This window comes from Mycobacterium sp. (assembly GCF_035274705.1).
Taxonomy (GTDB): Bacteria; Actinomycetota; Actinomycetes; order Mycobacteriales; family Mycobacteriaceae; genus Mycobacterium.
Map to the genome: position 1 here is coordinate 57,096 of NZ_DATENY010000015.1, position 57,671 is coordinate 114,766.

51 protein-coding genes, 2 tRNA genes and 2 pseudogenes (2 of these 55 cut by a window edge) are annotated in these 57,671 nt (G+C 64.7%); 27 read left to right on the forward strand and 28 right to left on the reverse strand.

The features are described from left to right. Both VJV41_RS03475 and VJV41_RS03480 read right to left on the reverse strand, forming a co-directional pair. Positions 1-46, reverse strand: partial view of an ABC transporter permease gene (locus tag VJV41_RS03475; RefSeq protein ID WP_325331123.1) — the 5' portion only. 1,013 nt of this gene lie to the left of the window's left edge; 46 of the gene's 1,059 nt are visible here — the first part of the coding sequence; the start codon lies at positions 44-46; its stop codon lies beyond the left edge, outside the window. Positions 47-71: 25 nt separating this feature from the next. Then, positions 72-1,061 (reverse strand): substrate-binding domain-containing protein, encoded by a 990-nt coding sequence (locus VJV41_RS03480; RefSeq protein ID WP_325331125.1) that lies wholly within the window; start codon positions 1,059-1,061, stop codon positions 72-74. Between the two features lie 154 nt (positions 1,062-1,215). Here VJV41_RS03480 and VJV41_RS03485 point away from each other — a divergent pair, with 154 nt between their 5' ends. After that, positions 1,216-1,989, forward strand: coding sequence for a TIM barrel protein (locus VJV41_RS03485; protein WP_325331127.1), 774 nt, complete (start codon positions 1,216-1,218; stop codon positions 1,987-1,989). A gap of 73 nt (positions 1,990-2,062) precedes the next feature. Here VJV41_RS03485 and VJV41_RS03490 read toward each other — a convergent pair whose 3' ends face one another. After that, the gene (locus VJV41_RS03490) at positions 2,063-2,845 is read right to left on the reverse strand and encodes a GntR family transcriptional regulator (protein WP_414684869.1); all 783 of its coding nucleotides are present in this window, start codon (positions 2,843-2,845) and stop codon (positions 2,063-2,065) included. A 102-nt stretch (positions 2,846-2,947) separates the two neighbouring features. Between VJV41_RS03490 and iolC the strand changes: the two genes are divergently transcribed. The 8 genes and pseudogenes from iolC to VJV41_RS03530 all read left to right on the forward strand — a co-directional run bounded on the left by iolC (position 2,948) and on the right by VJV41_RS03530 (position 11,976). Then, positions 2,948-3,919 carry a 5-dehydro-2-deoxygluconokinase gene (gene iolC, locus VJV41_RS03495; RefSeq protein WP_325331131.1) on the forward strand — a complete coding sequence of 324 codons (972 nt, stop codon included), beginning with the start codon at positions 2,948-2,950 and terminating at the stop codon, positions 3,917-3,919. Continuing rightward, the gene (locus tag VJV41_RS03500; RefSeq protein WP_325331133.1) at positions 3,912-4,805 is read left to right on the forward strand and encodes a Cgl0159 family (beta/alpha)8-fold protein; all 894 of its coding nucleotides are present in this window, start codon (positions 3,912-3,914) and stop codon (positions 4,803-4,805) included. The genes iolC and VJV41_RS03500 overlap by 8 nt, the downstream gene beginning before the upstream one ends. A 4-nt stretch (positions 4,806-4,809) precedes the next feature. Next, positions 4,810-5,706 (forward strand): 5-deoxy-glucuronate isomerase, encoded by an 897-nt coding sequence (gene iolB / locus VJV41_RS03505; RefSeq protein WP_325331135.1) that lies wholly within the window; start codon positions 4,810-4,812, stop codon positions 5,704-5,706. A 1-nt stretch (position 5,707) separates the two neighbouring features. Further along, complete coding sequence (gene iolD, locus VJV41_RS03510; RefSeq protein ID WP_325331137.1) at positions 5,708-7,642, forward strand: 3D-(3,5/4)-trihydroxycyclohexane-1,2-dione acylhydrolase (decyclizing); 1,935 nt, start codon at positions 5,708-5,710, stop codon at positions 7,640-7,642. Positions 7,643-7,658: 16 nt separating this feature from the next. Further along, positions 7,659-8,576, forward strand: a complete 918-nt coding sequence (locus tag VJV41_RS03515) for a sugar phosphate isomerase/epimerase (RefSeq protein ID WP_325331139.1) — start codon at positions 7,659-7,661, stop codon at positions 8,574-8,576. A 13-nt stretch (positions 8,577-8,589) separates the two neighbouring features. Continuing rightward, the gene (locus tag VJV41_RS03520) at positions 8,590-9,600 is read left to right on the forward strand and encodes a Gfo/Idh/MocA family oxidoreductase (RefSeq protein ID WP_325331141.1); all 1,011 of its coding nucleotides are present in this window, start codon (positions 8,590-8,592) and stop codon (positions 9,598-9,600) included. Then, positions 9,600-10,474, forward strand: a pseudogene (locus VJV41_RS03525) (sugar phosphate isomerase/epimerase family protein). The gene VJV41_RS03520 and the pseudogene VJV41_RS03525 overlap by 1 nt, the downstream one beginning before the upstream one ends. Positions 10,475-10,482: 8 nt before the next feature. Continuing rightward, complete coding sequence (locus VJV41_RS03530; RefSeq protein ID WP_325331143.1) at positions 10,483-11,976, forward strand: CoA-acylating methylmalonate-semialdehyde dehydrogenase; 1,494 nt, start codon at positions 10,483-10,485, stop codon at positions 11,974-11,976. Positions 11,977-12,291: 315 nt separating this feature from the next. On the opposite strand, the gene VJV41_RS03535 is transcribed toward VJV41_RS03530, so the two are convergent. Continuing rightward, positions 12,292-14,466, reverse strand: a complete 2,175-nt coding sequence (locus VJV41_RS03535) for a glutamine synthetase III (RefSeq protein WP_325331145.1) — start codon at positions 14,464-14,466, stop codon at positions 12,292-12,294. Positions 14,467-14,616: 150 nt separating this feature from the next. Between VJV41_RS03535 and VJV41_RS03540 the strand changes: the two genes are divergently transcribed. The 6 genes from VJV41_RS03540 (at position 14,617) to VJV41_RS03565 (ending at position 20,767) form a co-directional block, all read left to right on the forward strand. Continuing rightward, complete coding sequence (locus VJV41_RS03540; protein ID WP_325331147.1) at positions 14,617-16,980, forward strand: FdhF/YdeP family oxidoreductase; 2,364 nt, start codon at positions 14,617-14,619, stop codon at positions 16,978-16,980. Continuing rightward, positions 16,968-17,807 (forward strand): formate dehydrogenase accessory sulfurtransferase FdhD, encoded by an 840-nt coding sequence (gene fdhD, locus VJV41_RS03545; RefSeq protein ID WP_325331149.1) that lies wholly within the window; start codon positions 16,968-16,970, stop codon positions 17,805-17,807. Before VJV41_RS03540 ends, fdhD begins: the two co-directional genes overlap by 13 nt. Then, the gene (locus tag VJV41_RS03550) at positions 17,807-18,799 is read left to right on the forward strand and encodes an alpha/beta hydrolase (RefSeq protein WP_325331151.1); all 993 of its coding nucleotides are present in this window, start codon (positions 17,807-17,809) and stop codon (positions 18,797-18,799) included. The genes fdhD and VJV41_RS03550 overlap by 1 nt, the downstream gene beginning before the upstream one ends. Positions 18,800-18,890: 91 nt before the next feature. Continuing rightward, on the forward strand, positions 18,891-20,198 hold the full coding sequence (locus VJV41_RS03555; RefSeq protein WP_325331152.1) for a nucleotide disphospho-sugar-binding domain-containing protein: 1,308 nt from the start codon (positions 18,891-18,893) through the stop codon (positions 20,196-20,198). A 49-nt stretch (positions 20,199-20,247) separates the two neighbouring features. After that, the gene (locus VJV41_RS03560) at positions 20,248-20,451 is read left to right on the forward strand and encodes a hypothetical protein (protein ID WP_325331154.1); all 204 of its coding nucleotides are present in this window, start codon (positions 20,248-20,250) and stop codon (positions 20,449-20,451) included. A 130-nt stretch (positions 20,452-20,581) separates the two neighbouring features. Then, positions 20,582-20,767: a hypothetical protein gene (locus VJV41_RS03565; RefSeq protein ID WP_325331156.1), complete on the forward strand. Its 186-nt coding sequence runs from the start codon at positions 20,582-20,584 to the stop codon at positions 20,765-20,767. A 3-nt stretch (positions 20,768-20,770) separates the two neighbouring features. Here the strand turns inward: VJV41_RS03565 and clpX are convergent, their stop codons facing one another. Then, positions 20,771-22,051, reverse strand: a complete 1,281-nt coding sequence (clpX, locus tag VJV41_RS03570; RefSeq protein ID WP_325331158.1) for an ATP-dependent Clp protease ATP-binding subunit ClpX — start codon at positions 22,049-22,051, stop codon at positions 20,771-20,773. 317 nt (positions 22,052-22,368) lie between these two features. Between clpX and mmuM the strand changes: the two genes are divergently transcribed. Beyond that, entirely contained in the window at positions 22,369-23,241 is an 873-nt protein-coding gene (gene mmuM / locus VJV41_RS03575; protein WP_325331244.1) for a homocysteine S-methyltransferase, read from the forward strand. A 45-nt stretch (positions 23,242-23,286) separates the two neighbouring features. On the opposite strand, the gene clpP2 is transcribed toward mmuM, so the two are convergent. The 4 genes and pseudogenes from clpP2 to VJV41_RS03595 all read right to left on the reverse strand — a co-directional run bounded on the left by clpP2 (position 23,287) and on the right by VJV41_RS03595 (position 26,137). Continuing rightward, a complete protein-coding gene (gene clpP2 / locus VJV41_RS03580) occupies positions 23,287-23,946 on the reverse strand; it encodes an ATP-dependent CLP protease proteolytic subunit ClpP2 (RefSeq protein WP_414684870.1) in 660 nt (219 codons plus the stop codon). Continuing rightward, on the reverse strand, positions 23,943-24,530 hold the full coding sequence (locus VJV41_RS03585) for an ATP-dependent Clp protease proteolytic subunit (protein ID WP_325331248.1): 588 nt from the start codon (positions 24,528-24,530) through the stop codon (positions 23,943-23,945). The genes clpP2 and VJV41_RS03585 overlap by 4 nt, the downstream gene beginning before the upstream one ends. A 67-nt stretch (positions 24,531-24,597) precedes the next feature. Next, positions 24,598-26,023, reverse strand: a pseudogene (tig, locus tag VJV41_RS03590) (trigger factor). Between the two features lie 40 nt (positions 26,024-26,063). Further along, positions 26,064-26,137 (reverse strand) — tRNA-Pro (locus VJV41_RS03595). Between the two features lie 127 nt (positions 26,138-26,264). Here VJV41_RS03595 and VJV41_RS03600 point away from each other — a divergent pair. Then, positions 26,265-26,338: transfer RNA gene (locus VJV41_RS03600), tRNA-Gly, on the forward strand. A gap of 17 nt (positions 26,339-26,355) precedes the next feature. On the opposite strand, the gene VJV41_RS03605 is transcribed toward VJV41_RS03600, so the two are convergent. Both VJV41_RS03605 and VJV41_RS03610 read right to left on the reverse strand, forming a co-directional pair. Continuing rightward, positions 26,356-26,685 (reverse strand): hypothetical protein, encoded by a 330-nt coding sequence (locus tag VJV41_RS03605; protein WP_325331162.1) that lies wholly within the window; start codon positions 26,683-26,685, stop codon positions 26,356-26,358. Continuing rightward, positions 26,667-27,503 (reverse strand): glycoside hydrolase family 16 protein, encoded by an 837-nt coding sequence (locus VJV41_RS03610; protein ID WP_325331164.1) that lies wholly within the window; start codon positions 27,501-27,503, stop codon positions 26,667-26,669. The genes VJV41_RS03605 and VJV41_RS03610 overlap by 19 nt, the downstream gene beginning before the upstream one ends. Positions 27,504-27,656: 153 nt before the next feature. Between VJV41_RS03610 and VJV41_RS03615 the strand changes: the two genes are divergently transcribed. The 4 genes from VJV41_RS03615 (at position 27,657) to VJV41_RS03630 (ending at position 31,627) form a co-directional block, all read left to right on the forward strand. Beyond that, on the forward strand, positions 27,657-29,291 hold the full coding sequence (locus VJV41_RS03615; protein ID WP_325331166.1) for a hypothetical protein: 1,635 nt from the start codon (positions 27,657-27,659) through the stop codon (positions 29,289-29,291). Positions 29,292-29,367: 76 nt separating this feature from the next. Then, positions 29,368-30,537 (forward strand): serine hydrolase domain-containing protein, encoded by a 1,170-nt coding sequence (locus VJV41_RS03620; protein ID WP_414684874.1) that lies wholly within the window; start codon positions 29,368-29,370, stop codon positions 30,535-30,537. Between the two features lie 45 nt (positions 30,538-30,582). Further along, positions 30,583-31,410 carry a DUF1542 domain-containing protein gene (locus VJV41_RS03625; RefSeq protein WP_325331170.1) on the forward strand — a complete coding sequence of 276 codons (828 nt, stop codon included), beginning with the start codon at positions 30,583-30,585 and terminating at the stop codon, positions 31,408-31,410. Then, positions 31,349-31,627, forward strand: coding sequence for a DUF1330 domain-containing protein (locus VJV41_RS03630; protein ID WP_325331172.1), 279 nt, complete (start codon positions 31,349-31,351; stop codon positions 31,625-31,627). The genes VJV41_RS03625 and VJV41_RS03630 overlap by 62 nt, the downstream gene beginning before the upstream one ends. A 3-nt stretch (positions 31,628-31,630) precedes the next feature. On the opposite strand, the gene VJV41_RS03635 is transcribed toward VJV41_RS03630, so the two are convergent. Together VJV41_RS03635 and VJV41_RS03640 are read right to left on the reverse strand one after the other, a co-directional pair. Then, a complete protein-coding gene (locus tag VJV41_RS03635; protein ID WP_325331174.1) occupies positions 31,631-32,425 on the reverse strand; it encodes an Fpg/Nei family DNA glycosylase in 795 nt (264 codons plus the stop codon). Between the two features lie 2 nt (positions 32,426-32,427). Beyond that, positions 32,428-32,907 carry a ribose-5-phosphate isomerase gene (locus VJV41_RS03640; protein ID WP_325331176.1) on the reverse strand — a complete coding sequence of 160 codons (480 nt, stop codon included), beginning with the start codon at positions 32,905-32,907 and terminating at the stop codon, positions 32,428-32,430. A gap of 87 nt (positions 32,908-32,994) precedes the next feature. On the opposite strand from VJV41_RS03640, the gene VJV41_RS03645 reads away from it, so the two are divergent. Continuing rightward, a complete protein-coding gene (locus VJV41_RS03645) occupies positions 32,995-33,306 on the forward strand; it encodes a lipocalin-like domain-containing protein (protein ID WP_325331178.1) in 312 nt (103 codons plus the stop codon). On the opposite strand, the gene VJV41_RS03650 is transcribed toward VJV41_RS03645, so the two are convergent. The 4 genes from VJV41_RS03650 to VJV41_RS03665 form a co-directional block, all read right to left on the reverse strand. Beyond that, complete coding sequence (locus VJV41_RS03650; RefSeq protein WP_325331180.1) at positions 33,293-34,246, reverse strand: isopenicillin N synthase family dioxygenase; 954 nt, start codon at positions 34,244-34,246, stop codon at positions 33,293-33,295. The two genes, VJV41_RS03645 and VJV41_RS03650, sit on opposite strands and share 14 nt — an antisense overlap. 35 nt (positions 34,247-34,281) lie before the next feature. Then, positions 34,282-34,722 (reverse strand): nucleoside deaminase, encoded by a 441-nt coding sequence (locus VJV41_RS03655; RefSeq protein ID WP_325331182.1) that lies wholly within the window; start codon positions 34,720-34,722, stop codon positions 34,282-34,284. A 3-nt stretch (positions 34,723-34,725) separates the two neighbouring features. Continuing rightward, positions 34,726-36,126, reverse strand: a complete 1,401-nt coding sequence (locus tag VJV41_RS03660; RefSeq protein ID WP_414684871.1) for a purine-cytosine permease family protein — start codon at positions 36,124-36,126, stop codon at positions 34,726-34,728. Between the two features lie 202 nt (positions 36,127-36,328). Next, on the reverse strand, positions 36,329-36,949 hold the full coding sequence (locus VJV41_RS03665) for a DsbA family protein (protein ID WP_325331186.1): 621 nt from the start codon (positions 36,947-36,949) through the stop codon (positions 36,329-36,331). Positions 36,950-37,163: 214 nt separating this feature from the next. Between VJV41_RS03665 and VJV41_RS03670 the strand changes: the two genes are divergently transcribed. The 3 genes from VJV41_RS03670 to VJV41_RS03680 all read left to right on the forward strand — a co-directional run bounded on the left by VJV41_RS03670 (position 37,164) and on the right by VJV41_RS03680 (position 40,551). Continuing rightward, the gene (locus tag VJV41_RS03670; RefSeq protein ID WP_325331188.1) at positions 37,164-37,487 is read left to right on the forward strand and encodes a DUF732 domain-containing protein; all 324 of its coding nucleotides are present in this window, start codon (positions 37,164-37,166) and stop codon (positions 37,485-37,487) included. Between the two features lie 42 nt (positions 37,488-37,529). Beyond that, a complete protein-coding gene (pepN, locus tag VJV41_RS03675) occupies positions 37,530-40,127 on the forward strand; it encodes an aminopeptidase N (RefSeq protein ID WP_325331190.1) in 2,598 nt (865 codons plus the stop codon). Between the two features lie 82 nt (positions 40,128-40,209). Beyond that, on the forward strand, positions 40,210-40,551 hold the full coding sequence (locus VJV41_RS03680; protein ID WP_325331192.1) for an HNH endonuclease signature motif containing protein: 342 nt from the start codon (positions 40,210-40,212) through the stop codon (positions 40,549-40,551). Between the two features lie 45 nt (positions 40,552-40,596). On the opposite strand, the gene VJV41_RS03685 is transcribed toward VJV41_RS03680, so the two are convergent. The 3 genes from VJV41_RS03685 to VJV41_RS03695 are packed head-to-tail and all read right to left on the reverse strand — an operon-like array spanning position 40,597 to position 41,979. Continuing rightward, the gene (locus VJV41_RS03685) at positions 40,597-41,064 is read right to left on the reverse strand and encodes a DUF5130 domain-containing protein (protein ID WP_325331194.1); all 468 of its coding nucleotides are present in this window, start codon (positions 41,062-41,064) and stop codon (positions 40,597-40,599) included. Further along, positions 41,051-41,296, reverse strand: a complete 246-nt coding sequence (locus VJV41_RS03690) for a hypothetical protein (RefSeq protein WP_325331196.1) — start codon at positions 41,294-41,296, stop codon at positions 41,051-41,053. Before VJV41_RS03690 ends, VJV41_RS03685 begins: the two co-directional genes overlap by 14 nt. A gap of 26 nt (positions 41,297-41,322) precedes the next feature. Then, positions 41,323-41,979: an HNH endonuclease gene (locus tag VJV41_RS03695; RefSeq protein ID WP_325331198.1), complete on the reverse strand. Its 657-nt coding sequence runs from the start codon at positions 41,977-41,979 to the stop codon at positions 41,323-41,325. A gap of 130 nt (positions 41,980-42,109) precedes the next feature. Between VJV41_RS03695 and VJV41_RS03700 the strand changes: the two genes are divergently transcribed. Then, positions 42,110-42,514 carry a globin gene (locus VJV41_RS03700; protein ID WP_325331200.1) on the forward strand — a complete coding sequence of 135 codons (405 nt, stop codon included), beginning with the start codon at positions 42,110-42,112 and terminating at the stop codon, positions 42,512-42,514. 17 nt (positions 42,515-42,531) lie between these two features. Here the strand turns inward: VJV41_RS03700 and VJV41_RS03705 are convergent, their stop codons facing one another. Genes VJV41_RS03705 through VJV41_RS03720 form a run of 4 tightly spaced genes read right to left on the reverse strand, consistent with a single transcriptional unit; the run spans position 42,532 to position 48,725 of the window. Beyond that, positions 42,532-43,416, reverse strand: a complete 885-nt coding sequence (locus VJV41_RS03705; RefSeq protein ID WP_325331202.1) for a carbohydrate kinase family protein — start codon at positions 43,414-43,416, stop codon at positions 42,532-42,534. Then, complete coding sequence (locus VJV41_RS03710) at positions 43,379-46,945, reverse strand: ADP-ribosylglycohydrolase family protein (protein ID WP_325331204.1); 3,567 nt, start codon at positions 46,943-46,945, stop codon at positions 43,379-43,381. Before VJV41_RS03710 ends, VJV41_RS03705 begins: the two co-directional genes overlap by 38 nt. Before the next feature lie 26 nt (positions 46,946-46,971). After that, positions 46,972-47,736, reverse strand: coding sequence for an FkbM family methyltransferase (locus VJV41_RS03715; RefSeq protein WP_325331206.1), 765 nt, complete (start codon positions 47,734-47,736; stop codon positions 46,972-46,974). After that, entirely contained in the window at positions 47,736-48,725 is a 990-nt protein-coding gene (locus VJV41_RS03720; RefSeq protein ID WP_325331208.1) for a cysteine protease StiP domain-containing protein, read from the reverse strand. Before VJV41_RS03720 ends, VJV41_RS03715 begins: the two co-directional genes overlap by 1 nt. 278 nt (positions 48,726-49,003) lie before the next feature. Between VJV41_RS03720 and VJV41_RS03725 the strand changes: the two genes are divergently transcribed. Next, positions 49,004-50,578: a glycoside hydrolase family 13 protein gene (locus VJV41_RS03725; RefSeq protein WP_325331210.1), complete on the forward strand. Its 1,575-nt coding sequence runs from the start codon at positions 49,004-49,006 to the stop codon at positions 50,576-50,578. 77 nt (positions 50,579-50,655) lie between these two features. Here VJV41_RS03725 and VJV41_RS03730 read toward each other — a convergent pair whose 3' ends face one another. The 4 genes in view from VJV41_RS03730 to ettA are tightly spaced (at most 52 nt apart) and all read right to left on the reverse strand, a layout consistent with a single transcriptional unit that may run on beyond the window. Next, entirely contained in the window at positions 50,656-51,336 is a 681-nt protein-coding gene (locus VJV41_RS03730) for a hypothetical protein (RefSeq protein WP_325331212.1), read from the reverse strand. Beyond that, positions 51,333-51,695 (reverse strand): acyl-CoA thioesterase, encoded by a 363-nt coding sequence (locus VJV41_RS03735; RefSeq protein ID WP_414684875.1) that lies wholly within the window; start codon positions 51,693-51,695, stop codon positions 51,333-51,335. The genes VJV41_RS03730 and VJV41_RS03735 overlap by 4 nt, the downstream gene beginning before the upstream one ends. A gap of 44 nt (positions 51,696-51,739) precedes the next feature. Then, positions 51,740-56,596 carry an NAD-glutamate dehydrogenase gene (locus VJV41_RS03740; protein ID WP_414684872.1) on the reverse strand — a complete coding sequence of 1,619 codons (4,857 nt, stop codon included), beginning with the start codon at positions 56,594-56,596 and terminating at the stop codon, positions 51,740-51,742. A 52-nt stretch (positions 56,597-56,648) separates the two neighbouring features. Continuing rightward, a protein-coding gene (gene ettA / locus VJV41_RS03745; RefSeq protein WP_325331216.1) for an energy-dependent translational throttle protein EttA crosses the window boundary here: on the reverse strand, positions 56,649-57,671 show its 3' portion. 651 nt of this gene lie beyond the right edge of the window; the window shows 1,023 of its 1,674 coding nt (coding positions 652-1,674); the start codon falls outside the window, past its right edge; the stop codon is at positions 56,649-56,651.

The window sequence follows — 57,671 nt, forward strand, 5'->3', positions numbered from 1 at the left end:
GGACAATTTTGTGACTGGCGACGTCCAGATCAGTTTGGGTAGTCATGATTCGCTCTCTCCTGGGTCGCGGCTCAACGGGTCCCGGACTTGGCCAACTCGGCGACGGCATCGATGTTCGTCTGATCGATGAACGAGGGTCCGGTCAGGGTGGGCTGGCCACCGCCGATCAGGTTCTTGTTGTTGATGAAGAGCCACAGCGAGTCGATCGCCAGATACCCCTGCAGGAATGGCTGCTGGTCCACCGCCCACTGCACCTTGCCGCCCTTGATCGCATCGACGAGCGCCGCATTGGTATCGAAGGTGACGACCTTCGCGGAGCTACCGGCATTGCCGACTGACTGCACCGCGGCCAACGCAATCGGCGCGCCGAGCGCGACGACGTGGTCGACGGAGGGATCCTGCTGCAACTTAGCTGTGATGGTCGATTCGACAGACGGCATGTCCTTGCTGTTGACGTTGAGGATCTCGGTCTGTCCCTTGAATCCCTGGGTGACGCCGGCGCAGCGGGATTCGAGCGCAACCTGCCCCTGCTCCTGGATCACGCAGATCACCTTCTTCGCACCGTCGGCGTTAAGGCGTTCTCCCGCAGCAACTCCGGCGAGCTTCTCGTCCTGTCCGAAATACTCCTGGATCCCCTGCTGCTTGAAGTTGTCGAAACCCGAATTGAATGCCACCACCGGGATGTTCGCGGCAAGAGCTGCCTTGACCGCGGGCGCCATGGCATCCGGCTTGGCCAGCGTCACCGCGATGCCGTTGACCTTGCTGTCGATCGCGCTCTGCACCAGATTCGCCTGATTGGGCGCCTCGGGATCATTCGAGTAGCGCAGCTCGATGTTGTCCTTGTCCGCAGCGGCTTGCGCGCCCTTGCGGATGAGATCCCAGAAGGAGTCGCCCGGCACTTCGTGGGTGATCATCGCGACGGTCGCCCGCGGGGTGTTGGCCTGGCCAGCGCCCATACCCCCGCCGTTCTCCTGCGGCTTTCCCCCGGTGCTTGAACATGACGCGATTCCCAACACGAGCACGCTCGCCCCCGCGATCGCGGCCAGTGGACCGAACTTCATCGTTTCTCCTCGTCCTCGAGCGTCGCGTGACACGCCTCCCGGCTTGATGTAATACGGCTCACACCTGAAAGTCAATAGTTTGTCCTGACATTAGGACTGCACATCAAATGCTAAAGTGCGTCCATGCTGGTCAGGGCGAGGGAGGTGACAGGCGATGAGCGACTTCGAGCTGGCGGTCTGTTCCGAGATGGTCTTCACGGACCTGCCGATCATCGATCGGATCGGACGAATCCATGACATGGGGTTTGCCGTCGAGATCTGGAGCTGGCACGACAAAGACCTGCAGGCGCTGGCCGATACGGGCGCACGGTTTTCGTCGATGACCGGCTACCTACATGGCGACCTCATCGACCCGGCCACCGCCGACGACGTGGTGCGAACGGCCGAGCTGTCGATCAAGGCCGCTGAAACACTTGGCGTTCCGCGGCTCAACCTGCATACCGCGGAGCTGATCGACGGCAAGGCGGCCCGCCCGCGCTACCGGGCCACCGGCGAGATGTGGGCGACCGCAATCCGCACGCTGCAACACATCGGCGAACTCGGCGCGGCGGCCGACGTGAGGTTCTGCGTGGAAAACCTCAACACGATCGTCGACCATCCCGGCATTCCGCTGGCCCGCGCGAAAGACACGCTCGCATTGGTGGAAGCGGTCGGGCATCCCCACGTGAAGATGATGCTCGACCTGTACCACGCGCAGGTCGGCGAAGGGAATCTCATCGAGTTGGTGCGCCGCTGCGGCGACGCGATCGGTGAGGTCCAGGTCGCCGACGTGCCGGGCCGCTGCGAGCCGGGCACCGGCGAGATCAACTATCCGGCGATCGCAAAGGCGTTGCGTGACATCGGCTATACCGGCACGGTGGGTATGGAAGCCTGGGCGTCCGGCGACAGCGTCACCGCACTGGAAGCGTTCCGAAGCGCGTTCGGCTAGTTGTGCGAGCAGACGCAAAAGGCCCCATTTTCCGGCGTGTCGGGGGACCTTTCCGTCTGTTCGCGGAAGATTGTTAGCGGTCGACGAGCGTGGTGTCGAAGTAGTAGCGCGACGCGCGATAGCAATGCGTGCCGAATTCCACCGCGCTGCCGGAGTCGTCGAACGCCGTGCGCGACATGGTCAGCAGTGGCGCGTTGGGTTTTTCGTCGAGCAGCTTGGCTTCGGCTCGGGTCGCACCCCGGGCGCCAATCCGCTGGCGGGCCAGCCGAATGTGCACACCGCGTGCCCGCAGCGACTGATATAGCCCGTTGCTCTCGAGCTCGTCGGCGTCCGGCGCGATTTCGACGGGCAGGTAATTGGTCATCACGGCCAGCGGCTCGCCGTTGGCGCACCGAAGCCGGTGGATGGACACGACGTCGCGGTCGCTGGACAGACTGAGCTCGCGCGCGACCTCTTCATCAGGAGGACCGACGCGGTAGTCGAGCAGTTTCGTGGTCGGCTCCTGACCGGCGCGGGCAAGGTCGTCGAAAAGGCTCGTCAGCTCGACGCGGCGGTGCACAGGATTCTGGACCACCTGCGTGCCCACTCCGCGCTTGCGCACGAGCAGGCCCTTGTCGACGAGTTCCTGGATGGCGCGGCGGGTCGTCGGTCGCGACAAGGTGAGCCGCTTTGCCAGCGCCAGTTCGTTTTCGAAGCGGTCTCCAGGGGCCAAGTCGCCGTCCCGGATCGCCGCTTCGATCGCTTGCGCGAGCTGATAGTAGAGAGGCACAGGGCTGGACCTGTCGAGCTCCACCGTCAGGGGCACGTGGTCTCCGATCTCGAGTTGGACCAGATAACAGTAGCTACATTTTAACATCGTATGATCGAAAGATAGAATGTCAGGACAAACTATTGACAGGGTCGAGTGCCCCGGGGCACAGTCGATAGCGAGCAATCACATACCTTCGGAAGGCTGACTTTGAGTACCACGCAGGCTCTTGATGTCCTCGCCATCGGGCGCTGCGGCGTCGACATCTACCCCCTGCAGATTGGCGTGGGCCTGGAGGAAGTCGACACATTCGGCAAGTTCCTGGGTGGCAGCGCTGCAAACGTCACGGTGGCCGCGGCACGCCTGGGCAACCGTGCGGCGCTGATCTCCGGCGTCGGCGCCGACCCGTTCGGCAGGTTCGTCCGCGGGGAGCTCGCTCGGCTCGGCGTCGACAACCGCTGCGTGGCGACGCACGACGAATATCCGACCCCGGTGACGTTCTGCGAGATATTTCCGCCGGACAACTTCCCGCTGTACTTCTACCGCCGGCCCAGCGCGCCGGATCTGCAGGTGCGCGCCGACGAGATCCACACAGACGCGGTTCGGTCGGCACGGCTGTACTGGTCGACCGTGACCGGCCTTTCCGAAGAGCCAAGCCGCAGCGCGCATTTCGCCGCCTGGGAGGCTCGTCAGCGCAAGCAGTTCACGGTGCTGGACCTGGACTACCGGCCGATGTTCTGGGAGTCGCCCGCCGCGGCCACCGAACAAGTACAGCGGGCGCTGCCCTACGTGACCGTCGCCGTCGGCAACGGCGAGGAGTGCGAGATCGCCGTCGGTGAGCACAATCCCCGCAAGGCGGCCGACGCGCTGCTGGACCTCGGCGTCGAGCTGGCCATCGTCAAGCAGGGCCCCCGCGGTGTCCTCGGCAAGACGCGGCATTCGTCGGTGATGGTGGCGCCCAACGACGTCGACGTGGTCAACGGTCTGGGAGCAGGAGATGCGTTCGGCGGCAGCCTTTGTCATGGGCTGCTGCATGGCTGGCCGCTGGAAAAGACGTTGCGCTACGCCAACGCCGCGGGTGCCATCGTCGCATCGCGGCTGGAATGCTCGACGGCGATGCCCACCGCCGCCGAGGTGACCGAGCTGGCCGAGCAGACAGCGGTGGAGGCCGTCGATGTCTAGAGCCGATAATGCGCCGATTTGCGCTGACTACGCGGCGATCACCGAGCTGCGAGCCACCGACCCCGGTGCCATCGCGCGCGCCTGGCAGCACCGCACGACACGGCCGACCGTGCGCGGCAATGGCAGGCTGATGATCGTCGCGGCCGACCACCCCGCCCGCGGCGCGCTCGCCGTCGGCGCTCGGCCCACCGCGATGAACAGCCGCACCGACCTGCTCGACCGACTGTGTGCGGCGCTGGCCGATCCCGGTGTGGACGGTGTGCTCGCGACCGCCGACATCCTCGACGACCTGCTGCTGCTCGGTGTGCTGGAAGACAAGGTGGTGTTCTCGTCGATGAACCGCGGCGGCCTGGCCGGGGCACGGTTCGAGCTGGACGACCGGATGACGGCGGCCACCGCGCAGGCGACCGCCGCGGCGAAGATGAATGGCGGAAAGATGTTGTGCCGCATCGATCTCGACGATCCTGGCAGCGTTGCCACGCTCGAGGCATGCGCGCGGGCGGTCGACGAACTCGCCGCGTACGAGCTGATCGCCATGGTTGAGCCGTTCATGTCGACCCGCGTCGACGGCAAGGTGCGCAACGACCTGTCCCCCGATGCGGTGATCAAGTCCATCCATATCGGTCAGGGGCTTGGTTCGACGTCGGCCTACACCTGGATGAAGTTGCCGGTGGTCGACGAGATGGACAGGGTCATGGAGTCGACGACGCTGCCGACCCTACTGCTCGGTGGTGATCCCGCCGATCCCGACGAGGCGTTCGCCAGCTGGGAGAAAGCGCTCGGCTTACCGTCGGTGCGGGGCCTGATCGTCGGCCGTACATTGCTGTATCCCGCCGACGACGACGTCAGCTCCGCGGTTGCGACCGCTGTCTCAATGGTGAGGTGAGAGCATGCATAGCAAGTACTACATCCCGGCGCGCAGTGCCACTCCGCCGTACACCGTCGACGTCACGCCGGAGTCGGCCGGCTGGACCGAGGCCAGCCTCAAGGTGGTCGAACTGGAGTCGATGCAGGAGCTCACACTGGACAGCGGCGACACCGAGGTGATGATCCTGCCGCTGGCCGGCCATGGCGCAATCGACGCCGACAACGAGGCATTCGAACTCTCGCCGCGCGCATCGGTTTTCGACGGCCCGGCCGATATGGTCTACATCGGCACCGGCCAGACCTACACGCTGTGCGGTGAAGGCCGCTTCGCGATCTGCGGCGCGCATGCCAAACGTCAGCTGCCGAACCGCCGGGTGGCCGCTGCCGACGTGCCCGTCGAACTGCGCGGCACCGGCAACTGCAGTCGCCAGGTGCACAACTTCGGCACCGCAGGCGTTTTCGAGGCCGACTCGCTGATCGCATGCGAGGTGATCACGCCTGGCGGCAACTGGTCGAGCTACCCCGCGCACAAGCACGACGAGAACACGCCTGTCGAGTCGGCGTTGGAGGAGATCTACTATTTCGAAATCGACTCGGGGCGTGGGCCCGATGTCGCGCCCGCGGGCGCTCCGGCTGATTCCCGCGGCTTCGGCTATCACCGTGTCTACGGGACGCCCGACCGCCCGATCGAGGTGCTCGAAGAGGTCCGCAGCGGCGACGTCGTCCTCGTCCCGCACGGTTACCACGGACCGTCCGTCGCCGCGCCCGGCTACCACATGTACTACCTGAACGTGATGGCCGGCCCCGGTGAAGAGCGGGCCTGGAAGATCGTCGACGACCCCGAGCATGCCTGGCTACGCGGCACCTGGGAAAGCCAGGATGTCGATCCCCGGCTGCCCCTGCGTTCACGAGGAGTGTGACGTGGTCTCGAAAGCATCCGCATTCAAGGTTCCGGACAGCGAGCCGACCGTGCGACTCACCGTCGCTCAGGCCACGGTCCGGTTCCTGGCCAACCAGCATGTCGAACGCGACGGTGAGCGCGGCAAGTTCTTTGCCGGCTGCTTCGGCATCTTCGGCCATGGGAATGTGGCGGGCATCGGCCAGGCACTGCTGCAGGCGGAGGTCGACGACACCGAGCCGAATTTGCGATATGTGTTGGGCCGCAACGAGCAAGCCATGGTGCACACGGCCGCGGCATATGCGCGGCAGAAGGACCGGCTGCAGGCGTGGGCCGTGACCGCCAGCATCGGACCCGGCTCGACGAACATGCTGACCGGCGCGGCGCTGGCCACCATCAACCGGCTGCCGGTGCTGTTGCTGCCATCGGACACCTTCGCCACCCGGGCCACCGCGCCGGTGTTGCAGCAACTCGAGCAGCCCCACGACGGTGAGCTCACCGTGAACGACGCGTTCAAGCCGCTGTCCCGGTTCTTCGACCGGGTATGGCGGCCCGAGCAGTTGCCCGCTGCGCTGCTGGGCGCGATGCGCGTGCTGACCGACCCGGTCGAGACGGGTGCAGCCACGATCGCGCTACCGCAGGATGTCCAGGCCGAGGCCTTCGACTGGCCGGAATCGCTGTTCGCCGAACGCACTTGGCACATCGCCCGCCCGCTGCCGGAGCGGTCGGTGATTGCTCGAGCAGCCGAGGTGATCCGCTCCGCACGCAAGCCGCTGATCGTGGCCGGCGGGGGCGTCATCTACTCCGGCGCGACCGATGCGCTCGCCGCGTTCACCGAACGCACGGGAATCCCGGTCGGAGAGAGCCAGGCCGGTAAGGGGTCGCTCCCCCATGTGCATCCGCAGTCGGTCGGCGCGATCGGCTCGACCGGTACGACCGCCGCCAACGCGCTGGCCGCCGACGCCGATGTGGTGATCGGAATCGGTACCCGCTACAGCGATTTCACCACGGCGTCGCGTACAGCGTTCAACAACCCCGACGTCAAGTTCGTCAACATCAACGTCGCGTCCTTCGACTCCGTCAAGCAGGGTGCGTTGTCAGTGGTCGCCGACGCCCGCGAAGCCATCGAGGCCCTCGATGCGGCCTTGAGTGACTACCGCGTCGCCGACGAATATCGCTCAAGCACAGCAGAACTCGCACGCGAATGGAACGACACTGTGACCGCGGCCTACCGCGTCGACGCCGATGACAGCGCGCTCAACCAAACCCAGGTGATCGGGTTGGCCAACACGCTGTCGGATCCCCGTGACGTCGTGGTGTGTGCTGCCGGGTCCATGCCGGGTGATCTGCACAAGCTGTGGCGCACCCGGGACCGTAAGGGCTACCACGTCGAATACGGCTACTCCTGCATGGGTTATGAGGTCGCCGGCGGTATCGGCGTGCGGATGGCCGCGCCGGACCGCGACGTGTTCGTGATGGTCGGCGACGGCTCCTATCTGATGATGGCCACCGAACTCGTGACCGCGGTGCAGGAGGGTGTGAAGGTGATCGTGGTTCTCGTGCAGAACCACGGCTTCGCCTCGATCGGCTCGCTGTCGGAATCGTTGGGTTTACAGCGATTCGGCACCTCGTACCGCTATCGCAGCGCCGACGGACGCCTGGACGGCGCCAAGCTACCCGTCGACCTGGCCGCCAACGCCGCCAGCCTCGGCGCCGAGGTGATCAAGGTGACCACCGCCGCGGAGTTCACCGACGCGGTCAAGGTCGCCAAGGCCAATGAGCACACCACCGTGATTCACGTCGAGACCGATCCGCTGGTGTATGCGCCGGACAGCCAATCGTGGTGGGACGTTCCGGTGAGCCAGGTTTCGGATCTGGAGTCCACCCGAACGGCATACGAGACGTACGCCGAGTGGAAGAAGATCCAGCGCCCGCTGGTGCGACCCGCCGACAGCTAGAAAGGACGATCCATCGATGAGCACCATCCTCGTCGGCTCCGCTCCGGATTCCTGGGGCGTGTGGTTCCCCGACGACCCGAATCAGACTCCTTACACCCGGTTTCTGGACGAGGTCGCCGAGTCGGGCTATCAGTGGATCGAGCTCGGCCCGTACGGCTACCTGCCCACTGACCCGCAGAAGCTGTCCGACGAACTCGCATCGCGCAATCTGAAGCTGTCGGCGGGAACGGTGTTCGAGCATCTGCACCGGGACGGAGTCGGTGTGGCCGACTCATGGAACACAGTCTGGAAGCAGATCGAGGACGTCGCCAAACTCACCGCCGCCGTCGGCGGCAAGCACGTCGTCGTCATCCCGGAGATGTGGCGCGACCCTGCCACCGGCGAGGTGCTCGAAGACCGCAATCTGACTGCCGAGCAGTGGAAGAAGAAGACACACGGCATGAACGACCTCGGCAAGGCCATGTTCGAGAGCTACGGCGTTCGCGCGCAATACCATCCGCACGCCGACAGCCACGTCGACACGGAAGAGAACGTGTATCGATTCCTGGACGGCACGGATTCAGAGTTCGTGAATCTTTGCCTGGACACGGGCCACATCTCCTATTGCGGCGGCGACAACCTCGCGATCATCAACCGCGCACCCGAGCGCATCGGCTATCTGCACCTCAAGCAAGTCGACCCCGAGGTGCGGGCCAAGGTCGAAGCCGAAGACCTGCCGTTCGGCGAGGCGGTGAAGCTCGGCGCGATGACCGAGCCCCCGCGCGGCATTCCTGAAATGCCGCCGCTGCTGGCGGCCGTCGAGAAGCTCGGGATCGACGTGTTCGCGATCGTCGAGCAGGACATGTACCCGTGCGACGCCGACCAGCCACTGCCGATCGCCCAACGCACGCGGCGGTATCTCGGGTCGTGTGGTGTTCCATCTGTGAAGTTCTAGGAGTCGAAAAGCTATGTCAGATTTGCGTATTGCCGTGCTCGGCGTCGGCATGATGGGCGCGGACCACGTCGCGCGCATCACCTCACGCATCTCGGGTGCCCGCGTCGCCGTCGTGAACGATTATGTGACGGAGAAGGCCCAGGAGGTTGCCGCCTCCGTGCCCGGTGCACGGGTGGCCGCCGATCCGATCGATGCAATCACGGACGACGACGTCGACGCGGTGCTGCTCGCCACTCCGGGCCCGACGCATGAGAAGCAACTGTTGGCCTGCCTGGAACAGGGCAAACCGGTGCTGTGCGAGAAGCCGTTGACCACGGATTCGGCGTCCTCCCTCGAGGTGGCGCGCCGGGAGGCGGCGCTTGGCACTCCACTGATTCAGGTCGGCTTCATGCGCCGGTTCGATCCCGAGTACCAGCAGCTGAAGTTGCTTATCGACGGCGGCGAACTCGGCCAGCCGCTGGTGATGCACTGCGCACACCGCAACCCCACCGTGCCACCAAATTTCGACTCCGCGATGGTCGTCAGAGATTCGCTGGTGCACGAGGTCGACGTCACGCGCTTCCTGCTGGGCGAGGAGATCGCCTCGGTGCAGATCATCAAGCCGATGGTCAATCGGCGCGCACCGCGTGGGCTGCAGGATCCGCAGATCGCGATCTTCCAGACGGTCAGCGGCCGGCATGTCGACGTGGAGGTTTTCGTCACCACCGGCGTCGCCTATGAGGTGCGCACGGAGGTCGTCGGTGAACTGGGAAGCGCCACAATTGGTCTCGACGTCGGCCTGATCCGCAAGTCCACTCCCGGGACGTGGGGCGGCCGGATCACGCCGGGCTTCCGGGAACGGTTCGGCACCGCATATGACATCGAGGTGCAGCGGTGGGTCGACGCTGTCAGGTCGGGCGTCAACGTCGACGGACCAACTGCGTGGGACGGGTACGCCGCCGCGGCGGTCTGCGAAGCAGGTGTGCGGTCGCTGGAGAACGGCGGGCGCGTCGACGTGGAACTCGCGGAAAGGCTGGGTGCCTGATGAAGATCGCGTTGGATCCCACGCCGTTTCACCACGATCACGAGCTGCTCGATTTTCCGCGCGTCGTCGCGGATCTGGGATTCGAGTACCTGCAGCTGACTCCGCACCGCGACTTCATCCCGTTCTTCAACCATCCGCGCGCCGACGACGAGCTGGTGGTGAAGTTCCGCAAGGCCTTCGCGATGCCGGCGTCGGCATTGCATCGGTGCTACCGGTGCTGCGCTGGTCCGGCCCCGACGAGGATGCCCGAGAAGCGGCGGTGCGCAACTGGAAACGCGTCGTTCAGATCACCGTCGACCTCGGTGTCAACGTGATCAACACCGAATTCTCGGGTCGGCCCGAGCGGGCCGAGGAATCCGAGCGCGCGTTCTTCCGCTCCATGGAGGAGCTGGTGCCGATCTTCGAGCGCGAAGGCATCGACGTGCGCATCGACCCACATCCCGACGACTTCGTCGAAGACGGGCTGGAGGCGCTTCGGATCATCCGCGGTGTCAACTCGCCGAACATCGGGATGGTCTACGTCGCGTGCCATAGCTATCACATGGGTGGCAACATGACTGAAATCATGCGCGCGGCAGGCGAAAAGCTGCGGCTCGTCCATGTCGCGGACACGATGGATCACCGCCGCAGCCACGGCCTGCGCTACATCACCAACCCGCCGGGCAGCCCGGCCCGGGTACATCAGCACCTCAAGATCGGTGACGGTGACCTGAACTGGGACGAGTTCTTCGGCGGGCTCGCCGAGATCGGCTTCTACGACCGGCCCGACACCGTCATGGTGTCGTCCGTGTTCGCCGAGGACGAGAACGCCCACGATGTGTCGCGTTACCAACTGAAAACCATGACCGAATACGTCGCGAAACACGGCAAATAGGAAACTAAATGACCAACACGATTACCCATTGGATCAACAACAAGGCGTACCCAGGCAGCAGCGGCCGCACACAAGCCGTGACCAACCCAGCCACCGGTCAGGTCACCGGCGAGGTGGCGTTGGGCAGCGTGGAGGATGCCCGCGCGGTCATCGATGCGGCCGCGGAGGCGTTCCCGGCGTGGCGCGACACGTCGCTGGCCAAGCGCACCGCGATCCTGTTCAACTTTCGCGAGCTGCTCAATGCGCGCAAGGGTGAACTGGCGAAGATCATCACCAGCGAGCACGGCAAGGTCGTCTCTGATGCTTTGGGCGAAGTGAGCCGCGGCCAGGAGGTCGTCGAATTCGCTTGCGGTATCCCGCATCTGCTCACGGGTGGGTTCACCGAGAACGCCTCGACGAAGGTGGACGTGTACTCCATCCGCCAGCCGATAGGGCCGGTCGGCATCATCAGCCCATTCAACTTCCCGGCCATGGTGCCAATGTGGTTCTTCCCGATCGCGATCGCGACCGGCGACACCGTCGTGCTCAAGCCGTCGGAGAAGGATCCGTCGGCGTCGCTGTGGATCGCGGAGCTGTGGGCCGAAGCCGGACTCCCCCCGGGTGTCTTCAATGTGCTGCAGGGCGACAAGACCGCCGTCGACGAGCTGCTGACGAACAAGGCGATCAAATCGGTGTCGTTCGTGGGGTCAACGCCGATCGCCCAGTACGTCTACCAGACAGGCACGTCGCACGGTAAGCGGGTGCAGGCTCTTGGCGGCGCCAAGAACCACGCGGTGATCCTGCCCGACGCCGACTTGGATCTGGCCGCCGATGCGATGGTCAACGCCGGCTTCGGCTCGGCCGGTGAACGCTGCATGGCCATCAGCGCCTGTGTGGCCGTCGGCCCGATCGCCGACGACCTGGTCGCCAAGATCGCCGAACGCGCCCGCGGCATCAAGACCGGCGACGGCACCCGCGACGCCGACATGGGCCCGCTGGTCACCAAGGCCCACCGCGACAAGGTGGCGTCCTACATCGACGCCGGCGAGGCCGACGGCGCCAAGATCGTCGTCGACGGCCGCAGCGTCACCGCCGACGGCAGCGCCGAGGGGTTCTGGCTGGGCCCCACGCTGATCGACCAGGTCACGCCGGAGATGAGCGTCTACACCGACGAGATCTTCGGGCCAGTGCTGTCGGTGGTGCGCGTCGAGTCTTACGACGAGGCACTCGACCTGATCAATTCGAACCCGTACGGCAACGGCACGGCGATCTTCACCAACGATGGCGGCGCGGCCCGACGGTTCCAGAACGAGGTGGAGGTCGGCATGGTCGGCATCAACGTGCCGATCCCGGTGCCGATGGCCTACTACAGCTTTGGCGGCTGGAAGAACTCGCTGTTCGGAGACGCGCATGCGCATGGCATCGAAGGTGTGCAGTTCTTCACCCGCGGCAAGGCCATCACAAGCCGCTGGCTCGACCCCAGCCACGGCGGCATCGAACTGGGCTTCCCGCAGAACAAATAGCCCCACTACCGCGTGGGCCCACACGTGAGTAGGGGACGTGCGTGTCTGCACGCTCGCGGTAGCACAAGCGTCAGGCTGGCGGCCGAGTCTGCGCTCACGGTGCTGTGACCAGTCGCGAGCGTGCGCGAAATGCCCATGAATATCGGCGTGTCTGCGTGCAGACACGCACGCTCGCGGAAGATGAAACATGAGGCGGCTCAACGCGTCGCGCCTCCCTAGTCAAAACGGCCGCCGAGTGCGGGGGTTGCGGTTTACCAGTGCAGGCAATTTGGCCTGCATGACCCCCACACTCGGCGACCCCGCCAGAGAAGCTCGTCAGAGGATGTAGAGCATCTCCTGGTAGGTAGGTAGCGGCCAGAGGTCGTCGGCCACAATGCCTTCCAGCGTGTCGGCGGCGGCACGGACCGCATCCATCTTCGGCAACAGGCTCTGCGCGTGGGCGGCTTCCTCGGCGGCGGAGTCTCCACCGTGTTCGGCCAGGCCCGCCTTCAAGGCCGCCAGCGCAGCGGTCAGCTCCGAGAGCGGAGTGCTTACCGCCTCCAGCATCGTCATGTCGGGAGCCACACCCGCCTTCTTGAGCGTCGCGACGTTCTGCGCCAGCTCGGTCTGGTAGCGAATGGCCGCGGGCAAGATCACCGTCGACCCCAGTTCCAGGGCCAGTTTGGCCTCGACACCGATGGTCAGCGCGTACATCTCGAGGCGGACCTCGTAGCGGCTGTGAAGTTCGCGCTCGTTGAATACGCTGTATTTCTCGAACAGCTCGATGGACTCGGGCTTGATCAGTTCGGGCAGCGCATCCAGCGTGGTCTTCAGGTTCGGTAGGCCCCGCTCGGCGGCCTCGACCTGCCAGTTCTCCGAGTACCCGTCACCGTTGAAGACCACAGCGCCGTGCTCGGTGATGATGTCGGTCAGCAGCTTCTGGACGGCCTCATCGAAGTCCTCGCCGTCCTCCACAGCCTTCTCCAGGATGGTCGCCATGTAGTCGAGCGAATCGGCCATGATCGTGTTCAACATCATCATTGGCACCGCCACCGTCTGACCCGAGCCAGGAGCACGGAATTCGAACCGGTTGCCGGTGAAGGCGAACGGGCTGGTTCGGTTGCGGTCACCCGGGTCGGTCGGTAGCACCGGCAAGGTGTCGACGCCGATGATCATGCTGCCCTTGCCCTTTGACGACGTCGCGGCGCCCTTGGCGATCTGCTCGAACACGTCGGCCAGTTGGTCACCGAGGAAGATCGAGATGATCGCAGGCGGGGCCTCGTTCGCGCCGAGACGGTGGTCGTTGGTGGCCGAAGCCACCGAAACTCGTAGCAGGCCGGCGTACTTGTGGACGGCACGGATCACGGCGGCGCAGAACACCAGGAACTGCGCGTTCTCGTGTGGCGTGTCGCCGGGCACCAGCAGGGAGCCCAGCTCAGCGTTGCCCAGCGAGAAGTTGACGTGCTTGCCCGACCCGTTGACACCCGCGAACGGCTTCTCGTGGAAGAGACACTCCATGCCGTGCTTCTTGGCGATCGTCTTGAAGACAGTCATCAGCAGCTGCTGGTGGTCTGAGGCGATGTTGCCGCGCTCGAACATCGGGGCGATCTCGAACTGCCCTGGCGCGACCTCGTTGTGGCGAGTCTTGGCGGGGATACCAAGCTTGAACAGCTCACGCTCGGTATCCATCATGAAGCCCAGCACTCGCTCGGGGACCGCACCGAAGTAGTGGTCGTCGAACTCCTGCCCCTTGGGCGGCTTGGCGCCAAACACGGTGCGACCCGCGTTGATCAGGTCCGGTCGGGCCAGGAAGAAGTGGCGGTCCACGAGGAAGTACTCCTGCTCGGGCCCGCAGAACGCGACGATCTTCTCCAGGTTGTCGTGGCCGAACAGCTTCAGAATGCGCTCGGCGTGGGTGCCCATCGCCTGCTGGCTGCGCAGCAGCGGAGTCTTGTAGTCCAGCGCCTCACCGGTCATCGACACGAACACCGTTGGGATACAAAGGGTGTTGCCGTTCGGGTTCTCCAGGATGTACGCCGGGCTGGTGACGTCCCAGCCGGTGTAGCCGCGGGCCTCGAAGGTGCTTCGCAGGCCACCGGACGGGAAGCTGGACGCGTCGGGCTCGCCCTGGATCAGGGTCTTGCCCGCGAACTCGGCCAGCGTCTGACCGTCCGAGACCGGCTCCAGGAAGCTGTCGTGCTTCTCGGCGGTCAGCCCCGTCATCGGGTAGAACACGTGGGCGTAGTGTGTTGCGCCCTTCGACAGCGCCCAGTCCTTCATGGCCGACGCGACCGAGTCAGCGACTGCCGGATCCAGCTTGGCGCCCTTCTCGATGGTGGCAACCACGGACTTGTATACCGATTTGGGCAGCCGCAGCCGCATCTCGGCCAAGGTGAAGACGTTGGAGCCGAAGATCGCACCCGGCTCCTCGCCCGGTACGAAGCTGATGGCTGGAGGCACGTACGCCTCGACGTTGTTGATCGCCTGCAGACGCACTGCATTTCCGCTCAATGGACTTCCTATCGCTGCGATCGTCCGCACCCTTTGCGAACGTTGACCGGCCCACCCTAGGAAGCTTCGATAGCAAACTTGTTACGTGCGTGTCACCGACAAAATTTGAGCTCGGCGCGGCGCGCTCACCGGACGTCCTAGGCTGGACACATGGGCTCACGCCAGCACCCCGACCGGGACATCGACGCCGCCATTGACGAGAACGCGATCAAGGTCGCGGGTCCCGAGCACGAGGCGGCAGGCGTCAAGGCGGTCTTAGTGTCGCTGCGGCGCGGGCTCGAATCCATGGGCGCTGTCCGCACCGCCGCCGCGCTGGCACGGCTCAACCAGCGGCACGGATTCGACTGCCCCGGCTGCGCGTGGCCGGAAGAGCACGGCGGCCGCAAGCTGGCCGAGTTCTGCGAGAACGGCGCCAAGGCCGTCGCCGAGGAGGCCACCAAGCGCGTCGTCACGCCCGAGTTCTTCGCACGCCACTCGATCGCCGACCTCGAGGGCCGGCCGGAATACTGGCTGTCCCAACAGGGCCGGCTCACCGAACCGATGGTGCTAAGACCGGGCGACGACCACTACCGGCCGATCAGCTGGGACGATGCCTATCGGTTGATCGCCGAGGAGTTGCGCGCACTGGGCAGCCCGAACGAAGCGGTGTTCTACACATCGGGTCGCACCAGCAACGAGGCGGCGTTTCTCTATCAGTTGATGGTCCGCAGCTTCGGCACGAACAACCTGCCGGACTGCAGCAACATGTGCCACGAGTCCTCGGGCACAGCGCTGATCGAGGCGATCGGCATCGGCAAGGGATCGGTGACCGTCGAGGACGTCACGAAGGCCGACCTGATCATCATCGCGGGACAGAATCCCGGCACCAACCATCCGCGGATGCTGTCGGTGCTGGAGAAAGCCAAGGCCAACGGCGCCAAGATCATCGCGGTCAACCCGCTGCCGGAGGCCGGGTTGATCCGGTTCAAGGACCCGCAAAAGGTGCACGGCGTGATCGGCCACGGCATCCCGATCGCCGACGAGTTCGTACAGATCCGGCTCGGCGGCGACATGGCGTTGTTCGCCGGACTGGGACGCCTACTGCTGGAGGCCGACGACGCGGCCCCGGGCACGGTCGTCGACCGCGACTTCATTGCCGCCCACTGCGCGAACTTCGCCGATTACGAAGCGCGCACCCGTGCGATCGATATCGACACCGTGCTGGACGCCACCGGCATCGACCGTGCACAACTCGAGCTGGTGGCGAAGATGATGGCCGCCTCCGAGCGCACGATCGCATGCTGGGCGATGGGGTTGACGCAACATCGTCATGCCGTGCCCATGATTTCGGAGGTCACCAATGTGCTGCTGATGCGCGGCATGATCGGCAAGCCCGGCGCGGGTCTGTGTCCGGTACGTGGTCACTCCAACGTGCAGGGTGACCGCACGATGGGCATCTGGGAGAAGATGCCCGAGAAGTTCCTGGCCGCACTGGATTCCCGGTTCGGCATTGCCAGCCCACGCGAACATGGCGTCGACACCGTCGACGCCATCCGCGCGATGCGCGACGGGCGCGCGAAGGTGTTCATGGGGATGGGCGGCAACTTCGCGATGGCCACACCCGATACCACTGTCACCGAGGCCGCACTGCGCAGCTGCTCGCTGACGGTTCAGGTGTCCACCAAACTCAATCGCAGTCATGTGGTACACGGCGCCACGGCATTGATTCTGCCGTCGTTGGGCCGCACAGACCGCGACATTCAAAACAACACCAAACAACAGGTGTCGGTTGAGGATTCGATGTCGATGGTGCACCTGTCGCGTGGCAGCCTGCATCCGCCCAGTGACCAGGTGCGCAGCGAGGTCGCGATAGTCTGCCAGCTGGCGCGCACGCTGCTCGGGCCGGATCACCCGGTGCCGTGGGAACAATTCAACTCCGATTACGACACCATCCGCGACGCGATCGCGGCCGTGGTGCCGGGTTGCGAGGACTACAACCGCAAGGTGCGCGCACCCGATGGCTTTCAGCTGCCACACGGCCCTCGGGATTCGCGCGAATTCCCCACCAGCACAGGCAAAGCCAACTTCTCTGTCAACGAGGTGGAGTGGGTGCCGGTCCCGCCTGGGCGGTTGGTGCTGCAGACATTGCGCAGCCACGACCAGTACAACACCACGATCTACGGCCTCGACGATCGCTACCGAGGCGTCAAGGGCGGCCGCAGGGTGGTCTTCGTCAACCCGGCCGACATCGAGACGTTCGGCCTGACGGACGGTGACCGCGTGGACCTGGTGTCGGAGTTCACAGGGGCCGACGGCAACGTTCAGGAGCGTCGCGCCAAGGACTTCATGGTGGTTGCGTACTCGACTCCGGTCGGCAACGCCGCCGCATATTATCCAGAGACCAATTCCCTTGTGCCGCTGGATCACACGGCCGCGAAGTCCAATACACCGGTGTCGAAAGCGATCGTCATCAGGCTGGAGGCAGCCTCGGGGACGGAGCGAAGCGACAAGGGGGCAACACAGTGGGGCGGGTAACGGCGCGCCGCCGGGTCCATCATCTAACCGCCGACGACGCGGTCGCGCGCCCGGAGACGCTCGTCGTCGAGGAGCCGTTGGAGATCCGGGTCAACGGCAGCCCGATAACCGTCACCATGCGCACCCCCGGTTCGGATATCGAGCTGGCGCAAGGCTTTTTGCTGACCGAGGGAGTGATCAGCCACCGCGACGACGTGCTTACCGTGCGCTACTGCAAAGGCGCCACCGACGACAGCTCGGGTTTTTCGCAAAACACTTACAACGTCCTCGACGTCACCTTGGCGCCCGGCGTCCAGATGCCCGATGTCGACGTCACCCGCAACTTCTACACCACCTCGTCATGCGGGGTCTGCGGCAAGGCGTCGCTGGACGCAGTGCGGCTGATCAGCCGCCACTGCCCCGGTGACGACCCGTCGACCGTCAGCGCCGAGACACTGTCGGCGATGCCCGCGAAACTGCGTGACGCACAGAAGGTTTTCGCCAGCACCGGCGGACTGCATGGCGCGGCGCTGTTCGGCGTCGACGGCACCACGTTGGCCGTCCGCGAAGACATCGGCAGACACAACGCCGTCGATAAGGTCATCGGCTGGGCGCTCGAAACAGACCGTATCCCGCTGACCGCGACGGTCCTGCTGGTCAGCGGGCGAGCGTCGTTCGAACTCACGCAAAAGGCGGTGATGGCGGGCATTCCGGTGCTGGCCGCGGTGTCGGCGCCGTCGTCCCTGGCCGTCGATCTGGCCAGCCAGTCGGGCCTCACGCTGGTGGCTTTTCTGCGGGGCGAGTCGATGAACGTCTATACCCGACCGGACCGCATCAAGCGGTCGTAGTGAGGCACCCGGGGCGCACTCCACCGTTTCGCAACGACGCGGGCGCCATCCTGGCTGGGAGCATCGCCGAGGTCGGCTACCGCCGGCTCGGCGGCATCGACCAGTGGGTCATGGTGCGGGGCAAGACCATTGACAACCCGGTGCTCGTCCATCTTCACGGCGGCCCAGGCTTTTCCGAGACGCGTCTGCTGCGCCATTTCAACGCGGATCTCGAGGAGAGTTTCACGGTCGTCTACTGGGACCAGCGCGGCGCGGGTAAGTCGTTCTCACCCGACATCCCGAAGACCTCGATGACGGTCGAGCAGTTCTTGGCCGATCTGGACGAACTCGTCGACGTGGTATGCGAGCGCACCGGAAAGCAGAAGGTCACCCTCTTCGGCCATTCGTGGGGGTCTGTGCTCGGCGTGCTCTATGCCACCCGGTTCCCGGGCAAGGTGGCGGCGTACGCCGGCAGTGGCCAGATCGGTAATTGGGCCGAGGCTGAAGCGGGGTCGTACGCGTTTGCGCTCGCCGAGGCGGCGCGTCTCGACAACCGCAAGGCGCTGAAGGAACTGCGCGAGATCGGCCCGCCGCCTTATCCCGCGTCCAGTGTGTTCAAGGAACGCACCTGGCTGCAGCGATTCGACGGCCAACTGAGACCTCGAGCCTTGTGGAGATTCGGCAAGATCGCGCTCAGCGGAACAGAATCGTCGATCTTCGACCTGCCGAATCAGCTACGCGGCTTCAGGTTTTCGATGGACGCGATGTGGTCCGAGGTCTGCCGGCTGGACCTTTTGACGGCTGCGCCGGTATTGCAGATGCCGGTCTTCTTTCTGCTCGGGCGTCGAGATCAATGGGTCCCGCCCGAGACCAGCGTGGCCTATTTCGACGCGCTCACCGCGCCGTCGAAACGGCTCGTATGGTTTGAGGAATCCGGGCATGAGTCGTTCATGGACGAACCGTCCAAGTTCAACAAAACGATGGTCGATATGGTGCGTCCGGCCGGCGTTTGAGCCTGCGGGCCGGGGCCTCTACCTGCAATCTCCACCCGATCTCCACACAACCTCCAAGCTTGATTCTCGGCCGTGGCTGAGCATCGAGGTCATGCCAGAAATTCTGATCGCGTCGCTGTCGCCCGTCGGACATATCGGACCATTGCTCAACGTCGCGCAGGGCCTGGTGAACCGCGGCGACCGCGTCACCATATTGAGCTCGGCCGCGCACGCCGCAAAGATCCGTGCCGTCGGGGCGACCCCTCGAGCGATCCCTGCCGAGGCCGACTTCGACCTGACCCGCCTCGACATCGACCTGCCTGGCCGCGCGGACACGTCGGGAATCAAGCGGGTGAACTTCGACATCGTCCGGCTGTTCGTGCAGCCGATGCCACACCAGGCGCGGGCACTGTCGGAATTGATGGCGGAAACCAAGTTCGACGCGATCATCGTCGACGCGGGCTTCTTCGGGATCTTGCCGTTCCTGCTCGGCGATCCCGCCGCCCGGCCGCCGGTGCTGGCTTATTCGACCACACCACTGATGATCGGCAGCCGCGATACTGCCCCGAGTGGCATGGGTCTGCCTCCGTCGTCGACGCCATCGGGACGGCTGCGGAACCGCGCACTGAACCTGTTGTCGCAGAAGGTCTTGCTGCGGCAGTCGCAGAACGCGGCCAACTACCTTTTGGACCGGTTGAACAGTCGTCCGCTGCCGATGTTCATCCTGGATTCCGGCCTGCTGGCCGATCGCTACATCGCGCCGACCGTTCCGGAGTTCGATTATCCGCGCAGCGATCTGCCGGCCCATGTCCGCTATGTCGGCACGGTGCACCAGGCGCCGTCGCGTGGGTTCCGCCCGCCGCCGTGGTGGCCACAGCTCGACGGTGATCGGCCGGTCGTGCACGTCACGCAGGGCACCATCGACAACGCCGATCTGGGCAGGCTGCTCGAGCCAACCATCGAGGCGCTAGGCGACGAGGACGTCATCGTGGTCGCGACGACGGGCGGCCGCGACGTGTCTCAGCTCAGGGGCCCGCTGCCGATGAACACCCTTGTCGCCGAATACATCCCGCACGACGTGCTGTTGCCCAGGGTCGACGTGATGGTCACCAACGGCGGCTACGGAGCCGTCCAACGCGCGCTGTCGACGGGCGTTCCGCTCGTGGTGGCGGGTGACACCGAAGACAAGCCCGAGGTCGCCGCGCGGGTTGCCTGGACCGGTGCGGGCATCAACCTGCGGACGGGCGCACCGACGCCGGGTGCGGTGCGCGCCGCGGTGCGCGAGGTGCTGGGCGACGGGCGCTACCTGCGCCGTGCTCGAGAACTCGAGGCGGCATTCGCGCGTCGCGACGGGGTCGCCGAGATCACGGCGCTGGTCGATGAAGTGGTCAGCGAACGCCGCGGCGTCGTGCGGCGATGACCAAACCAAACACCGCACTGATTCGTTTATCCAATAGGAGGTGGACAACGTGGCCGATACAACTGAGACATGCGGCGTCTACGCGCTGTCGTGGCGGTCTCGTAGCGAACCCCGACTGGCGTGCCACTGGACCTACTGCTTGTCATCGGATGAGATGCAGGCTGCCATGGCCCAGACCGATGACGAGGGCGCACCGATTGTCGTCAGGTCTGCGGGCTGGCTGTCGGTCGACGACATGCTTGTCGCCAGCTGATGTCGCTCAGTATGTGTGCCGATCCGTTCGGGCGTCCGCCGATCGAACCGGACACGATGCGTACCGAGCCGGTAAAGACGCGTAGTCGGCTACTCGTGTGCGCCGAAGTCCTTCGAGGAACGCTCAAACCATGGTTACCGAGCTGCAGTTCGTCGCGATAACGGCCTTCTTGATCTGGGGCCTGGTCAGCTCGCTGTGCGGGTTGGTTCAACAGCCACAGGAGCCACAGCAGCACCGGGAAGACAACCACGGCGCGGACTCAGAAGTTCATACCGCATGCGATATCGTCGCGCCCACGCAGCTCAAGGCAAGCTGAGGATTACGCGCTCTTGTCGCGGCGCTCGGGGCGAGAAGGCTTGCGCGGCACGATCGTCGGCAGGACGTTGTCCTCCACGGTCTCCTTGGTCACAACGACCTTGGCGACATCATCGCGGCTGGGGATGTCGTACATCACCGGCAACAGCACTTCTTCCATGATGGCGCGCAGCCCGCGGGCACCGGTACCGCGATGGATGGCCTGATCGGCGATGGACTCCAGCGCGTCGGTGGTGAATTCCAGCTCCACGCCGTCCATCTCGAACAACCGGGTGTACTGCTTGACCAACGCGTTCTTGGGCTTTGACAGGATCTGAACCAGCGAGTCCTTGTCGAGGTTCGTCACCGAGGCCACCACCGGCAACCGGCCGATGAACTCCGGAATGAGCCCGAACTTGATCAGGTCTTCGGGCATCACCTCGGCGAAGTGGTCCTGGGTGTCGATCTCCGCCTTGGAGTGCACCTCAGCGCCGAAGCCGATGCCGCGCTTGCCGACCCGGTCGGAGACGATCTTCTCCAGGCCGGCGAACGCACCCGCGACGATGAACAGCACATTGGTGGTGTCGATCTGGATGAACTCCTGATGCGGGTGCTTGCGGCCGCCCTGCGGGGGCACCGACGCCTGCGTGCCCTCGAGAATCTTCAGCAGTGCCTGCTGCACACCTTCACCGGAGACGTCGCGAGTGATCGACGGGTTCTCGCTCTTGCGGGCGATCTTGTCGACCTCGTCGATATAGATGATGCCGGTCTCGGCGCGCTTGACGTCATAGTCGGCCGCCTGGATCAGCTTGAGCAAAATGTTCTCGACGTCCTCGCCGACATAGCCGGCCTCCGTCAACGCGGTGGCGTCGGCGATCGCGAACGGGACGTTGAGCATCTTGGCCAACGTCTGCGCGAGGTAGGTCTTGCCGCAACCGGTCGGGCCGAGCATCAGGATGTTGGACTTGGCGAGCTCGACGGGCTCGGCGCGGGAATCCCGCGTCTTCTCCTGTGCCTGAATGCGTTTGTAATGGTTGTAGACGGCCACGGCCAGCGTGCGCTTTGCGGTGTCCTGACCGATGACATAGCCCTCGAGGAATTCGCGGATTTCAACGGGCTTGGGCAGCTCGTCAAGTTTGACGTCGTCGGCGTCGGCGAGTTCCTCTTCGATGATCTCGTTACAAAGGTCTATACATTCATCGCAGATATAGACGCCTGGGCCCGCAATGAGCTTTTTAACCTGCTTTTGACTCTTGCCGCAGAACGAGCACTTCAGCAGGTCACCGCCGTCTCCAATGCGCGCCATGGTGGTGGTGTCCTACTTTCCTCGCAGTCGGTGGTGAAACGTGTCGTATAGGTCGCTCGGGCCCTTTTGGGTGGTTGGTCCCGACGCTACCCGCATGTTCCGGCGCGGTGCGACCGATAAAGCCGAATCGCGTCGGTGGTATTTATCTGTGTTCCGCAGAACATATCGCCTGACTCCCCCCATGGCCCCCTGGAACGCGCCACCGTGTCCCTGGCGTGTCGTCGCCGTTATCGGACTGAGAGTGGCACCCCCGCGATAAGCACTTAAGCGAAGAGCCGACATTCCAGCGGCCGTAGAGTTGCGCCGTGGTGTTCGCCGTGCCCCACGATACCGTGCTGATCAGCGACGGCGGTTTGGCGACCGAACTCGAAGCACGCGGACACGACCTTTCCGATGAGCTGTGGTCAGCCCGGTTGCTTGTCGATGCGCCGCAGGTCATTACGGCAGTCCACGCCGCTTTCTTCCGCGCGGGCGCCGCGTTCGCTACGACCGCGAGCTATCAGGCTTCGTTCGACGGTTTCGCTTCACGCGGAATCGACCGCTCGCAGGCCACCCGTCTTCTGCGGCGCAGCGTCGAACTGGCCCGACTCGCCCGCGACGAGGTCGGTGGCCGACGGTGGGTGGCAGCGTCGGTTGGGCCGTACGGCGCGGCGCTGGCTGACGGATCGGAGTACCGCGGTCGATACGGCCTATCGATGGCGGAGCTGACGGACTGGCACCGACCGCGGCTGGAGGTCCTGGCCCACGCCGGAGCCGATGTGCTGGCACTGGAAACCATTCCCGATGTCGACGAGGCCGAGGCGCTCGTCGGCCTGGTACGGGAGCTTGGGGTTCCTGCGTGGCTGTCCTACACGGTTGCCGGGGCGACGACGCGCGCCGGCCAGCCGCTGAGTGAGGCGTTCGCCGTCGCCGCCGGCGTGCCGGAAATCGTTGCGGTGGGCGTGAATTGCTGCGCGCCGGACGACGTGCTGCCAGCGATCTCCATCGCGCGTGACGTCACGAGCAAACCGGTGATCGTCTATCCGAACAGCGGCGAGCGCTGGGACGCGCAGCGCCGTCAGTGGGTAGGGGTGTCGCGCTTCTCGGCCGGACTCGCGCCGGAGTGGGTCGCCGAGGGTGCACGCATCGTCGGCGGATGCTGTCGCGTGCGGCCCGACGACATCGCCGAAATAGCGCGCGCAGTCGGGTGACACCCGTTCCGCGGCCGTCATCATCTGTTGACGACCGCCGGGCGACTATGCCGTCTGAGCCGACAGCTTGCGGTACTCCAGGACCGTGTCGATGATTCCGTAATCCTTGGCCTCTTCGGCCGTCAGGATCTTGTCGCGATCGGTGTCCTTGCGGATGACCGCGGGATCCTTGCCGGTGTGGTGGGCCAGGGTGGTCTCCATCAGACTGCGCATCCGCTCGACCTCTTTGGCCTGGATCTCGAGGTCGGAGAATTGGCCCTGGATCACACCGGACAGCGCCGGCTGGTGGATCAGCACGCGGGCGTTGGGCAGCGCGAGGCGCTTGCCCGGGGAGCCTGCGGCCAGCAGCACCGCGGCCGCCGACGCGGCCTGACCCAGGCACACCGTCTGGATGTCGGCGCGCACGTACTGCATGGTGTCGTAGATCGCCATCAGTGAGGTGAACGAGCCGCCCGGCGAGTTGATGTACATGGTGATGTCGCGGTCGGGGTCCAGCGACTCCAGCACCAGCAGCTGCGCCATGATGTCGTTGGCCGACGCGTCATCGACCTGCACGCCGAGGAAGATGATGCGTTCCTCGAAGAGCTTGTTGTACGGGTTGGACTCCTTGACGCCGAAGCTCGAGTGCTCGATGAACGACGGCAGGATGTAGCGCGCCTGCGGCTGCAGCCGGGGGTCAACCTGGGGATGCAAGTAATCGGTCATGATGGCGAAACTCCGTTGATGTGGGCGCTGGTGATGATGTGGTCGACGAACCCGTAGTCCAGAGCCTCCGGCGCGGTGAACCAGCGGTCGCGGTCGGAGTCGGTCTCGATGCGTTCCAGCGTCTGGCCGGTGAACTCGGCATTGAGCCGGAACATTTCCTTCTTGATGACCGTGAACTGCTCGGCCTGGATCGCGATATCCGAAGCGCTGCCCGTGACGCCGCCCAGCGGCTGGTGCATCAGGATCCGGGCGTGCGGCAGGGCATAACGCTTGCCCTTGGTTCCGGCAGCCAGCAGGAACTGGCCCATCGACGCGGCCATGCCCATGGCATAGGTGGCGATGTCGCACGGCGCCAGCACCATCGTGTCGTAGATCGCCATGCCCGCGCTGATCGAGCCACCGGGCGAGTTGATGTAGAGGTTGATGTCCTTGGTGGGATCCTCGGCGGCCAGCAGCAGAATCTGCGCGCACAGCCGGTTGGCGATGTCGTCGTCCACCTGAGAGCCGAGGAAGATGATGCGCTCGGACAGCAACCGCTCATACACCGAGTCGACAAGGTTGAGGCCCTGCGAGGCGCCACGCATGTCAGTCACGACTGGATACCTGCTTTCTTCTTAAGTCTCGGGACGCAGTGTCCGTCTTCAAATGACACTAACCAACCTGCGGCGGCACGCACTCCCTAGACTGCGTCCGTTCGCTATCAGCGTCACTCGGTGTCGTCGGACGCCTCGTCAGACGCATCAGCGGCCTGCTCATCTGAGGGGCCGAAGAACTCCGTGGTGTCGATCACGTCGCCTTCGGTATCGGTGACCGTGGCGCCGTGCACGACCGCCGCGACCGTCAGGCCCCGCCGCACGTCGGCGAACATCGCCGGCAGCTGGTTGTTCTGCTGCAGGAACTGCAGCAGCTGCTGGGGTTCCATTCCGTATTGCCGGGACATCAGGACGAGCCGCTCGGTCAAGTCGTCCTGGCCGACCTGGATGTCGAGCTTGTCGGCGACGGCGTCCATCAGTAGCTGCGTCTTGACGGCCTTTTCCGCGTTGGTGCGGTTGTCGGCGTCGAACTCCTCGCGGCTGCTGCCCTGCTCGGCAAGGGCTTCCTCGAACCGCTTTTCGTCGTGGTCGAGGCTGTGGATCGCATTGTGCAGGGTGTCGTCGACTTGGGCCTGCACGATCTTCTCCGGAATCGGCACCTCGACCTGCTCGAGCAAAACCTCCAGCGCCTTGTCGCGGATCTGCTCGGCCTGCTGGACGCGCTTGACTCGCTGCACCTGCTCAGTGAGGTTGGTCTTCAGTTCGTCGATCGTGTCGAATTCGCTTGCCAGTTGGGCGAACTCGTCGTCAGCCTCGGGCAGCTCACGTTCCTTCACCGACTTGACGGTGACGGTCACCTGCGCCTCCTGGCCGGCGAGATCACCGGCGGCCAGCGTGGTGGTGAAGACGCGACTCTCCCCCTCTTTGAGCCCGACGATCGCGTCGTCGAGACCCTCGATCAGCTGGCCGGAGCCGACCTCGTGCGAGAGGCCCTCGGTGTTGGCTTCCGACACGTCTTTGCCGTCGACGGTGGCCGACAGGTCGATCGACACGAAGTCGCCGTTCTCGGCGGCGCGCTCGACGCCGGTCAGGGTGCCGAACCGGGCACGCAGATTTTGAAGCTCGGTGTCGACCTCCTCGTCGGTGACCTCGATGGGGTCGACGGTGATCTTCAAACCCTCTAGGTCGGGCAGCTCGATCTCGGGCCGGATGTCGACCTCCGCGGTGAAGACCAGGTCCTCGCCGTACTCCTTCTTGGTGATCTCGATCTCGGGCTGTCCGAGCGGTTGCACCTCGGACGTCGTGACCGCCTCGCTGTAGCGGCCGGGCACCGCATCGCCAATGACCTGGTCGAACATCGCCTGCTTGTCGATGCGGGCCTCGAGAAGCTTCACAGGCACCTTGCCGGGCCGGAAGCCGGGCATGCGGATCTGCTTGGCCATCTGCTTGAAGGCCGTATCGATGTCGGGTTGCAGCTCGGTGAAGGGCACCTCCACGTTGATGCGAACCCGGGTCGGGCTCAACTTCTCGACGGTGCTCTTCACGCTCGTGCTCCTTGTGTGTGTCGTAGGGATGCGTACTGAGTCGGGGTGACAGGATTTGAACCTGCGGCCTTCCGCTCCCAAAGCGGATGCGCTACCAAGCTGCGCTACACCCCGGTCTGCCGCTCTTCGCGCACGCGCTCATCGCCGCACTTGACCACCGGCGATACTACGGCCTGATCACACAATGCTTTAAATTGGATTTGCTTCGGGGGGCGCCGGTACAGTCTCCTGTGCTGTACACGCGGGCGTAGCTCAATGGTAGAGCCCTAGTCTTCCAAACTAGCTACGCGGGTTCGATTCCCGTCGCCCGCTCCAAAAGGGTGCGTCTGCGCTCATGAATTCTTGTCGAACCGCGGTGCGACCCAGGAAACGATGACCGTGACGCCAAGGGCGCCCAGCAGGACCCAAAAGTTGACCGGAGCTCCCAGCGCGGTCGGGCCCATCACGACCATCACCACGACGCCCAGCCCGAGCTCGATCGTCAGCCACCGAGATTCGCGTTGCCGCAGAAGCGGTGCCCAGAGGTTGCGCGGCATACTGCGCACCAAGACGATCACCGCGTAGATCCGCATCGGATACGCCGCTTCGGGGGTGAGGGCCAGCGCGTCGCGGGCGCTCTGCTCCGTCCCCCTCGCCGGGCGGCTTACCAGACGCGCACCCAATCGATGAGCATGTCCGCCGGATAGGTTCCCCCGCGGGGGTCGCCGCCACCGGAACCCGCGACCGCGAGATCCAAGACCGGGGACAGCTGAAAGCCCGGCTCATTGAACTGCCAACTCGGAAGTGAGTGCGCCGCAACGCTGAAGTACGGCTGGGCGCCGTCGACGTAGTCCTTCCAGAAGCGCATACCCGCGTCATCCCATTGGCACCGCCAGGTATGCCATCCGCTGTCGACGGAGATTGTTTGGCTCGAGTGTTCTCCGCCATTCAGATTCGCGTGGACGGCGGTTCCCGGAGCCCAGCTGCCGTTGCCGTACCACTCCATGATGTCGACTTCGCCGCCGTTGGTCGGGTTGTCGTTGGACAGATACCAGGCGGGCCAACAGCCGGGAGTGAGACAGTTCAGCTTTATCCGGGCTTCCCAGGTGTGGCCGATGCCGCCCCACCACTTGCTGAAGACCTTGCCGCTGTAATAGGTGTTGCCGTCCTTCGCGGCGTGGAAAACGAGGTTCGAATTTCCGTCGAGGTACACGTTGCGGCGATCGTCGCGGTACTGCCCGACGTTGTCCGGTAGCTCCCAGAACGTCGGGTCCTGCATCGACTCGCGGGCCCGCGCCACCAGCCACTTCGACGGATCAGGAGCCGAGCCCGCCGGGCCAGTGAAATCGTCCTGGAACAGGTAGTTCACCGGTGCGCCACCGGGCGGCGGCGCGGCCGGCGCCGGCGACCCCGAAGCCTGGGCCGTCGGGACTCCGACTGCGGCCGCCAGCGCACCAACGCCCGTCATCAACATCAGATCGCGACGATTCAATTCAGTCACCCTTCGGATACAACCATGCGGCCGGCCACTGTGCCGAACCGGTAGACACGCGGTGAATGCCCGTATGACGCATCTGACAATCCGGGCAAACGTAGGCGTCAATCGCTGAAGAGCTCTCGGATCTGGCGCGTCTGTGCCTCAGACTCTGAGGACATGGCAGCCGATGAAACGATTCGCACCGCGGTGGTGATCGTCCACGGCATGGGCGAGCAACGCCCCATGGACACCCTCGACGGGTTCGTGAAGATGGCGCTGCGACCGCGAGACGTCAATGGCGAGCCGAAGTGGGATTACTACTACTCCCGTCCCGCCGAGGTCACCGGCTCCTACGAAGCTCGCCGCTACATCTCACGGCAGCTGGGCAGCTTCATGGGCCCGGACGGTGCGCCGACCGAACCCATCCAGGGCCAGACCGAAATCTACGAATATCACTGGTCGTACCTGATGACCGGCAACCGATTCGCCGACGTGATGCCAAAGACTCTGCGGCTGCTCCTGCGGCGGGCCAGTAATGTGCCCGACGCGTTGTTCGGGATTTGGCGGGTGGTGTGGATCGTGCTGCTGGCGATCCTGCTGGCCATCCCTGCACTGTTCGTGGCGGGGTACCTGCTCAATACCGACGTCCCGGCCTGGATCATCGGGGTGATCGTCAGCGCAGTCATTCTGATCTTCTGGTTCGGCTTGTTTCGCCTCGTGGCGCGAGCACTAGTGAACAAGGTGACGAAGTCCTTTGTCGACGTCGTCCGCTACCTGGATACGTCGCCGCACTCCTACGCGGCACGTCGAGCCATTCGCGGCGGCTTGGTCGACCTGTTGCATGCGCTGCACGACGGCCGGTACTCCCGCGTTGTCGTGGTGGCCCACAGCCTCGGTGCCTACATCGCCTACGACGCGCTGACCGCCCTGTGGGCGCAGACGCACGAGCTGCACGCCGGGCCGATTGACGACCCGATTCCGCTCGAGTCCTTGGACACGCTTGAGGGGGCAGCCGACCGGCTCATCGCCGATACCGACGCCCCTGGAGCACTGGACGACTTCCAGGACCTGCAGTTCGCACTCTGGCAAGACCTTCGCCGTCAAGGGAATCCTTGGCGCATAACCGATTTCGTCACCGCGGGTACGCCGATGGCCCTCGCGGATCTATTGGTTACCCGGCCCTCGCTGTTCAGCGGATTCACGAAGGCTGACTGCACATACCGAACCGAGCTCTTCGACAGTCTGGTTCGTCGCGGCGCACTGGTCCGCTGCCCGCCGCGAAGCGAAACGCTGCCCGTCGAGAGCAACGAGCACCATCCGGTGAGCTACCGCTGGAACAGGAGTGGACCCCGCGAAGTGCTCGGTTCCCAGTCCCCATTCGCCGTGACGCGCTGGACGAACCTGTGGTTTCCCGTGACCCGCGGCGAGCTGCGCGGCGACTGGTTCGGCGGTGCACTGCGCCCGCTGTTCGGTCCGGGCATCCGCGACATCGAGGTACTTGGCAATGTGCCCGAACGGTTCAAACGCGGTTCGGCCCACACCGAGTACTTTGCGCACCCCGACAGGGGCGACGAGGGCGACGCGGCATGGCACATTCGCACGACGCTGGCCCTGCAGACCCACGCTGTCCTCGAGCGTCTGTTGGACGCACCACCTCCGGACCATGCCGCGCCTGTCCAGCCGCTCCAAGCGCCAACGTCGCAGACAACGTCGCAGACATGGAGTAGTCCGCTTTCCGAGGCCCCGCCAGGCAGCAAACGCGACCGAACCGCAGCCGTACCGAGTCCGTCCCGCAGTCGCCTCCGAGGCTGACTGACCATACTGTTGGCCTGCAAACCCGTTAAGCGGTCGACAGGAGTATCGGTTGAGGCACCACCCGGACGTCACGATCCACGGGTTGTGCGCGGACGGGTTCGACAAGGTGCGCGACGCGTTCGCCTCCAACTTCACCGACCGCGACGAGATCGGGGCCGCTGTGGCGGTCTGGGTCGAAGGCGACCTCGTCGTCAACCTGTGGGGCGGGTGCGCCGACGCCGGCGGGCGCCGACCCTGGCGTGAAGACACGCTGGCCAGCATCTTCTCCGGCTCTAAAGGGCTGACGAGCACCTGCGTACATCTGCTCGCCGACCGCGGCGAGCTCGACCTGCACGCACCGGTGGCCAGATACTGGCCCGAGTTCGGACAGGCCGGCAAACAAGACATCACCGTCGCGATGGTGATGGCGCATCGCTCGGGGGTGATCGGGCCGCGCACCCGTCTGCACTGGGCCGACGCCACCGACTGGGATGGCGTATGCCGGCACATCGCGGCGGCTGAGCCGTGGTGGGAGCCCGGCACTGCGCAGGGCTATCACATGGTGACGTTCGGCTTCATCCTCGGCGAGGTCGTCCGCCGCGTCACTGGCCGCACCATCGGGCAGTATCTGCGGACCGAGATCGCTGAGCCACTCGGGATCGACGTGCACATCGGACTGCCGCGCTGCGAGCATCACCGCTGTGCCGAGATGGTGAACAAGCCCCACATCCGCGACGTGCTGGCCGCCGGCGAGGCTCCCGGCCACCCGGATTCACTCGCCGAGCACCCGTTGGCCGGATTGTCGGTGGCGATGGGCTTCGTGCCCGATGACGAACTCGGCTCCAATGCGCTGGAGGTGTGGCGGGAGAACGAATTCCCGTCCACCAACGCTCATGTGACCGCTCTGGGTATGGCGACGTTCTACAACGCGCTCGCGCAGGAGAAGCTGCTGTCGCGCGATCACATGGAGTTGGTTCGCGTCTCACAAGGCGGTTTCGACACCGACGTCGTGCTCGGGCCGCGGGTCGCCGATCACGGCTGGGGCCTCGGCTACATGCTGAACCAGCGCGGCGTCGCCGGGCCGAACCTGCGCACGTTCGGCCACGGCGGATCCGGCGGGTCGTTCGCGTTCGTCGACCTCGAGCACCGAATCGGCTACGCGTACGTGATGAATTACTTCGACGCGACCAAGTGCAACGCCGATCCGCGCAGTGTGGTGCTGTCCGACGAGGTCTACTCCGCTCTGGGCGTAACTCCGCACTGATTCGCGGATCCGATTCGGTGGTTTCCTGTAGGTAGGCTGGACGCCATGAACGGCGCCTTGCTCGTCCTTGTCATCCTGGTCATCGCTGCTATCGGGTTGGCCATCTACAGCTCCTCGCGAGTCTCGGGCAAGCGCAACGCCGCCTCCCTGGCCGATGCCAAGGCCGACGCGCGTCGCGTCATCGAGCGACTCGGTGGCCAGGTACTGAACCTGACCGGCACCGACGACGCCTCCAAGCAGGCGATGGCAGACGCGTCCGAGCGGTACACCGCCGCCTCGTCACAGATCGAGCAGGCCACCACGGCGCGCCAGGCTGCTCTCGCCAAGGAAAGTGCGGTTGAGGGCCTGTATTACGTGCGTGCGGCGCGGCTGGCGATGGGCATCGATCCCGGACCTGAACTGGAGACACTCGCCGGACAGCGGACGGCGGGCGCCGTGACCGAGGACCGGCGAATCAACTTCGAGGGTCGCGAGATCGAGGCATCGCCGGCGCCGTCGCCGCGCACGCCGAACTACTACCCCGGCGGACGCGTCGCGGGCCGTCCTGTGCCCGCGGGCTGGTATTCGGAGCCGTGGTGGAAGCCGGCACTTGTGGCAGGCGCGTGGGGCCTGGGCTCGGTGCTGTTGTTCGACGCGATGTTCTCCGGCATGCACGGAGTCGACTACGGCGCACAGGGTTTCGAGAGCGGATACGGTGACGGATACTCCGACGGGTTCGAGGCCGCGCAGGACTCCGGCGGTTGGGGTGACGGCGGCGGTGGTGCCGACGCGAGCGGCTTCGACGGTTACAGCGGCGATGGCGGCGGCTGGGATGGCGGCGGCTGGGGCGGCGGAGACTTCGGGGGCGGCGACTTCGGCGGCGGCGACTTCTAAGCGTCGATGGCCGCATACGTCATCTCCGAAGTCGAGGCGGGCGACGCTTCCCGAAGCGGCTGAAGGAGATTGGCCACATCAGCGACGGCTTGTGATCGTTGAATTTTCCGACAGGGACACGCTGCAGCGGTGGTACTCGTCCGACGAATACGCTGAGGCACTTGCCTATCGGGACCGTGCACTGAACCGGCGTCTGCTTTTCGCCGACGGAGTTTGACCCTTACTGCTGGCAGGTTGGGCACCAGAACACGTTGCGTCCCTCCATCTCCGCGGTGCGGATCGTGGTGCCGCAGACCCGGCATGGTTCGCCTGCCCTGCGATACACGTACGTGCGCGGCCGTCCTGGTGCATACGACGGGAGACCGTGGTCGTGCTCGGGCCGGACGACGATGATCTTGCCGCGACGGAAACCGATCTTCATCAATTCGACGAGATCGGTCCACATCGCGTCGAATTCGGACTCCGCGATGTGGGTGCCGGGACGGTAGGGATCGATGCGGTGGCGGTACAGCAGCTCGTTGCGGTACACGTTGCCAACGCCCGCGATCACCGTCTGATCCATCAGCAATGCGCCAATCGTCCTGCGGGACTTGCGAATTCGCGCCCAGGCCAATGCCCCGTCGGCGTCGCGGCGCAACGGATCGGGTCCGAGCCTGGCCACGACATCGGCGATGTCGGGCTCATCGATCACTTCGCACACCGTCGGACCGCGCAAGTCGGTGCCGAATTCCGTTCCAATCATCCGCATCCGGACCTGACCGACGGGCAGCGGCATCGGGATCGGCACTTCGGTGAACGTGCCGTAAAGGCCCAGGTGCACGTGCACCACCCGGCCACCGTCGTAGTGGTGGAACAGGTGCTTGCCCCAGGCGCTGGCCTTCTTCAACACGCGTCCGTTGACGGCCGCGGCGCCCTCGACGAACCTGCCCTGCGGGCTGGACACCATCACAGGGGAACGGCCGAACCGGCGCTGATGCAGCCGGGCCAGCCGGTGCAGCGTATGGCCTTCGGGCATTCCTACGCAGGTGCGCCGGGCACGGGCGGCGCGACGTGGGTCTTTTCGTATTCGGCCAGGATGTCGATGCGACGTTGGTGCCGTTCGGCTTTCGACCATTGAGCGCTCAGGAAGGCGTCGACGATCTCCAAGGCTTGCTCGACGGTATGCATGCGGCCGCCGATGCCCATCACTTGGGCATTGTTGTGTTCGCGCGCCAGAGTTGCGGTCTCAACACTCCAGGCCAGTGCACAGCGCACACCGGGAACCTTGTTCGCGGCGATCTGCTCACCGTTGCCCGAACCACCGATCACGATGCCGAGGCTGTCCGGGTCTGAGACGGTTTTCTCCGCGGCAGCGATGCAGAACGCCGGGTAGTCGTCCTCGGCGTCATAGACGTAGGCACCGCAGTCGATCGGCTCGTGGCCGGTCTTGTGAAGATGCTCGATGATGGCCTGCTTGAGTTCGAAGCCCGCGTGGTCAGAGCCCAGATAGACGCGCATGGCGGTCATTGTGGCAGACCGGTCTAACGTTTCCGCTCCGGCTGGCGTCTACCAAGTGAGGACGTAATCAAACGGAAGGTCTTCGGTATGAAGAACGCAGATCCTGATTCGGTTCTCGAGAAGTTGATCGGGTCGTGGTCCCTGGTGAGTTGGGAGTCGTATTCCGACGACGGGTCCGCGTCGTATCCGCTCGGTGCGGACGCGTTGGGTCAGCTCATGTACGACGCCGACAAAGCGGCGGTGACCCACCACATCGAGTCCGGCTGGTTTCCGAACCTCGTGGGGACACAGCAGGTGCGGTACCACCGGTTCGACGGCGAGCGGTTAGTGCTCGACGCCGATACGGCGTGGGACAGAGTCCGCATCGTCTGGCGGCGGAATGCGGTCAGCCAATGGTGATGGCGTCGAGCCGCTCCTTGATGAACGCCGAAGACGTGACCGGCTCCAGGCCTGCCACCCGGCCGATCGGCGGCGCCAGCGGGGTGACGACGGCATCGTGGTTGGCCTCGTAGAAGTAGATCAGCGAGACCAGGTCCTCCTCCGGTGCATGCGGTTGCGGTGGCAGCACCCGATGGCGACCCGACGGCCACCGCCGCCCGCTCCAGTACTCGAGCAGATCACCGATGTTGACCGTCAGCGCGTCCGGGTCGTACGGCGCGTCGCTCCAACCGTCGGCGTCCGAATACACCTGCAGGCCGCCCGCACCGGGCTCGCGGTCGAGGATCGTCACCGTGCCGAAATCGGTGTGCGGGCCGATGCGGAACTGGCCTGGCTCGGGTTCACCGACCACACTCACCGGTGGGTAGTGGTTGATGTTCATCGTCCAGGTCGGCCGGTTCGCCAGCGACGCCCACAGATTCTCTGGCAACCGCAGCGCGTAAGCGAACAACGCCAGGAGATCGTCGGCCAGCTTGCGCATCGCGGTTGTGTACTCGTTGACCAGCGGCTCCAATGACGACACCTCGGCCGGCCACACATTGGGCGCGAACCAGATCCGGTCCACATCCGGGTCGCCCGTGGCCGTTTCGGCGCCGAGGCTGTAGCTCTCCTTGAGGTCCGGCGGCGTCTCGGTCCCTTCGGCGTAGGCATTGGCCTCAACCCCTGGCGCCAGCCAGCCATGTCCGGCCACCGGGACCGAGTACCGCTGTTTGACGTCAACGGGCAGGCTGAAGAACTGCCGCGCGGCCGCCCGCACATTGCGGGCCAACGCCGGATCGACGCCATGCCCGGTAACAAGAATGAACCCGGCGCGCTGCAAACCCTCATCGACGGCAGCAGCCACCCGGTCGGCCGTCGCACCGCCCTCATGCCAATGCGAGATGTCAACGGTGGCAATCACTTAACTCACACTCCCATTGCTCTTCGCACAAGTGCTCATCGCCCGATATCTTCGTTCCACAGTTCCGGGTTGGCGACGATGAACTCGGCCATCATTGTGACGCATCGCTCGTCGTCCAGGAGCGTGACCAACACTCCGTGTTCGGCCAGCCATTCGTGGCCGCCGGTGAAGGTGCGGCTCTCCCCGATCACTATGGCGCCGATGTTGAACTGGCGCACCAGCCCGCTGCAGTACCAGCAGGGCGAGAGCGTGGTCACCATCACCGTCTTGCGGTAATCGCGTTGGCGGCCGGCCGCTCGGAACGCGTCGGTCTCGGCGTGCACCGACGGGTCGTTGTCCTGGACGCGTCGGTTGTGGCCGCTGCCGAGCAGCACACCGTCGACCGAGAACAGCGCGGCCCCGATCGGAATGCCTCCCTCTGCCAAGCCTTTTCGGGCCTCTTGGTAGGCGACCTCGAGCATCGCGGCGGCGTCCATCGGCTAGACGGCTACTCGTTCCGCGATGATCTTGGACCGGCACAGCACCAGGTACGCCGCGCCGGACAGCAGGAATCCGACGAAGAAAGTGACGTCGCCCAGTTGCGGGTACGCCTTGGCCACCAAGCCGACGTACTTCTCCTGGTTCGAGAACAGCGCAACCGACACCACCAGCCCGATGACAAAGGCCAGCACGCCATTCCAGTTCGTGTAAGAGCGGTCGTAGAGGAAGCCGGCGACGCTTTGGCCACGACGCAGGTACTGGTCGGCGAACATCACGCCGAGCCAGGGCCCGATCCAGTACGCGATGATCAGCAGGAACGCCTCGTAGCTTTGCGCGGCGTCGGGCAGGGCCCACCATGCGACCAGAAACCCCGCGATTCCGAAGAACACGGTAGCCAGGGCGCGCGCGATGTGGTGAGGCAGCTTTATACCGAGCGTCACGAAAGCCATTGCGCCGGAATAGACATTGAGCGAATTGGCCGCGATCGCGCCGATCGCGATTGCCAGCAGCGTCGCCTTCGCCAGCGGCGAGGCGAGCTGGCTGGTGAATGCCTCGGTCGGATTGCCCAGCGCGTCACCACCGATGGTGACCGATGCGGCGCCGACGACTTCGAGGACCACACACGACAGGAACAGCCCGGCGGCCGCGAAGAAGCCGGTGCGGGCCGTGGACGCCGTCGCGGGCAGGTAGCGGGTGTAGTCCGCAGCGTACGGCGTCCAGCCGGCGGCGTATCCGAACGCCGTGCCGACGGTGAGAAGGAACCCGCCCATGCCTCCGACGCCGCCCGCCACAGCGGGAGCACCGACGTGTGCCTTCGAGAGGATCACGATCGACGTGATCGCGAAGATCACCGCGAGCACCGGGAATGTCCACCGCTCGAAGGCCTGCACGAGGTTGGGGCCGAAGAACGCCAGGGCGGTTTGCAGCAGCACGATGATGACCAGACCGAGCAGCGGCCCGATGCCGAACAACGTGGCCAGCGCGTAAGCGCCGCTGACGCTGTTGGTGGCGAACCAGCCGACGCCCGCGGTCACCGACATCAACACCGCGGGCACCGCATTTCCCTTGAAGCCGAACGGCAGTCGGCCCAACACCATTTGCGGCACACCGTGCAGCGGTCCGCGGGCCGACAGGAAATAGTGCGGAATGGCGCCAAGGGCAGTGCCGATCACGATGCCGAGGACCGCCTGCCAGAAAGACATGCCGAAGACGGCGACGGCCAGCACGCCGACGAAGATCGTCGCGAACTCCAGATTGGGCGAGGTCCACGTCCAGAACAGCTGGCTGGGCTTGCCGTGGCGGTCGGCATCGGCGATGAACTCATTCCCGCCCGGTTCCACAGCGACGATGTGGTCGCGGTAGGTGCCGTCGGTCTGCACGGGCGGTTCGGCGACTGTCATGGTCATACCGTCGTATCCGCAGCCTCAGGTCGCAACCGGAGTGAACCTTGCGGAAACAATCCGGCCACCGGACCAGTTGGACACGGACGTGAAGACACTGGTGGTGAGCGCGAGCCCGCGCGAAGACGGCAACTAGATCACGCGCGGTCCAAGCGATCCGCTGTCCTGCGCACAGGATCTCGGGCCTGACGTTCGGCGGGAATCAGTCGAACGTCGGCGGCTCGGTGCGACTGCGCTTCAGCTCCCAGAAGTGCGGGTAGGACGCGAACGTCACCGAGGCGTCCCACAGCTTGCCGGCTTCCTCGCCGCGCGGGATCTTCGACAACACCGGACCGAAGAACGCGACCCCGTTGACGTGAATGGTCGGGGTGCCGACGTCGTCGCCTACCGCGTCCATGCCCTCGTGGTGGCTCTTGCGTAGCGCCTCGTCGTACTTGTCGGTGTCGGCAGCCTCGGCCAGTTCGGCGGGCAGCCCGACCTCCTCGAGCGACTCGCGGATCACAGTTGTGAAATCGGGGTCGACGTCTCGATAGCTCTTGTTGTGGATCCGCGTGCCCATCGCGGTGTACAGCGGCGCGAGGATCTCCTGCCCCTTGGCCTGCTCGGCGGCGATCGCCACCCGCACCGGCTTCCACGCTTGCTTGAGGCCTTCGCGGTACTCCTCGGGCACGTCCTTGTTCTCGTTGAGCACCGCGAGGCTCATCACGTGGAAGGTCACCTCGATATCGCGGACCTTCTCGACCTCGAGGATCCACCGCGACGTGATCCAGCACCACGGGCACAGCGGGTCGAACCAGAAATCGGCTACGGACTTCTCGGGCATTGACGCATCCTCTCGAGGTCGAACGACAGAACTCCGTTCAGCACAACCATGCTCTCCAAGATGCTGTTCCCGCTGCCACGCCTTTCGCATAGCCGGGACACAGGACACGCATAAGTGCGGAACCGTTATGCAACCGTGTTATCGATGTGACCGCTGTAAACCAATGTTACCCGGGTGATATAGTGCGCAACGCTCCACGACGATCGCTGTCCTAATGGTCACGGCGGCCGTCGCCGTGGCGGCGCCGGCATCCGCAGACCCCACCACCGATAACTCATTCCTCAACACACTGACCAATGCCGGCATCGGCTACAACGATCCGGCCAGCACGGAGCAACTCGGACAGTCGATCTGCCCCATGCTGGTTGAGCCGGGCAAGTCCCTCGCGTCGGTCTACTCCACCGTCTCCAACAACGGCATCAATCCCGACATGGCGGCCTTTTTCACCGGCATCGCGATCTCGATGTACTGCCCGTCGATGATGACCTCGCTGGGCAACGGCACGTTCCTGAACTTCCTGCGGCCGCTCGGTCAGTAGCACCGCGAGGCCGCTTTGCGCGCCAGCCGATAGGTTGGACGCGTGGTTCTTCCCAATCTCACTCGCGAGCAGGCCCTCGAACGCGCTGCCCTCGTCACCGTCGCCAACTACCGCATCGTCCTCGATCTCACCGATGGGGCCGGTAAGCCGAGCGAGCGCACCTTCCGCTCGGTGACCACCATCGAGTTCGACGCGCTGGCCGGCGCCGACACGTACATCGACCTCGCCGCCGACACGGTCAACAGCGCGACGTTGAACGGCCGCGACATCGACGTGTCCGGCTATGACGAGTCAACTGGCATCCCGCTGTCCGGCCTGGCCGACCGTAACGTCCTCGTCGTCGAGGCGGACTGCTGCTACTCCAACACCGGCGAGGGACTGCACCGGTTCGTCGACCCCGTTGACGGCGAGGTCTACCTGTACTCGCAGTTCGAAACCGCGGACGCGAAGCGGATGTTCGCCTGCTTCGACCAGCCCGACCTGAAGGCCGCGTTCGACGTCACCGTCACCGCGCCGGCCCATTGGGAGGTGGTGTCCAACGGCGCCACCCTCAGAGTCGAGGACGACGGCAGCCAAAGTGGAAAAGCCAAGCGGCACACATTCACGCCGACGCCACGGATGAGCACGTATTTGGTGGCGCTGATCGCCGGACCGTATGCGCGATGGGACGACACATACACCGATGAGCACGGCGACATTCCGCTGGGCTTGTTCTGCCGCACGTCGCTGGGCGAGTTCATGGACGCCGAGCGGCTGTTCACGCAGACTAAGCAGGGATTCAGCTTCTACCACAACAACTTTGGCGTCCCGTACGCGTTCGGCAAGTACGACCAGCTGTTCGTGCCGGAGTTCAACGCCGGCGCGATGGAGAACGCCGGCGCGGTGACCTTCCTGGAGGACTATGTCTTTCGCAGCAAGGTCACCCGCGCGTCGTATGAGCGACGCGCGGAGACGGTGCTGCATGAGATGGCGCACATGTGGTTCGGCGATCTGGTCACGATGCAGTGGTGGGACGACCTGTGGCTCAACGAGTCGTTCGCGACATTCGCGTCGGTGCTGTGTCAGGCCGAGGCCACCGAGTTCACCGAGGCGTGGACGACGTTCGCGAACGTGGAGAAGTCGTGGGCGTATCGGCAGGACCAGCTGCCGTCGACACATCCGGTGGCCGCCGACATCCCGGACCTGGCGGCCGTCGAAGTGAACTTCGATGGCATCACCTACGCCAAGGGCGCCAGCGTGCTCAAGCAGCTCGTCGCCTACGTCGGGCTCGAGGAGTTCCTGTCGGGTCTGCGGGATTACTTCCGCGACCATGCTTTTGGCAACGCCACGTTCGGTGACCTGCTCGGCGCGCTGGAGAAGGCGTCCGGCCGCGACCTGTCGGGATGGGGTCAGCAGTGGCTCAAGACGACGGGACTCAACACGCTGCGGCCCTCGTTCGACCTGGATGCCGACGGGCGGTTCACCCGGTTCGCGATCGAGCAGAGCGGGGCAGCGCCTGGCGCGGGCGAAACACGAGTGCACCGCCTGGCCGTCGGGATCTACGACGACGACGACAGCGGCAAGCTGGTGCGCACCCACCGCGAAGAGCTCGACGTCGAGGGTGCCCTGACCGATGTTCCTGCCTTGCAAGGTGTTTCGCGGGGCAAGCTAATCCTGGTCAACGACGACGACCTGACGTACTGCTCGCTGCGCCTTGACCCGGAGTCGCTGCGGACGGCGCTGACCCGTATCGCCGACATCGCCGAGCCGTTGCCACGCACACTGGCGTGGTCGGCGGCATGGGAGATGACGCGCGAGGCGGAGCTGAAGGCCCGCGATTTCGTGGCACTGGTCATCAGTGGTGTGCATGCCGAATCCGAGGTGGGCGTGGCCCAACGCCTTCTGCTGCAGGCTCAGACGGCACTGAGCGCCTACGCCGATCCCGCCTGGGCGACCGAAAACGGTTGGCCGGCGTTCGCAGATGCACTGCTGGATCTGGCGCGCGAGTCGGCGCCGGGCTCGGATCATCAGCTGGCGTTTGTGAATGCGCTGTGTGCATCGGTACTTTCACCGAACCACGTCGCGGTGCTGTCGACGCTGCTGGACAACGAGCCCGCAGCGGTGAACATGCCCGGTCTGGTGATCGACACCGATCTGCGCTGGCGGATCGTCACCGCGCTGGCCGCCTCGGGTGATGTCGACGCCGACGGGCCAGACACGCCGTTCATCGACGCCGAGGCCGAGCGTGACCCAACCGCCGCAGGTAAGCGGCATGCCGCGCAAGCGTCGGCGGCGCGGCCGCAGCCCTCAGTAAAGGCGGCGGCGTGGGCGCAGGTGATCGAGGATGACACGCTGGCGAACATCACTGCGCGGTCGGTCATCGGCGGCTTCGTGCAGCCCGGCCAGTCCGAACTCCTGAAGCCGTTCACGCCCAAGTACTTTGGTGTGATTTCCGGTGTGTGGGAGCGGCGTTCGAGCGAGGTCGCGCAGACAGTCGTCATCGGGCTGTACCCGTCGTGGGACGTCAGCCAGGCCGGTCTGGACGCCGCGGATCAGTTCCTCGCCGACCCCGATGTACCGCCGTCGCTGCGCCGGCTGGTGATCGAGGGCCGCGCCGGCGTCGAGCGGGCGTTGCGGGCCCGCGCGTTCGACGTCACCTAGTGCCGCGAGCGTGCGTGTCTGCTCCGCGACACGCCGTCATTGGCGGGCATTTTGCGCACGGTCGCGCGCATACCCTTGCGAGGTGGCGGTCAGTCGGAGTCGCAGGGCACGGGCTGCCCGCAAGCGCAAGCGCCGTATGGATCTCGCCGACAACGACCTCACTGCCGAACAATGGGCGGCCCTAAAAGAGGCCTGGAACGGTTGCGCCTACTGCGGCTCGACCGAGGGAACCATGCAGCGCGACTGCGTACTGGCCATCTCCCGAGGCGGGCGATACACCCTGGATAACGTGGTGCCCGCCTGCGCTTCCTGCAATACGAGCAAGTGCAACGACGAGGTCACCGGCTGGCTGCGCCGGAAGCGACTCGACGAGCGCAGGTTCCTGATGCGCTTCATAGAGGTCCGCGCGGCGCTTGCTCAGTAGGTTGCGATTCGGGGAGTCGCATCGGCGCTCCATAAATCGCAGAATTCAGGGTGCGGAGACGCCGGCGCTGAGCACACGGACGGCGCTGATCAGGCCGTCCATCAGGTTGCCTTCCTTGAACGACGCGGCGGCGGCCGAGACGCCCAAAGGTGCGGCCTCTTCGATGCCGCGGCCCTTGACCTCCGAGCCGTACACCACCTCGATCGCGCGCTGATTCGGCGAAACTGCGAGCAGCACCGCGTTGTCGGGAGTCGGCACCTTGGCCAAGATGTCGCGGGCTGTGGCCGCGGTGTCCTCACCGAGCTCGCCGAGGTAAACCGCGAACCGGGCCTTCGCCGCCCGCGAGCCGTACTTCAGCGCATCGTCTAGGACCACCAGATCCTTGACCGGGAACGGGTAGGTCACCGACACATCGCCGGGCTGCGTGACGCCCGAGACCCGTCCGCTGGACGTTACGACGAAACCGACTGGGAGATCGGTCCGTTCGATAGTCGCGACTTCACCACTTGCCACTGGCGCCGCCTCCAATCGTCACCGTATGCGAGCCATGGCCGCCGTGACCGTGGTCGGCGGGTTCGTCGGACGCCCACAGAATCGGTTCGTGCGTCCAGGTCTCGGTGAGGTTGTAGGTCGCCGGGTGCGGGCCCTTGCGGTTCTTGCCGATGCCCCAGACCAGTGCGATCAACACCAGCGTTATGGCCAGCGGAACGCCTCCGAGGAGGGAATGAGTAAGTGCGATGCTCACGACGCAAACCGTAACCCACGACCCAACTAGGCCGCGCCCTCACCCAGGTATCGCACCCACGCCGGATCGAGTTCCTTCACCGACGACAGCAACCGCCAGTGCTGACCCTTGGGCGGTACCGGCATTGCGTGCAGCGTCCAGCCCAACTCGGCTAGCAGCCGGTCGGCCTTGCGGTGATTGCAGGTCGAGCAGGCCGCGACGCAGTTCTCCCACGAATGGTCGCCGCCGCGACTGCGCGGCACCACGTGGTCGACGGTGTCGGCCTTGCCCCCGCAGTACGCGCACCGGAACCGATCGCGGTGCATCAGCGCCGCCCTGGTCATCGGAATGCGGGCCCGGTACGGCACTCGCACGTAGGAATGCAGCCGGATTACCGACGGGACCGCGATCGACCGGGTCGCGGAGTGGATGATCGGGCCGTTCGGGTCGTCGTGCACGACGGTCGCTTTGCCGCACATCAGCATGATGACCGCCCGCCGCATGGGCAGAGCGGTCAACGGTTCGTAGGTGGAGTTCAGCAGCAGCACGCGCCGACGGCCCCAGATGGAGCCGTCGTTGGTACTGGGTGGATGGGTTTCGACGCTGTGCAGGACGCGCGACTGCGCATGCGGTATCGCGGGCCCGGATAAGCCCGCCGCGGCTCCGTGGTGCCGGTGGCCGCGACTCTTCTTGCGCTGCGCCATACGTCCTCCGACCGACAGTCCACCATGGATTGGGATCGAACGCACGACAATTCTGCCCGTGTTCGCTGGTCAGTCCAGTGAACAGCGCGTGACATCACCGGTCGAGCGCCCGTAACCAGCTACAGGGAGAATGGAGCGCGTGACCGTTCCGCAGCGCTCGTTCTACGACGAAGTCGGTGGCCACGACACCTTCCAGACCATTGTGTCGCGGTTCTATCAGCTGGTCCGTGAGGACGAGATCCTGCTTCCGCTCTACCCGCCAGACGAGCTCGATGACGCCGAGGAGCGGTTGCGGATGTTCCTCGAGCAGTACTGGGGCGGTCCGCGCACCTATTCCGACCGACGTGGTCATCCCCGCCTGCGGATGCGGCACGCACCATTCAAGATCGGCTACATCGAGCGCGACGCGTGGCTGCGGTGCATGCACACGGCCGTCGCGGAGATCGACTCGGACACCCTCGATGACGAGCACCGCAAGGAGCTCCTCGCCTATCTGGAAATGGCCGCCCATTCAATGGTGAATTCACCGTTCTGAGCGGCTGGCCCGGAAAGTCAGAGCAACCGCCCGACCACCTCTGACCACGGAGGTGGAATCGAGGCGTCGACGCACGCTGCAGCAGCCCCCCACAACAGGCCCTCCTCGATGCCTGACAACGGTGGCATGCCGGCCATCATCGCCGCGAGTATCGCAGCCGTGAAGGCGTCGCCAGCGCCCGTGGCGTCGACTGCGTCGATTCGGTGTGCTGCGAAGTGGCGCTCACCGTCGGCATCGATCGACATGGCGCCGTCGCTCCCCAACGTCAAGATGAGGCCACTGATCCGGCCAGCAGTCCAGTCGCAGTAGCGCCGCCACGGCGACGGTCGGGAGTCATCGGGCACCTCGGCCCGAGAACCGATGACGTACGAGATCGGGAGCGGTTCTTCCTGTTTCGGGAACGGAACAGACGCGATGACCGCATCCCGTCCGGCGAGCGAATGCACCATCCCAGCGAACTGTGGCCGCCACGCGGCGAGATATACCAAGTCACCCGCCTGAACGACGGTCGGATCGAGCCATACCGATGACATCAAATCGGGCACCACCCCAACGATGGTTCGTTCGCCAGACGGCTCGATCAGGAGAAGGACTTGCGAGGTGTCCCCGTCGACCGTGGCGACGTGGGTCGTGTCGACGCCGCAGTCGACGAGGTTGGCTCGACTGAGCTCACCCCAGTTATCTCGCCCCACGTACCCGACCATCGACACGGCAACGCCACGGCTGGCCAGGGCTCGAGCCACGTTCGCGCCCGTGCCACCAGCTCGGTCCGCAAGCCGCGCCCCCTGGACGAACCCACCTGACCGAGGAAGCGTCGGTAGCCGATATGGCCAGTCCCAGGCAATCGGACCGATGACCCAGCAGTTACGCATATCGCGCCCATCGATATCGAACCATCGCATCGACGATCGCGGTCGCGTGATCAGGGATACGAACCTGCGGCAGCCACGGCAACGCGTCGACTTCTGCGGGATAGAGGGCTCCGAGCAACCCGCCAACCAGAGCGGCCATGGTGTCGGTGTCGCCACCAAGTCGTATGGCCGAGAGCATCGACTCGGCGAGGCTTGAGGCATCACGCACTATCGAAATCGCGGCCGCGGTGGTCTCGATCGCATCGAGCGAGATTCCCGTTGTCGTCGGGGCGGTCCATTGACCTGCCAACGCATCGCGCATGGTGGCAACATCGTGTTCGTCGGGATCGTAAGCACGGATCGTGAACACGAGTTCTTCGCCGGCGACCTCCACCAAGGTAGCCGGATCCACCCCCTCGAGCGACCAGGCGGACATCGCCGCCACAACCTGCGCGCTGACGAGTGCCGACGGTGCGGCATGCGTTGTACGAGTGAGACGCTCGACCAGTGCACGACGATGATCTTGCGCCGCGACAGGTGCCGCCCATCCCACGGCGACCGCTCGGACGACGGCGCCGTTGGTCGAGCCTCCGGTCGCAACGAGTTCACCGGTCTTAAGGAATCGCTGCACTGCTGTCATCGTGGTTGGACCACGGCCGCGCATGGTGGTGTTCAGCTCGGCGAGCAACTCGAGCAGCCGCCTTGCCGGGTCCTGCTCTTCGCTCGACGATGCGATCGCTTGCCCGACGGCGAGAAGTTGATCCGTGTCATCCGACGTAGACCCGACCGGCCAGTCGTCCCGCTGTCCGATGGGTTCATCGAGTGTCATGCTGATTGCCTCGCTTGGTAACCCCTCCACGGGGGCCCCGACCGCGTCGCCGACGGCGAACGCCACCAGAGAAGAAGTCATTCGGCGGGCGACGGCGGATACGGCGTCTGGATAAGTTTGTTCCAGCAGGCCGAACTCTCTCCCCTGCATGGCGCGTCGGGCCGCGTCCAAGTTGGCCACCATTCCGCGAAAGTCACCATGCGCCCGGCACATTCGGGCCAACTCGAGGCGCTCGTGCGCCTGGTCGTAAGGGGCTCCGTCGGCATCGTTGTTCGCCACTACGTCATCGAGTAGGGCATGGGCCTTCCTCGTCTCTCCCCCATCGAAGAAGGACACGGCTTCGGAGTGACGCACCTTCGCGAGAGTGATCTCGTCACCCTGATCCATCGCCATTTGGCGGGCGCGCGCCAGCAACGCCCTGCCCTCGGTATGTAGTCCAGCGCCGCACTTGGCTTGTCCCATCAACCAATGACAGTTCGCGATTCCCCTTGCGTGACCGGCCTTCTCACGGACGGCGAGACTCGCCTCGAAATGCGCGTACGCGGAATCCCAATCCCGCTGCCACAACCGGATGAGACCGAGGCCGGACTGATTCCAGCCTGTGATCGTGAGATTCACTTCCTGTGCGGGAGTAGCCGCGAGTTGCTCCTCGCAGGCTCGGAACAGTTCCCCCGCCCTTTCCGGATTTCCGGCGAAGTACTCGACCTCACCGAGCAACATGTACCACGACGGACAGTACGGAGACCGGAATTCCGGACCGGTCAACACGTCGCGGGCGTCAGCGAAATGTCCTGTATAGAGCAGGATTTCGGCGAGCCGAAGTCGTAGGCGCTCCCGTTCGTCCACCGGTACGTGTGAAATGCCGTTGCGGGCCGTCGACTCTGCTTCCGGATACTCGCAGTCGCAGAACTCGATGTCCGCCTTCAAGAGGATAAATTCTGCAGAATCGACCGGTAGTTGGGCGAGCAGGCTCTTGGCATCCTCCACGGCACCTATACCGATGTAGACCTGGGCAACAAGGTAGTACACCTTGATGTCGATCTGCGATTTCGGATCAGACACGTCCATGACAACGCCAACAAACGGTATGCAGTCTCTGTACCTGCCAGCGTCCAGGAGTTCTTCGACGGCAGCACACCAGAATTTAACTCCGCGTGAATGATCCACCCGCATCAAGTGCAGCGCCGCTTCTGCTTGTGCGGCGGACCCTTGCTTCACCGCGTAATACTCGTACAGCACGACGTCTGCATCGTGTGTCTGCTTGGGAAAGGATCTGGCTAGTTCGCGGCGAAGGAGTTGATGAACGGCGTAGACGGCGGTGTCCTCACCGGATTCGGCGCCCGCACTTCCAGGGCGCTTCTCCAGTATGAACGAGAAGTTGACCAAACGACTGAAGTCGTCGTAACTTCCGTTGAGCCGAAGGCAATCCGCCAGATAGGCGAACTCCGTGAATCCAAATGACCGCGTCGCGGCAACGGCGATCACGTTGCGCTGCATCCCCTCCGCCACGGACGACATAAGCCGCGCCACGAGAAGGCGCCCCCTGTCCTCGAGGCTGGACTTGATGTTCGAGGACAAGTCGGCACCACCCTCGACCCCTGCCGGGGAAGCGAGCACGTCTGCATACAAGCCAAGCATGAAGGGATGAACCTCGTTCGGTTCACCCGTCGAGTACGCGATGACCTGGCTCTGCAAGCGGGGGTCCTTGATCCCCGCGGAGTCCAGATACCAAGCTGCGTCGGCGGGTGACAAGCCCGCGACGGATTTGGCATCGACGTACTCCTCAGCGATCGCAGCTTCCTCGGCCAATGCCCAGCGGGGCGGCTTCCGACCAGCGACGACGACGACGATGCCGCGTTCGAGGTCGATACCACCAAGCAGCGAGCGCAACCACTTGTCGCGTGAGATCGATGCGAGCGATATCGACGAACGAGTGGGATACAGATCCTCCCCCCAAAAGGCCTCATGGGTATCGAAGAACAGCGCGATGCGACTGGTGGCGCCCTTGTTCGTCAATGCGTTGTTGAGATCCTGTGCGAAGAAGAAGGGGAGAAGGTCGGCCAAGTCGGGATCGGCCGCCGACTCCATGATCATGTCGACGTATTCGTCCTCAACCGGACGTTGCATCCGCCAGCGGGCGAATGCGTTATTGGTTCGCTTGTCGATGAGGGTGAGCAGCGCGCGACCGGTGGCCGCAAACGGCAGCGACGCCAACGCATCCATGAGATTGACGGCGAAATCAAGCTCGGATGCCGGAAAGAGTTCCGGCAGCGTCTTCTTGTAGTCCAGTCCCGACTTCTGCAAGTAGTTCAGCGCCGCGAAGTCGAAACGGGGTGTGGCTACCTTGAACCTGGCGAGCTGCCGCTTCAACATGAAGAGCGCCGGAAGCGCTTCGAGTGGTCGCTTCTCGCCGATCGGCTGAGCGCCGAAGTCCAGCAACGCACTTGCGACCGCAATGGGCTTGCGCGCTTCTCGCACCCGCTCCACCAGCGTTGCCAATGGGCCGGCCCGAACGACATCCCATTCGGCGGCATCGAGTAGGTAGCAGCTCCGCGCATGCATGTAGCGCAGCAACAGTGACTTGCCACTGCCACCCATCGCATGCAGGTAGAGAATCTCCGCGGGTAGTGGGCAAGGTCCGTTCAACTTGCTCAGGAAGTCGTACAAGAATTCGTGACGATCCGCGAAGTGGTTGAGCTTCGAGATCGCGGAGGCCGGCGTCCGCGCACCGGTCCGGTCGAAGATCGCCACGGTTCGGAGGCTACACCCGAGGAATGCTACAAAAGCGGTTCAACGGGCGGTCCGAACGGCGACATCGTCAGCGGAAGGTGATCGGCGCATCCTTGCCTCATCAGTAGGACGTCACCCCATACCCAGCCACGCCGATCGATCCCACCGGTGTAGAAGGACACCACGCGAAAGCCCTGTGGGGCAAGCAGATCGTGAACCTCGAAGAAGTCGCCGTGGGGTTCGTCTGGTCGGCGGAAGAAGTCACACTCCACCAACGCGAAATCGATTCTGCCTTCAGCCAGCATCGTGGCGGCACCCTGAAGCACGGAGACCTCGAATCCTTCGGTGTCGATCTTCAGCAGCCCCACGCGCTTGATCGTGCGCCGAGCGCAGAACTGATCAACCGTGTCGACCTGGACTGTCGTCAAAGCCTGCGAAGAAACATCGGGCGTCATTGTGTTCAACACATTCCGATCCGTCGTGATCGTCGCTTCGCCCGGTGTCGCGCCGAGTGCCAGGTCGACACACTCGACGCGGCTCAATCCTGCGGTATTGCGGCTCAACTCGACGAAGGTCGCCGGCACTGGTTCGAAGCTGTAGATGGTGGCCTTCGGAAAGCTCTCAGCAAGCAGCTCCGCAGTTTGGCCGACATTCGCGCCGACGTCGAAGAACGTGGCTGCGCTGTCGTGTCCGATGAGGCGTTTTAGGTCATGTCTCCAGCCGACGCCGTACGGGATGTCGACCGATCGACCCACCCACAGCCCCAGCCGTTCGAGCACCGACCGGCCAAACGCTCCGATGCTCTTGCGCATCAGACAGCGATCGCGTCGACGAGCAGGCTCGGATCGAGCTCGATAGGAACGTTGCGCTGCTCTGCGACATCGCACAGGAGGTCGGTGGCCGCGTTCTTGCTTCGCACGACGAGTTGACGCGGATTCGGTCGAAACAGCGCGCGGGCAGCCTCGCTGGTTCCCACGTTGATGGGGTCGTTGACGCCGAGCCCGAGGCGTGCCGCAACAACCGCAGATTGACGTAGCCGCGCGTGCGCAATACCCGCAGAGTGGTCGCCGTCTTCAGAACGAAGTGTGGACGCGGTGCGCACCGCACCGAACCGTGCTTCTACCTGGTCTAGATACCAACGGGTCAAATCCTGGCCGCGCAGATCTCGTCGCACGTCGACACCATGAAACAGCCTGCGGCCGGCCAGGCTGCTGTGTTGAGGCGCGCCCAGCAATCCCGCCATCTGCGCACCAAGGCACGCGTGCGGCAGCAACACGTCATCGCGTGTCGCCGAGATGCCCGCAGCTGCAACCGGGTCGACCACGACTGCCAACGTCGGATCGATGCCTGACCACCGATCAGCACGGCACGTCCGGTGAAGCAGGCGCGCCACCGTGCCCTTGCTTGTCCACCCGTCGATGAACTGCAGGCGATCAGCGAGGCAACGGCGCGTCAGCCAGGACAACGCGCTCTCGTCGACGACCCCGTTGGCAATGGAGATGCTGAAGTGGCGAACGTCAAGCCCGTGGACGAAAGCAAGCCAGCGCTTGACCAAGACCCCGACCGGCGTGCCCGCCCGAGCGATCGACACCAGCACCACGTCTGTTCCACGCCGTTGGAGGATCCGTTCAGCCAACGCGCCGACCATCATCGCGATCACATCGGCGGAAGCGACGGCGTAATCACGCAGCCGATCGCAGTACTCTGCGTTCGGCAGGTAGTCGGCGTATTTCGCAGACGGCGCGTCGCTCAGCAACAAGGACACCTCCGACTCAAGGTACGAACCAACGATTGCCCCCATGCGACCTCCATCACCAAGACCGTCCTATCCATCGGTTCATACCAGTCAAATCACCCCGCGTCGCGCCTGAAGGCCCGCATGAGGGTCGATCGGGCCACTCGGCCGGGCGGGACCACATAGCGAACGCCGTATATGTCCCATGAACCAGCGTGGGATCCGTTTCCAGCGTGATGCCGCGAGATCGCGCCATCTGTTGGTCATTCGCCGTTGAGCCTTCGCCTTCGGTCGCCCCAAGAGCGCCGGGCCGATGGCCACGGTATTCGGCACAATGACCCATTGTGGGTGAATACCGGACCGGTCCGTGGTGGTCGAATGCTGTCTTCTATCAGGTGTATCCGCGCTCGATCTGCGATTCGAACTCAGACGGCGTTGGCGATCTGGACGGTGCAACCGCCAAGCTTCCCTACCTTCGCCGTCTCGGCGCCGATGCCATCTGGCTCAACCCTGTGTACGTATCCCCGATGGCTGACGAAGGCTACGACATAACGGACCCGCGCGACGTCGACCCCCTCTTCGGTGGTATCCAAGCATTGGATCGCTTCCTCGCGGCCGCACATGAGCTAGACCTCAGAGTCGTCATGGATCTGGTGCCGAACCATTCGGGCGCGCAGCATCCCTGGTTCCAAGCGGCGCTGGCAGCAGATCACAGCAGTGCGCAACGTGAGCGCTACATCTTCCGCGACGGCCGCGGCCCGGACGGCATGCATCCGCCGAACAATTGGGTGTCGGTGTTCGGGGGACCGGCATGGACACGGGTAACCGAGCCCGACGGGACTCCAGGCCAGTGGTACATGCACCTTTTTGCCGCCGAGCAGCCCGACCTAAACTGGGACAACCCCGAGGTAATAGCCGATTTCGAGCAGACCATGCGCTTCTGGCTAGATCGCGGAGTCGATGGCTTCCGTATCGACGTGGCACACGCGATCGCCAAGCCACAAGGCCTTCCCGACATGGATCTGAGCAACGTGCAACTGCTACGCCTGCACGACGACGACATCCGCGCGAACAACCATGGCGTCCATGTCGTACATCGCCGGATCCGCGCGCTGCTCGATGAATACGAAGGTGCGGTGTCGATTGGCGAGGTCTGGGTCGACGATTTCGAACAGTTCGGAATGTACGTCCGGCCTGACGAACTGCATCTGAGTTTCAACTTCCAACTGCTTCAAGCCCCCTTCGAGGCGAATGCCGTTAGGGAGGCGATTCGGATCTCGTTGGAGGCCGTCACCTTGGTCGGCGCCACTCCAACCTGGGCGCTGGCCAACCACGACGTCGATCGGACCGTGCAGCGCTACGGCGGCGGAAAGACTGGGCTCGAGCGCGCTAGGGCGATGGCATTGGTGATGTTGGCGTTGCCTGGCGCAGTTTTCGTTTACTACGGCGAGGAACTCGGCTTGCCCAACGTCGTACTACCGGATGAGGCGCTGCGTGATCCCGTCTGGGAGCGCTCAGGGCGGGAGGTACGCGGCCGGGACGGATGCCGAATTCCCATGCCATGGGAAGGTAGTGCGCCCCCGTTCGGCTTTTCGGACAACCCAGACACGTGGCTGCCGATGCCGGCGGAATGGACGACGCTGACGGTCGAGACACAGGAAGACGACCCCGAATCGACACTGTCATTGTTCCGCAAGGCGATCGAGTTACGGCATTGCAGGGCCGATTTCAACGACGCGTCGGTGGAGTTCCTGGACGGCGCACCGGACCTCGTGACGTTCCGCTGCTCCGACGGGTTGGTGTGCGCGCTGAACGCGGGTCGTCGCGCGATGGCTCTGCCCGTCGGCGAGGTGCTGCTCGCTAGTGCTGCATTGGTGGACGGCCAGCTGCCACCGAACACCGCCGCCTGGCTGGTCTAGTTATCTCGCGAGCAGACGCAAATGTCCCCGACACGCCGAGGTTTTGGGGCCGTTTGCGTCTGCTCGCGCAAGAGAAGCTAGCGCAGGACCAAGGCGGGGTCGCCGCGACGGCGATACACCGACCCGAAGCGGGCGTCGATGCGCAGCCACGATGGAAACGCGCGAACCCGCACGATCTCGTCGGCGGCCACAGTGCTGGGGTCCAGCTGCCCGGACGCGTCCGATTGCGGCAGGAAACCCATTGCGGTCAAAGCGAATACGCAGCGCATCGGGATACCGACCGTCACGTCTCCGGAGTGGACCGCCAGCACCTCCTGATCAAGCAACGACGCAGGCGGTCCGTGCGCGCTCGAATGTTCTTTGACCAGCGCGACTCCGCGCTGCGCCAGTTCCAGCACCACACGCGCCGGCACGTCGTCGACATGGACGAAGCCCGATTCGGGAGGAAGCGCCCCGCGCCACGCCGAATCCATCGAGAACCCTGACTCGACAAAGCCGCTGCGATCCATCGCATTCAGCCCCGCCGCGAGCGCGTCGGCGCCGACACTGTGGTCTGCGGGCCGGACCCGCCCGCCGACCACTCGGCTGGCGAGTACGTCGAATCCCGTTGCCACCCAGGCGGCGACGAGCCCCCCGGAGCGCTCGCGCAGCCGGATGACCGCGGCGTCGTCGAGCCGCAACGCCCGCTCGGTGAACGTCGCCAGGTCCTCGCGGTGGGTGGCGTCGTCGAGCCAGATACCGCGTTCGGTGCTGCTCATCGGGTCCAGCGCTGCAAGTACTCTCGTTGTTCAACGGAAAGCCGTTGCAGCCGTTGCTCTTCGATGTGCACGGCGGCCAGCTGCGTTTCACCAATCACGGACGGCTTCGAATCCGGCGCCGCGCTGAACGACCGCACCTCGTAGCCGATCGTGAAGTCGACCGCGCGCACCCGCTTCGACCACATGGTCACCTGCAACGGCGAATCGATCAGACGCAACTGACCTTTGTAAAGGATTTTGACCTCGTGGATCAGCAGGCCGATCGTGTTGATGTCCGCTCCGAATGGTTCACGCAGGAAGGGGATGCGGGCCTCTTCGAGGATCGTGACCATGGTCGCGTGGTTGATGTGCTGGTACATGTCGATGTCCGACCAGCGCACATGCACCGGCGCAACAAAACTCGTCACCCAGAAGACCCCGCTCCACTCGTTCGTGTCATGCTGCGGATCTGGCGGGCCGCCACCGACAACGTCGCCAGGTCATGCTCGCCACTTTCGTATATCTCGGTCAACGTGCGCCTAGCGCGCGAGACGCGGGAGCTGTTGGTCATCTCCCACTCGGCGATCTTCTCCTCGCCGCTCTCGTCTGGCTCGCCCACAGCCAGCACGTCGAAGCACAGCGCCCGCAGCGATCCATAGATGTCGTCTCGGATCGCCAAGCGGGCCAACGAATGCCAGCGGTCATCGCGCTCTAGCCGCGACACCGCGGTGAGTAGGCCGTCGGTGCTGAGGTGGTCCATCAGCGCGAAGTACGTGTCGGCGACTTCGGCCGGTTCCCGGTCCTTGATGTCGGCGATGTCGATGACGTCGAGCAGGCTGTACTGATAAAGGCCGGTCGCCACTTCGTAGGCCAGGTCCTCCGGCACTCCGTGCGAACAGAATTCGCCGGCTTCCTTTGCAACGATCGCCTTGTCGTCGCCACGCAGCCACTCCGACATGCGCGGTGTCAGCGTCGCGACCTTCTGTGCGAACCGGTTGGTTTCGGCGCCGACTGCCAGCGGTTGCGGGCGATAGTTGAGCAGCCAGCGGCCGGCGCGGTCGATGAGCCGTCGCAGATCCAGCGTCATCCGGTCGGTCACCGCCACCGACACCCCGTTCTCACCGGAATCCCGGATCTGCCGCCACACCTCGCCGACCCGGAAGATCGCATTGGTCGCGACATAGCTGCGCACGGCATCGACCGGTCCGACGCCGACGTCCTCGGTGATCCGATACGCGTAGGAAATGCCAGCGGTGTCGACGAGATCGTTCACGAGCATGGTCGTGACGATCTCCCGGCGCAGCTGATGCGAACGGATGTCGCTGCCGAACGGCTCGCGCAGTTTGGCCGGGAAATACCCCGGCAGTCGCGAGGCGAACGCCTCCTGATCCGGCAGCTCGCTACCCAGCACTTCGTCTTTGAGCGCGAGCTTGACATGGGCCATCAACGTCGCGAGCTCGGGCGATGTCAGGCCGATGCCAGCTTCGGTTCGCCGCCGGATTTCCTTTTCCGACGGCAACGCCTCCAGTTCTCGATTCAGCCCGCGCTCCTTGACGAAGTCCTTGATCATTCGCGCGTGCACGGGCAGCAGGCTGGCGGCATTGGCTCGGCTGGTACCCATCAGATCGTTCTGGTCCACGTTGTCCTCGAGCACCAGCCGACCGACCTCGTCGGTCATCGACAGCAGCAGATCGGTTCGCTCCTGCGGGCTGACCTTGCCGGAGGTGACCAGTGAGTCGATCAAGATCTTGATGTTGACTTCGTGGTCCGAGCAATCGACACCGGCCGAGTTGTCCAGTGCATCGGTATTGATCCGGCCGCCCGCCAGGTCGAACTCGACACGTCCCAGCGACGTGACACCGAGGTTGCCGCCTTCACCGATCACCTTGGCGCGCACTTGGTTTCCGTTGACGCGCACCGGGTCGTTGGCACGGTCGCCGACGTCGGCGTCCGACTCCGTCTCGGCCTTGATGTAGGTGCCGATGCCGCCGTTGAACAGCAAGTCCGCCGGCGCCTTCAGGATCGCCTTGATCAGACTAGGAGGTGTCATCTCCTCGACGGCATCGTCGATGCCAAGGGCTGCTCTTGCCTGCTTGGTGATCGGGATGGCCTTCTGTTCCCGGCTGTACACGCCGCCGCCCTCGCTGATCAGCGAGCCGTCGTAGTCCTCCCAGCTCGACCGGGGCAGGTCGAACAGCCGTTTACGTTCGTCCCATGACCTCGCGGCGTCGGGGTCGGGGTCGATGAAGATGTGCCGATGATCGAACGCCGCCAGCAGCCGAATGTGCTTTGACAGGAGCATGCCGTTGCCGAACACGTCGCCGCTCATGTCGCCGACGCCCACAACCGTGAAGTCCTCGGATTGGGTGTCGACGCCCATCTCGCGGAAGTGTCGTTTGACCGACTCCCACGCACCTTTGGCGGTGATGCCCATCGCCTTGTGGTCATAGCCGACGGAACCGCCGGAGGCGAACGCGTCGCCGAGCCAGAAGCCGTATGACTTGGCGACGTCGTTGGCGATGTCGGAGAACGTGGCGGTGCCCTTGTCGGCCGCCACGACGAGGTAGGCGTCGTCGCCGTCGCGGCGCACCACCTCTGGCGGGCTGACGACCTTGCCCGTGGCCTTGTCGACATTGTCGGTGACGTCGAGCAGACCGGCGATGAACAACTTGTAGCAGGCCACGCCCTCGTTGCGAGTCGCGTCGCGGTCGGTCGCGGCGTCACCGGTGGCCACGGGCGGCTGCTTTACGACGAACCCGCCCTTGGCGCCGACGGGAACGATTACGGCGTTCTTGACCGCCTGCGCCTTGACGAGGCCGAGGATCTCTGTGCGGAAGTCTTCGCGCCGGTCCGACCATCTCAGGCCACCGCGCGCGACGTGCCCGAACCGCAGGTGCACACCCTCCACCCGAGGCGAGTACACGAAGATCTCGAATTTCGGGCGAGGCAGCGGCAATTCGTCGATCAGCAGAGGATTGAGCTTGAAAGACACCACGTTCTGCTCCCTGGCCGAATCCGACCGGGTAACAAAGTAGTTGGTGCGCAACGTGGCTTGGATCATCGACGCGAACGCGCGCAGCACGCGGTCGGTGTCGAGGCTGACAAGCGCGTCGATATCGGCTGCCACGGCTGCGGCGGCGGCCTGCGCATCGCGGTGATTCGGCGTATCTGACGGTGCGAACAGCGCTCCGAAGAGTTCGACCAGCGATCGCGCGGTCCCGGCGTTCTCGATGATCACGGACTCGATGTGCGACTGGCTGTAGGGAAAACCCGCCTGCCGCAAGTACTTTGCATAACTGCGCAGAATGACCACCTGCTGCCACGTCAGAGCCGCGCGCAGGACCAGCTCGTTGAAGCGGTCGATCTCGACTCGACCATGCCAGATCGCAGTCACCGCATCGGCGAACCGCTCTGCCATGGCGTCGCGTTCGGGGCCTTTGGCCGCCTCCGGGATGGTCTGATGTGGAGAGATCTTGAGCTGATAGATCCACACCGGCAACCCGTCGGGCCGTGTCACGGTGAAGGGACGCTCCTCGAGCACCACCACGCCCATGGACTGCAGCATCGGCAACAGCTCGCTCAGCGACGCCGAGCGCCCACCGAGATACCAGGTGAGCTGCGCGATGCGCTCCTCGTCACTGTCGGCGAGGACGAGTTTCACCGAATCATCTTGCAGCTCTTCGATGATCGCGATGTCGTTGATGGCCTCGGATGGCGTGATTGCCTGCTTGTAGACCTCGGGGAACGCGGCGGCATAGTGCTCGGCCTTGGCCTGGCTGATCGAGCCGTCCTTCACCGCGCCCAGCAACCGGTCACCCCAGGTTCGGGCGGCCTCGGTCAGCAAGTTCTGGATGCGTGTTTCGTTCTCAAGCGAGACGTCGACGGCGGCCGGACGTGACACTTCGGGTAGACGAACGGTGAAATGTACAACGGCCCAGGGTGATTCGCTGACCCTGGCGGCGTAGTCGATGCTGACACCACCGAGTTCGCGCACGAGAATGTCCTGCATCGCCAGCCGCACCGCCGTGGTGTAGCGGTCGCGTGGCAGATACACCAGGCAGGATACGAAATGGGCGAGTTGATCGGCACGCACGAATAACAGCGTGCGCCGTCTCGAGCCGAGGTCGACGACGGCCATCGCCATGTCGAGCAGCTCTTTGGCGGTAAGCGCGAAGAGCTCCGACCGCGGGATGGTCTGGATGATGTCGAGCAGCAGCTGTCCCGGATGGCTTGGGTCACGGTGCGCCATGGCGAGCGCGTCGTTGACTCGTCGCGAAATCAGCGGTATCTCAAGCACATTGGCGTTCATCGCAGCCACCGTGAACAACCCGACGAAACGATGCTCGATCGCCGTATCCCCGGTGCTTTCGCGGACCACGACGATATAGGGATAGGCGCCGTAGCGCAGATAGCTCGGCATCGTGGCCTGCGCCAGCACGAGCGGTTCGTCGTTGGTCGTGAGCGGCGGCAGCACGTCCTCACGCAACCGCAGCACACCAAGGCGGCTCGACGGGTCGACCGATGATTGTCCGTCGAGCACGGGGCAGCGTTGATAGCCGAGCAGCACGAAATGCCCGTCGGCCAGCCAGCGCAGCAGCGCGGCGACGCCCTTGCGATCGGTCCCGGGGAACCGGCCCCCGTGATCGCTGTCGAGTTCGGCGGCCAAGCTGCGCAGCATCGCGGCCATAGCCGTCGAGTCGAGGGCCACCTGTCGCGCGTCGGCGAGCACGCTGGGCAGCAGTCGCTCGGCCTCTTCCAGCGACTTGCCCTCTACCGAGTCGGCCAGCTGGACGTGGATCCACGTCTCGTCGATGCCGTCACGAAATGCCGCAGCAGACGCCGGCTGGATCTCCAGGAGCTCCCCGGCCGGGCCGCGGCGGACCCGGAACACCGGGTTCATGATCGCTTTGTAGGCGACGCCGAGCCGGTGCAATAGCACGGTGACGGAGTCCATCAGCATCGACGCGTTGTCCGTGACTATCTGTAGTGCCGGGCCGAATCCCGCAGGATCGTCCTCGGCGTAGATGGCGACGCGGGTGTCCCCTATTCGCCGACGCTGACCCAATCGGTAGTGGGCCTGGATCAAAGACGGTGACAGCAATCCCGCAGCCGTGCGGTCGACGGGACCGGTGACGGCCGCATCGGCTCCTGGCGCATCGCCATGCGGACCGCGGTAGGTAGCAAGGTAGGCACGCGCGAGCCGGGCAGCGGCGTCCTGACTCAACATCCGCGAGTCGGTTCGTCCTCCAACACCTGTGCCCGTCCGCGGATTGACCGACATGCGACGCTCCTGATTCACACCTGCGTACCGGCACTGGTACGCACAAGCGACATTAGTCGCGTGTGAGCCGGCGGTGGGTCACCCTGTGCGGTCGGGCCGCGTCGATGCCGAGACGTTCGACTTTGTTCTCCTCGTAAGCGGCGAAGTTGCCCTCGAACCAGAACCATTTGGCCTCGTTGTCGTCGTCACCCTCCCACGCCAGGATGTGCGTGCAAGTGCGATCGAGGAACCAGCGGTCGTGCGAAATCACGACTGCGCAGCCGGGGAAATTATCCAGCGCGTTCTCCAACGAGCTCAGCGTCTCCACGTCGAGGTCGTTGGTCGGCTCGTCGAGCAGGATCAGGTTGCCGCCCTCTTTGAGCGTGAGCGCCATGTTGAGCCGGTTGCGTTCACCGCCGGACAATACGCCCGCCGGCTTCTGCTGGTCCGGACCCTTGAACCCGAACGCGGAGACGTACGCCCGCGACGGAATCTCGTTCTGGCCGACCTCGATGTAGTCCAGCTTGTCGGACACGACCTCCCAGACCGTCTTCTTGGGGTCGATGCGTGCCCTGGACTGGTCGACGTAGCTCAGCTTGACGGTGTCGCCGACTTTGACGGTGCCGCTGTCGGGCTGCTCGAGGCCAACGATGGTCTTGAACAGCGTGGTCTTGCCGACGCCGTTGGGCCCGATGACGCCGACGATGCCGTTGCGGGGCAGCGTGAACGACAGGTCCTTGATCAGCGGCCGTCCGTCGAAGCCCTTGTCGAGGTGATCGACCTCGACGACGACACTGCCCAGCCGCGGCCCGGTCGGGATCTGGATCTCCTCGAAGTCGAGCTTGCGGGTCTTCTCGGCCTCGGCTGCCATCTCCTCGTAGCGCTGCAGACGGGCCTTGCTCTTGGCCTGCCGCGCTTTGGCGCCGGACCGAACCCATTCCAGCTCGTCCTTCAGCCGCTTCTGCAGCTTGGCGTCCTTGCGGCCCTGCACCGCGATGCGCTCGGCCTTCTTTTCAAGGTAGGTCGAGTAGTTGCCCTCGTAGGGGTACGCGCGACCGCGGTCGAGTTCGAGAATCCACTCCGCGACGTTGTCCAG

Excerpts from the sequence above, each read along its gene's own strand:
- VJV41_RS03480 (WP_325331125.1), bottom strand. The coding sequence starts at position 1,061 with ATGAAGTTCGGTCCACTGGCCGCGATCGCGGGGGCGAGCGTGCTCGTG.
- VJV41_RS03485 (WP_325331127.1), top strand. The coding sequence starts at position 1,216 with ATGAGCGACTTCGAGCTGGCGGTCTGTTCCGAGATGGTCTTCACGGAC.
- VJV41_RS03490 (WP_414684869.1), bottom strand. The coding sequence starts at position 2,845 with ATGTTAAAATGTAGCTACTGTTATCTGGTCCAACTCGAGATCGGAGAC.
- VJV41_RS03500 (WP_325331133.1), top strand. The coding sequence starts at position 3,912 with ATGTCTAGAGCCGATAATGCGCCGATTTGCGCTGACTACGCGGCGATC.
- iolB (WP_325331135.1), top strand. The coding sequence starts at position 4,810 with ATGCATAGCAAGTACTACATCCCGGCGCGCAGTGCCACTCCGCCGTAC.
- VJV41_RS03515 (WP_325331139.1), top strand. The coding sequence starts at position 7,659 with ATGAGCACCATCCTCGTCGGCTCCGCTCCGGATTCCTGGGGCGTGTGG.
- VJV41_RS03520 (WP_325331141.1), top strand. The coding sequence starts at position 8,590 with ATGTCAGATTTGCGTATTGCCGTGCTCGGCGTCGGCATGATGGGCGCG.
- VJV41_RS03530 (WP_325331143.1), top strand. The coding sequence starts at position 10,483 with ATGACCAACACGATTACCCATTGGATCAACAACAAGGCGTACCCAGGC.
- VJV41_RS03540 (WP_325331147.1), top strand. The coding sequence starts at position 14,617 with ATGGGCTCACGCCAGCACCCCGACCGGGACATCGACGCCGCCATTGAC.
- VJV41_RS03555 (WP_325331152.1), top strand. The coding sequence starts at position 18,891 with ATGCCAGAAATTCTGATCGCGTCGCTGTCGCCCGTCGGACATATCGGA.
- VJV41_RS03565 (WP_325331156.1), top strand. The coding sequence starts at position 20,582 with ATGGTTACCGAGCTGCAGTTCGTCGCGATAACGGCCTTCTTGATCTGG.
- clpX (WP_325331158.1), bottom strand. The coding sequence starts at position 22,051 with ATGGCGCGCATTGGAGACGGCGGTGACCTGCTGAAGTGCTCGTTCTGC.
- clpP2 (WP_414684870.1), bottom strand. The coding sequence starts at position 23,946 with ATGACCGATTACTTGCATCCCCAGGTTGACCCCCGGCTGCAGCCGCAG.
- VJV41_RS03585 (WP_325331248.1), bottom strand. The coding sequence starts at position 24,530 with ATGCGTGGCGCCTCGCAGGGCCTCAACCTTGTCGACTCGGTGTATGAG.
- VJV41_RS03615 (WP_325331166.1), top strand. The coding sequence starts at position 27,657 with ATGGCAGCCGATGAAACGATTCGCACCGCGGTGGTGATCGTCCACGGC.
- VJV41_RS03625 (WP_325331170.1), top strand. The coding sequence starts at position 30,583 with ATGAACGGCGCCTTGCTCGTCCTTGTCATCCTGGTCATCGCTGCTATC.
- VJV41_RS03630 (WP_325331172.1), top strand. The coding sequence starts at position 31,349 with ATGGCGGCGGCTGGGGCGGCGGAGACTTCGGGGGCGGCGACTTCGGCG.
- VJV41_RS03635 (WP_325331174.1), bottom strand. The coding sequence starts at position 32,425 with ATGCCCGAAGGCCATACGCTGCACCGGCTGGCCCGGCTGCATCAGCGC.
- VJV41_RS03640 (WP_325331176.1), bottom strand. The coding sequence starts at position 32,907 with ATGCGCGTCTATCTGGGCTCTGACCACGCGGGCTTCGAACTCAAGCAG.
- VJV41_RS03645 (WP_325331178.1), top strand. The coding sequence starts at position 32,995 with ATGAAGAACGCAGATCCTGATTCGGTTCTCGAGAAGTTGATCGGGTCG.
- VJV41_RS03655 (WP_325331182.1), bottom strand. The coding sequence starts at position 34,722 with ATGGACGCCGCCGCGATGCTCGAGGTCGCCTACCAAGAGGCCCGAAAA.
- VJV41_RS03660 (WP_414684871.1), bottom strand. The coding sequence starts at position 36,126 with ATGACAGTCGCCGAACCGCCCGTGCAGACCGACGGCACCTACCGCGAC.
- VJV41_RS03665 (WP_325331186.1), bottom strand. The coding sequence starts at position 36,949 with ATGCCCGAGAAGTCCGTAGCCGATTTCTGGTTCGACCCGCTGTGCCCG.
- VJV41_RS03670 (WP_325331188.1), top strand. The coding sequence starts at position 37,164 with ATGGTCACGGCGGCCGTCGCCGTGGCGGCGCCGGCATCCGCAGACCCC.
- VJV41_RS03695 (WP_325331198.1), bottom strand. The coding sequence starts at position 41,979 with ATGGCGCAGCGCAAGAAGAGTCGCGGCCACCGGCACCACGGAGCCGCG.
- VJV41_RS03700 (WP_325331200.1), top strand. The coding sequence starts at position 42,110 with ATGGAGCGCGTGACCGTTCCGCAGCGCTCGTTCTACGACGAAGTCGGT.
- VJV41_RS03705 (WP_325331202.1), bottom strand. The coding sequence starts at position 43,416 with ATGCGATGGTTCGATATCGATGGGCGCGATATGCGTAACTGCTGGGTC.
- VJV41_RS03715 (WP_325331206.1), bottom strand. The coding sequence starts at position 47,736 with ATGCGCAAGAGCATCGGAGCGTTTGGCCGGTCGGTGCTCGAACGGCTG.
- VJV41_RS03720 (WP_325331208.1), bottom strand. The coding sequence starts at position 48,725 with ATGGGGGCAATCGTTGGTTCGTACCTTGAGTCGGAGGTGTCCTTGTTG.
- VJV41_RS03730 (WP_325331212.1), bottom strand. The coding sequence starts at position 51,336 with ATGAGCAGCACCGAACGCGGTATCTGGCTCGACGACGCCACCCACCGC.
- VJV41_RS03735 (WP_414684875.1), bottom strand. The coding sequence starts at position 51,695 with ATGTACCAGCACATCAACCACGCGACCATGGTCACGATCCTCGAAGAG.
- VJV41_RS03740 (WP_414684872.1), bottom strand. The coding sequence starts at position 56,596 with ATGTCGGTCAATCCGCGGACGGGCACAGGTGTTGGAGGACGAACCGAC.